Origin of the sequence: Rahnella woolbedingensis (assembly GCF_003602095.1) — a bacterium.
In the GTDB taxonomy this organism is placed as follows: domain Bacteria; phylum Pseudomonadota; class Gammaproteobacteria; order Enterobacterales; family Enterobacteriaceae; genus Rahnella; species Rahnella woolbedingensis.
On record NZ_RAHH01000024.1, the window covers coordinates 1 to 57,671 of the forward strand.

Here is a 57,671-nt window from a genome sequence, read left to right on the forward strand (position 1 = left end):
CGTTAAAATCACCGGCATCAGCGCTTAAGATTAGGAGAGCGGAACAATGGCACACAAAAAGGCTGGCGGCTCCACACTCTCAAACGCGCTATCAAGACCGTGGCCAAAGGGAGAATTACTGATTGCCAGTGCGCTGGGTATTCATCCGTCGCTCATCTGGCCCAGTCGTTACTTCGATGCGAAGACACTAAAAATAATCGAGCGTCGTTGCCGACCTGCGACTGACACGCGCACGTAGAATCAGAGTTTCAGAAAGCAAAAAAACCGCCGGATCGCTCTGGCGGTTTTTGACTCAATGGCTTAGTTATTGATGAACTGCTCGCCTAACTCAATATCTTTACGCAGGATATCTAACATTGAGTCCAGAGATTGCTGCTCAAAAGCACTGAGCTTTCCGATGCTGATAAGCTCGGATATGCCTTCTTTACCCAGGAGAACAGGCTGCGCAAAGAAACGGGCATGTTCGCCATTACCTTCTACATAAGCACATTCAACCACATTGCTTTCACCTTGTAAGGCACGTACCAGAGAAAGCCCGAAGCGTGCTGCGGCCTGTCCCATAGAAAGCGTGGCAGAACCGCCACCCGCTTTAGCCTCTACAACTTCTGTACCCGCGTTCTGAATACGCTTCGTCAGTGCTTCAGTTTCACTGTCACTGAAAGTGATGCCGGAAAGCTGAGATAATAATGGAAGGATAGTCACACCTGAGTGCCCGCCGATAACCGGTACCTCAATATCTTCAGGCTGCTTGCCCTTGAGCTCAGCAACAAAAGTATTGGAACGGATGGTATCCAGCGTTGTAACACCAAACAGTTTGTTTTTGTCGTACACACCTGCATTTTTCAGCACTTCTGCCGCAATCGCTACTGTTGTATTGACTGGGTTAGTGATGATACCGATGCAGGCTTTCGGGCAGGTGCTGGCGACTTGCTGAATAAGATTACGAACAATCCCCGCATTCACGTTGAACAGATCAGAACGGTCCATGCCAGGCTTACGGGCGACCCCAGCAGAAATCAGAACGATGTCCGCACCCACTAAAGCGGGTTTCGCATCTTCACCGCAAAAACCTTTAATTTTGACTGCTGTGGGGATATGACTGAGATCGACAGCGACACCCGGAGTGACCGGAGCGATATCATATAATGAGAGTTCGGAACCGGAAGGTAGCTGGGTCTTGAGCAGAAGCGCGAGGGCTTGACCGATACCGCCCGCAGCACCGAGAACTGCAACTTTCATCCTATACTCCTTTTTTATCATTAACTTATAAGTGTCGTGGAATTATTTTAGTGTGACATTAATCACTTACGCTGTTAAAAACAATTGCTCACCTGCAGAGAAACTGAGGTTGGTCGTTTAGAAAGTAAAAAAATACGTTCACGACGACATTTTCCGGTCTTTTATGACTTTTTATCGGAAAGCTACTCATTAAAAGTAGCACCACAAAACGCACCAGGTTAATAAATGGTTAAATTCGCTCCAAGGTTGAGAGCTGAATCGAGATCATCAGATAAAGAGCGGAATAAAGGTTTCATTTCCCGGTAATGCACAATTTCGGCATATTCATTACCTCTCTGTTTCCCCCATAACGCCAGCAATCCTTACCGGATGCATAATTCGGGATCTGCGTCTCTTTGCGCTGTTGCATAAAAATTCAAATATCTGCATAATAATCACAACTATGATACAGAGACCAGGGTGCAAAATGCGTAATCCTGCTAAACAGGAAGATTTGATCAAAGCCTTCAAGGCGTTGTTGAAGGAAGAGAAATTCAGTTCTCAGGGCGAAATTGTGGTCGCACTGCAGGAGGACGGTTTCGAAAATATCAATCAGTCAAAAGTCTCACGGATGCTGACCAAGTTTGGTGCCGTCAGAACCCGCAACGCGAAGATGGAAATGGTGTACTGCCTGCCCGCAGAGATTGGCGTACCCACCACCACCAGCCCGCTGAAGAATTTGGTACTCGATATTGATCATAACGACGCGGTTGTGGTTATCCGCACCAGTCCGGGCGCTGCACAGCTGATTGCCCGCCTGCTCGACTCCCTGGGTAAATCCGAAGGGATCCTCGGCACGATTGCCGGTGATGACACCATCTTCACGACACCGGCACGCGGCTTTAGCGTTAAGCAACTCCATGACGCGATACTCAGCCTGTTCGAGCAGGAACTGTAATCTGCCTCATTTTGAACCCACCACAGCACCTTTTCTATGCCTGAGGTCTGAAGAACACTCTTTCTGACCTCATCCTTATTTTATCTTTCCAAATCATCCTGGCATTTTCGTAAAAACCCGGCCTTCTCCTGCTCACGTTTGCCTCGCTTATCGCAGTATTCACTGTTAACACCCTTAACAAGCTTCACAAACACGTCACAGAAACATTTCAACGATGTGATTCACTGCAAAATTAAGCACAAATAGTCAAATTCACTCAATACATTGATTTTACGAAAAATTAACATAAAAAGTTTACTTTTTATTCGTTTTTTATTCTTTTTAGTTATTAAAAATACACATAGGACGCACATAGAAACCTAAATAACTATTAGCTGGCTATTAATATTTATGGTTATTAGATGTATACTCATTTCCGTGGTGTGAAGCACCGGATAATGAAAACATAAAAAATCGACGAGGTTAAAATCATGAAAGTTAAAACTACAATCGCAACGTTAAGCATTCTGTCTGCTCTGTCATTTGGCGTTTTTGCAGCACAACCTGTAACGCAGGAGCAAGCTTCAAATCTGCATTCAACCGGTATGATCAGCGTGAGCGGCGTCGCCGGCGCACCTTCTGATATCCGTCAGGCACTGTCTGATAAAGCTGATGCCAAAGGCGCTAAAGCATTCCGCGTTATCGAAGTTCGCGAAGAAGGTAACTACCACGCTACCGCTGAAATTTACCAATAAGTTCAGGTAGACGAAGCGAAGGGGCCTGAATGACTCGGGCCCGCGCAATGCGCATTAAGACGGATTTGTCACTGCATCATCAGCGTTCCCGTAGGCTTTATGCACTCCCGAACCCGATATCACAGTTCTGATGAATCCAGACCTCAATCGACGTTGCTCTCGAAATAATCTAACAACGTCAGTGAATTCAGGAAATTATCATGAAAATTATTACTACTATTGCCGCCCTTAGCCTGATATCAGCTGTTTCTTTCGGTGCATCAGCCGCTCAGCTGGTCACTCATCAGCAGGCAGAAAATCTACAGCCTATGGGCACAATCAGCGTTAGCGGCGTCGTGGGTGTTCCGACTGATATCCACCAGCAACTGTCTGATAAAGCCGACAGTAAAGGTGCTAAATCTTTCCGCGTGATAGAAGCCCATAACAACGGCGCTTATCATGCCACAGCAGAAATCTACCAGTAAGATTTCTGAGTAAGTCCCTGATACAAAGCCACTGTTTGAGTATTTTTTGAATTAGCGTTACCGGGTTTCAACAGCCACCATTTGAAGAAATACAGCGAAAAAATACTGCGCTGTTGAGGCTGGAAGGAGAGCTGACACTGCCACTGCCGGGCTCTCCGGCTAACGATACCCTCGTCGTCCTGTCCGACGACACCCTTTGGCCCTCAATTTTTTGAGGGCTTTTTTTTGGTTCAAATAGTCCTCCGGGCGCGTAACAGGCAAAAAAAAGCACAGCCGGAGCTGCGCCTGTTTCTATCAACTGACGGTTTTACAGCTGTTGCACCGCCTGGGCTTTGGTTGCCAGTGCCGTCAGCAGTTTGCCGTGAATGCCACCAAAACCCCCGTTGCTCATCACCAGAATATGATCGCCAGGCTGAGAAGCCTTCATCACCATATCCACCAGCGAATCCACATCTGCGCTCCAGTGTGCTGGCTGAATGCAATGTTCAGCCACTTCAGCCACCTGCCACGGAATATGCTGCGGCTGTAACAGGAAGACTTCATCAGCACGACCCAGTGACGGCGCCAGTTCATTCTTACTCATCCCCATTTTCATGGTGTTTGAGCGAGGTTCGAGCACCGCAAGAATGCGCGCAGTCCCGCCAACTTTGCTACGTAAGGCAGAAAGCGTGGCCAGAATAGCGGTCGGATGGTGAGCGAAATCGTCATATACACTGACACCATTTTCAACACCGCGAAGCTCCAGGCGGCGACGGGCATTGATAAATTCACCCAACGCTTTGCAGGCATCTTCCGGTTTAACGCCAACATGGCGGGCAGCGGCAATGGCCATCAAACCGTTATGCATGTTGTGTTCGCCAACCAGGTTCCAGTTAACCTGACCGACCACTTCACCGTGCAGATACACCTCGAAAGCACTGGCGTCTGGCGTCAGTTTTTTCGCATCCCATGCACAATTTTCAGTTTCACCGGCAAACTCCTGCTCACTCCAGCAGCCCATCGCCATCACTTGTTTCAATGGTGTGTCGTTTTCAGGCAGAATAATTTTGCCTTTGCCCGGCACCAGACGCACAAGATGGTGGAACTGTTTCTGAATGGCCTTGAGGTCGTCGAAGATATCAGCGTGGTCGAACTCGAGATTATTGAGTACCAAAGTACGCGGGCTGTAATGAACGAATTTAGATCGTTTATCAAAGAACGCGCAGTCGTATTCGTCTGCTTCCAGCACCATAAAAGGGCTGTTACCCAGACGCGCAGACACGTCGAAGTTCCCCGGCACGCCGCCAATAACATAGCCCGGCTCATAGCCACAGGCTTCGAGGATCCACGTCACCATTCCCGCCGTCGTCGTTTTGCCGTGTGTACCCGCTACAGCAATAACCCAGCGTCCGGGAAGAACGTGATCATGCAGCCATTGTGGCCCTGAAACATAAGGGATCCCCTGTTCCAGCACGGCCTCGACGCACGGGTTACCACGCGTCATAGCGTTACCGATAATGACCAGATCAGGATGCGAGTCGAGCTGTGCAGGATCGTAGCCCTGGATCAGGTCGATCCCCTGATTTTCCAGAAGCGTACTCATCGGTGGATAAACGTTGTTGTCCGAACCGGTGACCTGATGCCCCTGAGCACGTGCCAGCATCGCCAGCCCGCCCATGAACGTGCCGCAAATCCCAAGAATATGAATGCGCATATATTTTCCATTGATGCCTTTAAGTCAGCCGCTATTCTACCGCTCAGATTCCTCCAGAGAAATGGATTTGCCTATGATTCGTCCATATATTTGGGCTAAACTGCTCTCGCTCTTGTGAAATTTTTATTAACGTACCGTTATCTATCCTCGATTCAGGGAAAGTGTCATGAAAACGTTAGGCGAATTTATTGTTGAAAAGCAGCACGATTTTCCACATGCAACAGGTGAACTGACAGCGTTGCTTTCAGCGATAAAACTCGGCGCCAAAATCATTCACCGCGACATCAATAAAGCGGGTCTGGTTGATATTCTGGGCACCAGCGGTGCAGAGAATGTGCAGGGTGAAGTGCAGATGAAACTCGATCTGTACGCAAATGAAAAACTAAAAGCTGCCATGAAGGCGCGCGGTGAAATTGCCGGTATCGCGTCAGAAGAAGAAGACGAGATTGTTATTTTCGAGGGCGAACGCGCTGAAAATGCAAAATACGTGATTTTGATGGATCCGCTGGATGGTTCCTCCAATATCGACGTTAACGTCTCCGTCGGTACCATCTTCTCCATTTACCGTCGTACTACCCCGTTGGGTCAGCCTGTTACTGAAGCTGATTTCCTGCAACCGGGGAATCGTCAGGTTGCCGCAGGTTACGTCGTGTATGGTTCTTCTACCATGCTGGTGTACACCACCGGTGCTGGCGTCCATGCCTTTACTTATGATCCTTCTCTCGGTGTATTCTGCCTCTCTCACGAAAAAGTCTGTTTCCCTAAAAAAGGCAACATGTACTCGATCAACGAAGGTAACTACATCAAGTTCCCTCTTGGCGTTAAACAATACATCAAGTATTGCCAGGAGCAGGATGAAGCTACGCAACGCCCTTATACTTCACGTTATATCGGCTCGCTGGTTGCAGACTTCCACCGTAACCTGCTGAAAGGCGGCATTTATATTTACCCAAGCACCGCCAACTATCCGAATGGAAAACTGCGTTTGCTGTATGAATGCAACCCGATAGCTTTCCTTGCGGAGCAGGCGGGTGGCAAAGCCAGTGACGGGAAAAATCGTATTCTGGATATCGTTCCGCATAAACTGCATGAACGTGCGCCGTTTTTTGTTGGTAACACCTCAATGGTGGAAGATGCAGAACGCTTTATCGCTCAATTCCCGGATGAATAATCATACTCGCCTCAAAAAAATCATCGAAGAATGAACGTGATACCTGTGTAACCTTGCATTGCGCCAGATACAAAAATTAAATGTACAAAGGTGGCTTCTCAGCCACCTTTTCTTTATTCAGCCCGATTCAGCCCGACAGTCAGAAATCAGAACTGACCGGCACGGTTGAGTTTAAAGACCGCCATACTTTCAGCCAGCAACTGCGCCTGCTCTTCCAGAGAACGCGTGGCCGCTGTCGCCTGTTCCACCAGCGCCGCATTCTGCTGTGCCACCTGATCCATCTGGGTAATCGCCACGTTCACCTGCTCGATGCCGTGAGTCTGTTCGGTGGTTGCAATCGAAATCTCTCGCATCAGGCTGGTCACACGCGTCACTTCGCTGGAGATTTCCAGCATCGTATCAGCGGCCGATTTCACCATCTCCGACCCTTCAGAAACCCGGCTCTCAGAATCAACAATCAACTCTTTGATTTCTTTGGCAGATTGCGCACTGCGTTGCGCCAGACTGCGCACTTCGCCGGCTACCACCGCAAAACCGCGCCCCTGCTCGCCCGCTCTCGCTGCTTCGACGGCGGCATTCAGCGCCAGAATATTGGTCTGGAATGCGATACCGTCGATAACGGTAATAATGTCGCCGATGCGTTTTGAGCTGTCAGTGATGCCCTGCATTTTATCCATAACCTTATGCACGACTTCGCTGCCCTTACCGGCAATCACTGACACGCTTTGCGCCAGCTGATTCGCCTGTTCGGAATTCGCGGCATTCATACGCACGGTCGATGTCAGCTGTTCCATGCTCGCGGCGGTTTCCTCGAGCGACGCGGCGGATTCTTCCGTGCGCTGCGCCAGATGTACGTTGCCAGCAGCCAGCTCACGGGAACCGACATCAATCTGGTTTCCGGCATCGCGCACGCGTCCGACAGACTCAACCAGTGAATCCTGCATCTGTTTCATCGCTTTCAGCAAACGCCCCATCTCATTATTGCGGGAATCATCAATATCATGAGTCAGGTCGCCTTTAGCGATGTATTCCAGCTGAGCGATAGAGAAATTCAGCGGATGCATGATAATTTTCTGCAGGGCAAACCAGGCCAGTACCGCGATAATCAGCGCAATGATGAAAGCCACAACAATCACTGTCAGCTGGATACGCGCGTTGGCGCGGGCCTGTTCGATGCGCTTGCTGGTGTTATCGACCGCATAAGCACGAAAATCTGCCAGCGCTTTGTCATAAGCATTGCTGTAAGGGGTGATTTTGTTTTCCAGCACATCATAATAACCGTCTGCACTTTGCGCCTGAATCGCCGCCAGCAGCGGTACTAAACCGTTAGCTTTGTACGCGTCGTAGGTTTTCTTCACAGCGTCAGATAATTCTCTGCCCTGCTGAGTTTCATCCTGAATACTGACAAATTTCGCCAGATCGGTATCAGCCTGTTTGATATAACCGGCAATGCGGTCGGCAGTCGTTTTAGCATCATCCATCATGCCAATTTCCAGCTGGCGCACGGCCACACCGCTGGCGACACGTGTACGCAGCGAGAAGCTGTAGCTGTCGGCCAGCGAACCAAGTTCATCGCCCTGAAGCTGATTAATCTTTTGCAGGGAAGTGGCACCTTGCCTGATAGCGTTGGTACCCAGCACGCTAACCAGCAGTAAAATCAACGTCATAAATACCAGCAAACCGATCAGACCGGCTTTTACGCTCAACTTATTCAACATACGATGTTATCCAGCTATTCAGGTGAAAAGAGATACTTCCGGTGAGGTAGGGATCAGGTGATTCCTGATTTTTTGTTTGAATATTGTTATCGGCAACGGACTCGATATCTTGATAAGAAAAGTAAAAACAGGCAGTTACACGGTAAAGCACCGGATGAGTAAATTTTACTGCCACCGGAGAAGATTTTGCGGCACCTTCGCAGCAGGTCGTGCCGGAAAATGCGCTGAGAGGTTCTGACGAAAAGGGCGGGAATTCGCGGGAGAGTTGGCTATAATGTGCGGCACTCTATTCCTGGTTCAACGAAGGAAACCAACCATGAGCTTACTGAATGTCCCGGCGGGCAAAGAACTGCCAGAAGATATCTATGTCGTTATCGAAATCCCTGCAAATGCAGACCCAATCAAGTACGAAGTGGATAAAGATACCGGCGCGCTGTTTGTAGATCGTTTCATGTCTACAGCGATGTTCTATCCGTGCAACTACGGTTACATCAACCACACTCTGTCTCTGGATGGCGACCCGGTTGACGTTCTGGTTCCAACTCCATACCCGCTGCAACCAGGTTCTGTGATCCGCTGCCGCCCTGTCGGCATGCTGAAAATGACCGACGAAGCCGGTGAAGATGCGAAACTGGTTGCTGTTCCGCACACCAAACTGAGCAAAGAATACGATCACATCAAAGATGTGAACGACCTGCCAGAACTGCTGCGCGGCCAGATCACCCACTTCTTCGAGCAATACAAAGCGCTGGAAAAAGGCAAATGGGTAAAAGTTGACGGTTGGGCTGACGCTGCTGCAGCAAAAGCTGAAATCGTGACGTCTTTCGAACGTGCTAAAAACAAATAAGCCTTCAGCTGTTTGAATAACTGCCTTTTGAATAAAAAAACACCGCCAGATGGCGGTGTTTTTTTATGTATTAAGCGTTGTCAGACAACGATTATTTTTAGACGACCTTGCTCAGATTACTCACTGACCGCTTCGTTACGCTTCACCCAGTCTCCACCTTCTATTCTCGGCACACCGTCCAGTGAGCGAATATAGAGGTAAATCCAGGCGCTGCCATAAGGTGTCGAAATCAGCTCACGACGGTAATCCTTGGTGTTACTTTTCAGCTCATCCAACTCAGCCATGATTGACGAGTTAATGCGGTAAACTTCGCAATAGACTTTGCCTTCCCCTGGAATAACAGCAGGATAGTGGCCCAGATTATACAGGGCATACCCTTCCAGCTCATGGTCACCCAACCATTGAGCATTCGTCATCCAATGACTGTTGCCTTGCTTGCGTCGCAGACTACCGTAAACAATTATTCGCATGTTTATATTCGTATAGTAAAAGTCACATGAATTAAAACTCAAACTGATAGAGCAAATCCAATGCCTGATCGATGCCCGATACGGCTTGCAGGTAAAGCTTCGGCATCAACCGGTAGCGCAGAGTCAGAGTCGCCAGCGAGTCGAATATCCCGACACCATATTTGACCTGTAATCCCGGTAAAACATAACCACTGACCACGACCTGAGAACTGTCTCCCACGCCCTGAGTATCCAGCGCCAGATTGCTGACACCGAATGCCTCGCCGATTTTACCCACAAGTTTACCACTTTGCGCAACCCCTAACCCGATAAGAGCGGAGGTCATAGCGCCACTGTCGCCACCAGAATTGTCTAATCCCTGCCCGCGAAGCAGGTAGGACAAGGCTTCCTGCTGCGACATTGCCGGATCCGAGAATATTTCAAGTTTCGGCGCATCGGCCTCACCGGTCACTCTCAAACCTGCTATCACGTCATTTTCTGTCGCTTCCGGGTTACGGATGGCTTCCAGATTCAGCAACGGCTGGTCGGCTGGTCCTGAGAACAGTAACTGGCCTTTGCGCACTATCAGATCCTGACCGTAAGCATGGAAACGCCCGGACGGAATATTAATCTGCCCGTTTAGTCCCAACCCGCGGCTGTCCTGCGCCACTTTCAGCGCACCTTCGAGACGCGCTTTCAGACCGAATGCATCAAGGCGGACATCTTTACCGATATTCACCATCAGATTGCTGTTGATAGGAATTGACGTTGAAGCCGGTGCAATCGGCTGACGCTGATCGTTGAGCATCACTTCATCCGAAGAAACCCCGACTGCGCTTTCCGGCAATTCCTGCACCGTGATGCGCGCCCACGGTATATCAACGGTTCCGTTAAGCGAGAACAGCTGCGGTGTGGCATCAAACACTAAATCCGGTGAAACGTCCAGACGCACCATCGGCGGCACAGATACCCGCACTTTGTTACCCCGGGCCGCAATACGCGCCCGCCAGGCGTTAAGTTCACTCCAGTCGGCGTTACCGTTCAGTTCCAGCTGACCTTGCGCGGTTTTAATCACCCCTTCCATGATGGATGACATGCCATTGAAATTAATGGCGAGATTGGCATCAGTGATATCAAACGGCATAAATTGCGCGTCGAAATCCACACCGGTCAGCGCCAGCTTACCGAACACCAGCGGTTTCTGCGCATTACCGCCGAGACGCAGATTGGCATTGAGAATACCCGACGCTTTTTCGCCGTCCATCAGCGCCGGTTGCAGCAACGCCATCGAGATACGGGCGATATTTACGTTACCGCTGAGATTACGTTTACCCTCTGGATCGGCAATCTGGATGCTGCCATCAAGCTGACCGTTATTGGTTATCCTGATTAACCAGTCGAGATTTGCACGACCATTGTTCAGCCCGGCATTCAAATTCAGCGTATCGAAAGCGACCGGCAGCGGACTGCCCTGCACCAGTTGCTGAACTTTAACGCCTTTGCCGACCAGTGAAACGCTGGCCTGCGGCAGACCACCTTCGGCTTTCCAGCTCACATCTGCTTTCCCGCTGAACACACCGCTCAGTTGCGTATCATCAGTCAGGAAAGGTTTGATCATCGCCAGGTCAAAGCGGTTGAGCACCACACTCGCCTGCCCGCTGGCACCGGCATCAATGGTTTTCGGCACACACAAATCCGCATTCGGGTTTTGCCAGCAATGCGGACCGACGGTGATACGTTGCTCTTTATTGAAGTATTCCAGCGCAATGGAACGGTTAAGACGCCACTGCCCGACCGGCGTATCAAACAAGGTATTGGTGACACTGCCCTTCCACTCTTCGGTCGCGCGGTCAAAACTGCCGCTCAGCGCCAGACGGCCGGACACCGGTTTGCCATCCACCTTCAGCGTCAGCTCATGGTGCTTCTCGTTACCTTTCGCATCGAGATTAATATCGGTGATATCCAGCGCATCCTGCTTAAGCTGCTGGACGCGCACGGCAAGATTGCCCTGGATCTGATCCGTCGAACTGACATCGCCTTTGATATCCACACGACGCACCGTCAGTGCCTGCCATTTCAGGCCGGTGGCGGTAAGATCCGCCAGCAGCTTCGGAGCCTTGAGCTCGCCGCGCAGTTGCAGCATCCCTTTCACTACGCCGCCCAGCCCCGGCAATGCGCCGTCCAGATGTGGCGCATCTACTTTGGCGTCGAGGTTCCAGGTATCGGCAAGCGTGCCTTTCACATCCAGATTATTACGGCCAAGTTCTAGGTGCAGTTGCGGAATATCCCACTGACCGTAGCTGTTTCCGCGTACGTTACCCTGCGCCCTGACGGCGTTTTGCTTCACGTTGCCGGTCAGATCCAGGACTGGCACCTGCATCTGCCATGTGCCACCGTACAGGCTGCCGCGCGTGGTGATCTTGCCCTGCAATTTTGCCGGCCAGTCGGGATACTGTTTTGCGGTATTAATACCGGTCAGTTTCAGTTCGCTGTTCCAGCTGATGGCTTTACTCCAGTCCACCACGCCGGTCAGATCAGTATTCCCTTCGAGCGCCGCCAGACGCAGCAGCGTCAGTTTAAACTGCTCCACGTTGCCTTTACCGTCGAGCGTCAATGTAGCCGGTGGGATCTGATCGCCTTTGAAATCTGAGCGCATCGACAGCGCGTAATCGGTCGCTTGACCGCTGAAATTAAGTTTGAAGCCTTTCACCTGATATTGCGGCGTACCCGTCAGCGGCCATTGCAGCGCGTCGCTGGTGAGTTTCAGATCAAGCGGCAAACCCGCTTCTGCCAGTTGCGTTTCCAGCGCCAGTTGCGCACGCACCGGACCGGAAAGATTCAGACCAACATCCAGTTTGTCGCGCAATCCGCCACCGACTTTCAGTTTGATCTTCTCGCCCTTCAGCGGATCGATATTCACTGCGGTGTTAATCGTCAGATCCACCGGCCAGTTTTGATTGAGCGTCGCCTGTCCCGTGCCGTCAACTGAACCCTGAGCAGAGCGAACCATCAGTTTATCCAGCTTCACTACCTGATTTTGCGTGCTGGCTTTCAGCTCAAAACGGGTGATCAGCACATCGGTGTCACCGGTCAGACGCAGGTTCTCGCCGAGAATTTGCTGAATATCCAGATCGACCGGCAAACGGAAATCGGGTAAATCAGGCAACAGCGGTTTGGCAAACATCTCCTGCAATGTTTCGCCGAGCGGTTTTTCCGGCACTGCCACAGGCTCTTCTGCCGGTGCCTGTGCCGGCTTACCCGTCGCTTTCTCTACCGCTTTATCCTGCGCAGCGTGCACCACCTCCGGCAGCGGATTAACCGGCGTTTTCGGTAACGCGATCAGTAATCCGCCGATGCGCGTTGGCATCAGCTGAATAGCGCGGCCTTCCCAGTGTGCGCCCGTGCGGAATGACGCCAGCGAAATCGCGCGATCATCAAGCGTGATATTGATGTTATCCAGCGTCAGCAAACGCAGTGTGATCGGATACGGCGTGCTGAGATTAGTCAGCGGCTCGCTGGTTTCAGGTTCCGGTTGAACCGCAGCAGGCGTCATCTCTTTGGTGTTCACCACCACGTTGACGTCTTTTACCCGCAGCGCATTAACGCACAGCGCACTGTTTTTCAGGCACGAGAAATCGAGGGAAAGATGAAACTCTCCGGCTTTGACGTCCACGCCCGGCATTTCGTAATGCACGCCTTTGAGCGTCAGGTCGCGCCACCCACCTTCGGTACTGGCGATGTTCAGCCCCGGTACGAAGCGGTTTGCGCCGCTTATCATCAGATGCAGACCGGTTTGCGTCCCTACCAGGAAAGCCACCAGACTGATTAACAGCACCAGGAAGATCAGGAAACCCAGACAGATTTTCTTAAATAAACTCATAATTCCGGACCCAAGCCGATGTAAAACTGCATTCCATGCTCATCTTTGTCGCCGACAGGTGCGGCAACATCTAATTTCACCGGGCCGATAGGTGAAGCCCAGCGCACACCCACACCGGCGCCGGTTTTAAAATCACTCTTTGTAATGTCATTCACCGCTTCACCGGAATCGACAAACACCGCACCCCACCATTTTCCGGTCACGTTGTACTGATATTCCACAGAACCGGTGCCCAGATAGGACGCACCGGTCAGCTTGCCTTCGTCATCACGTGGAGAAATAGATTTGTATTTGTAGCCGCGAATACTGCGGTCACCCCCGGCAAAGAAACGCAGGGATGGCGGTACACGTTCAAAATCATTGGTTTCAATCCAGCCGAGATTGCCGCGGAACACAAAGCGGTGTTTATCTGCCAGCGTGCGGATCCAAACGTTTTGCGCCTGCACCACGGCGAAATCGACATCAGAACCCCAGGTGGTATTGGACACATCAAGAGAATAGCGCTGAGAATCGCCCCAGGTCGGCATCAGGCCGCCGCGCTGACGCGTACGGTTGAGGCTCACGCCCGGATAAATCAGCATGGTGGTGTTGGTCACGCTACCCTGCGTAAAGTGGTCGAGGCTCCAGCGCAGATTCACGGCATGCTGCCAGCCGCTTGAGAGATCCCAGTACCGTGAGGCAGTCAGCAGCGTCGAGTCAGATTTAGTGTCATTGAGATCTTCACGCTTGAAGCCCCCCTGCAGCAAATAATATTGCTCAAGCGGCGATTTCAGCAGCGGGATTTTATAGGTGAAATCCAGCGACTGCTCAGGCGCGGAAAGCGTGGTAGAGGTTTCAAAACTTTGCCCACGGTCATTTATCCACGGCTTTTTCCAATTGGCAGTAACACGCGGCCCAACGTCGGTCGAATACCCAACCCCGGTTTCAATCGTATTTTCAGTACGCGGCGACACCACGGCATTCAGAGGCAGCGTTTTTGTGGCTTTGGCATCAGTAAAATCTGGAGACACGACAACAGAGTTGAACCAGCCGGTCGCAGAAAGGCGGCGGTTAAGTTCGGCCAGTTGCGACGTGGTGTAGTAATCACCCTTATGGAATGGCACCAGATTTTGCAGATACTCGTCGCGGATCTGTGATCCCTGATAATGGACATCGCCGAAGCGGTAGCGCTCGCCGCTGTCGAACTGAATGTCCCAGAACGCTTTATGTTCATCTTCAATGACGCCCAGCTGGCTCTTGCGCATGTTGGCATCGAAATACCCTTTACGCAGCGCAATCCCGGTCAGTGAGCTTTTGAAATTGTCGTAAGTCCCATGGTTTAAAATCGTCCCCACAGCGGGCACATCACGCTTTTTCAGCTGTTCGAATTCATTATCTTTATCTGCCTGCCCTTCAATCACCACGCTGGTACCGGCGATTTTTACCGGGGTACCCGGTGTGACTTTGGCAATCAGAACCGGACGTCCCGGCGGGGGAGTCTCGCGATAATCAAAATCGATTGTCGGGGAATAATATCCCAGCGGCCTTAATCCCTGCTGGATAGCCGCACTGACACGCGCACGAAACCGGCCATTTGTGCCGACTTCATCGCTTTGAATAGAAGATAAACGAACGCGGACGTTCTTTTCCAAATCGCCATCCAGGCCTTCCAGCTGCAAACGCACCTTCGCTGCCATGGAAAGTGAGGGGGCCAGCATAACTAATAACAAACCCAGTTCACGATATCGTGGCACACGCACTCCTGCTAATTTTACTGTCCTGTTAAAATATCAGATGCCCGCCGGAGAATATCTGCTCGTCCTGGCAGATTCATCCTTACACATTTAGAAGAAAGCAGTTTAGTGCTAATCCCATGAAAATGTTCAACGACTAAGCAACGTTCCCCGTATTGTGTGCAAAGACGCAATCAGATACAACTAACACTAACCTGTGGTCGTGGTTATTCTTAAGACCCCTTTGTTACAAACCTTGTTTATTTAAGCAACAACTGGAGTTTTCCGTGGTGCAACTTACCGATAAAACGCAGTCTGTCAATCAGGCAGATGCGTTACCTGGCCGTACAACCCCTATGCCGGTGGCGACCATTCATGCAGTGAATGAACATTCAATGACGAATGTTCCTGACAACATGGAAGTCGCGATTTTTGCGATGGGCTGCTTCTGGGGCGTAGAGCGTTTGTTCTGGCAGCAGGAAGGGGTTTACAGCACAGCAGCCGGTTACAGCGGCGGTTTCACCCCTAATCCAACCTACCGTGAAGTCTGTACCGGCCAGACCGCGCATGCAGAAGTGGTGCGTGTGGTGTTTGACCCGGCGGTAATCAGCTATGCGAAGTTGTTGCAGATTTTTTGGGAAAACCACGACCCGGCCCAGGGCATGCGTCAGGGCGGGGATATCGGCACACAATACCGTTCAGGTTTATATGTGCTGAGCGCAGAGCAGCAAGATCAGGCGCTGGCCAGTCTGGCGAGTTTCCAGCAAGCGATGGACGAAGCGAACGATAAGCGCACCATCACCACTGAAATCACTGAAGCCCTGCCGTTCTATTATGCCGAAGACGAACATCAGCAATACCTGTTTAAAAACCCGGAAGGTTACTGCGGATTAGGTGGAATTGGCGTTTGTCTGCCACCTCAATAATGCGGGATTTTTAAGCGCTGGCGGCAGTCTCAGTGCTGCTGCTATACTATGCGGGTCACAAATGTGGCCCTTTAAAACTATTTCTGGCGATTATCTTTGTTTTTCATCCTTACGCTTTTTTCTTCTGAACAGCTTTTTACTCGTTCTAATAAAATGATGTTCATTTAAGCAACAAAAATAATGAGTGCCTTTTCCTGCCGGTTCAGCCCGGTGTTAAACGGATAGATTATGTTAAACAGTATTTTACTGATTCTTGTACTTATCGCGATCAGTGCCTTTTTCTCGCTGTCTGAGATATCGCTGGCCGCTTCCCGCAAAATAAAGCTTAAACAGTTGGCAGACGAAGGAAACGTCAATGCCTCCCGCGTAATGAAATTACAGGAAACGCCTGGCCTGTTCTTTACCGTGGTGCAGATTGGCCTGAATGCCGTCGCCATCCTCGGGGGTATCGTGGGTGATGCCGCATTCTCTCCTGCGTTCCAGACCTTCTTTATTCGCTTCATGTCGCCTGAACTGGCGGATCAAGTCAGCTTTATCTGTTCCTTCGTTCTGGTCACCAGCCTGTTCATCCTGTTTGCTGACCTCACACCGAAGCGCATCGGTATGATTTCACCTGAGTCGGTTGCCGTGCGTATAGTCAACCCGATGCGTTTCTGCCTGATGATTTGCCGCCCGATGGTGTGGTTCTTCAACGGCATGGCGAACATGATTTTCCGCCTGTTCAAACTGCCGATGGTACGTAATGACGACATTACCTCCGACGATATTTATGCCGTGTTTGAAGCCGGCGCGCTGGCGGGTGTACTGCGTAAGCAGGAACATGAACTGATTGAAAATGTCTTCGAACTCGAATCGCGTACCGTTCCCTCTTCCATGACCTCACGTGAAAGCGTGATTTATTTTGATCTGCGGGAAAGCGAAGAAAGCATTAAAGAGAAAATTGCCACCCATCCGCATTCCAAATTCCTGGTCTGCGACGGTCATATTGATCAAGTCGTCGGCTATGTCGATTCGAAAGATTTGCTGAACCGCGTGCTGGGCAATCAGAGTTTAATGCTGAGCAGCGGTGTGCAAATCCGCAATGCGCTGATCGTACCCGATACGCTGACGCTTTCTGAAGCGCTGGAAAGCTTCAAAGCCGCGGGCGAAGACTTTGCCGTTATCCTCAACGAATATGCGCTGGTAGTCGGTATTATCACGCTCAATGACGTGATGACGACGCTGATGGGCGATCTGGTCGGTCAGGGTATGGAAGAGCAGATTGTCGCCCGTGATGAGAATTCATGGCTGATTGAAGGCGGTACGCCAATCGAAGACGTGATGCGCGTGCTGCATATTGAAGCATTCCCGCAGGCCGGTAACTATGAAACCATCGGCGGCTTCATGATGTTTATGCTGCGTAAAATCCCGAAACGTACCGACTTCGTGAAATTCTCCGGCTACAAATTTGAAGTGGTGGATATCGACAGCTACAAGATTGATCAACTGCTGGTCACGCGTATTGTCGATCAGCCTGTTACTCCCCTGCTGCCTAAAACGCCGCAGGAAATAAAAGATGAGCAAAAAGCCAAGGCGTAATACCGTAATATCCAAACGCCAGAAACACTAACGGCCCCATCGGGGGCCGTTTTTTTGCGCAAGCTGCAAAAGTGGCAGCGACAACGCGCGGGTCTTTAACCCATTTCTGTCTGTAAATGCGTAACCTGACGATTAACTTCAGACATCACACTAAAGTGGCGCTTATCACGTACCTTTGGCAACAAGATCTTGCCTTGGTCGAATTCAAATGCGCCGACGTCCTTGATATACAAACGTCCACGAAACAGTGTCTTAACGTACTTTGCGACTTTCATCGGATTGTAACGCTGGAAGATTCTCATTTTTCTATTGTTCTCCGTTAAATCACTGCAGGTAACGGCCACGTCGCAAAGCGACAGATACCGGTACAGAAAAGTGTATTGCAGTGAAGAGACCTATAACATAGCAGGGCAGTCAGGTATTGCCAGTGGATTTAACTGCTTTTACATTGCTTTTCAGTATTGTCTTAAGTCATGACGTACTGTTGCAGTATAACCCTGCTTTATGTGTCAATTTTGTAACCAGCAACACAAATTTAACATTTCAACAGGACAGACCACTTCAGCGATCCTATGATTGGCTGAACTGTTCTTTTGCGCCCCGGAGAATCTATGCTTTTAAGAAGTCTTTTTGTGATCACTTTTGTGACATTTTCGCTATATGCTTCTGCCCACAATTTTACTGTGGGTCAGAGGCTGGCGCCGGTGGGCGTAGATGATAAGGGCGAGCTCAACGACGTAAACGACACGTTCAGTTACAGCAAATGGAATACTGCAAAACTGCCAGGAAAAGTCCGCATCGTGCAGCATATGGCGGGCAGAAGCAGCGCTAAAGCCCTGAATGAGCCGCTCATCAGCGCCATCAGAGCCGCGAATTTGCCGCATGACCGCTATCAGACCACCACTATCGTCAATACTGACGACGCCATTATCGGCACCGGCATGTTTGTGCGCAGAAGTATTGAAAGCGGCAAACGTGAATTCCCCTGGTCGCAGGTGATTGTCGACAGCAGCGGCACGGTAAAAAAGGCATGGGAACTGCAACCGGAAAGCGGTGCAGTGGTGGTGCTGGATAAAAACGGGATGATTAAATTCGCCAAAGACGGCCAGCTGACGCCACAGGAAGTTCAGCAGGTGATTACGCTGGTGGATCAGCTGGTTAAAGAATAAAAAGTGAAACCCCGGTCGCAAAACCGGGGGATGACATCAGAACAGAGAGACCCGGAAGCCCGGATTCAGGAAGGATTCACGTGGCGTGTAGGTCAGTGTCTGGCCCTTCCAGTCATGCACTTGTGCACCGGCCGCCAGCGCAACCGCATGGCCTGCGCCGGTATCCCAGATGTTAGTGGGTCCGAAGCGCGGATAAAGCTGCGCTGCGCCTTCCGCCACCAGACATAATTTCAGCGACGAACCGATTGCCACCGTCTGATGTTCGCCCAGTTGTGCCAGATAATCCTGCAATTCAGGGTCGTTGCTAAAATGCGAACGGCTGACAACCACCAGCGGCGGATGCGCTTCTTTCACTTCAATCTGCTGACGCGCGCCCTGCTCTTCCTTCCAGGCTTTACCTTCTGCTGCGCTGTACATCACTTTAGTCACTGGCACATACACCACGCCCAGCACCGGAATACCGTCTTCAATCAGCGCGATATTCACCGTGAATTCGCCGTTACGCTTGAGGAATTCTTTCGTGCCATCCAGCGGGTCAACCAGCCAGTAGCGCGTCCAGTTCTGACGCTCACTCCAGCTTTGCGGATCTTCTTCGGACAGCATTGGCGTTTGCGGATCCAGCTTTAAAAGGCCCGCCTTAATCACGTTATGTGCCGCAATATCAGCGGCGGTCACCGGCGAATCATCCTGTTTATGACGCGCATCCAGCGGCTGTTCACCGTCGTATACCGCCATGATCGCATCACCCGCTTCACGCGCTAACTGACAAATCTGCTCTAACATCTTTTACCTCAATGCTTTGATTCTCATTTCTCAAGCCTAGTTTTTTTTACCGCGAATAGCCATCCCGTAATGTGGCTACATCATAAAGTTGTTACATCTCACATTTATTTATGACAACTGATTACATTCTCAGCAAATTTTGAGATACATATCCGGTTTTTCTTTTCCGGGTATCATCCCTTTCTCTGGAGGCAAGGTAATGAATAAGCGTCATATGACGTTATCCCTGCTGGCGACACTGACGGCCGCATCCGTTCAGGCGTCACAGGTGGATCTGCGCATCATGGAAACCACGGATCTTCACAGCAACATGATGGACTTCGATTACTACAAAGATAAACCGACCGATAAATTCGGTCTGGTGCGCACCGCCAGCCTGATCCACGCGGCGCGTAACGAAGTCACCAACTCCGTATTAGTCGATAATGGCGACATCATTCAGGGCAGCCCGCTGGGCGATTACATGGCGGCCAAAGGTCTGAAACAGGGCGATGTTCATCCGGTGTATCTGGCGATGAACACGCTCAATTATGCGGTCGGTAACCTGGGCAACCACGAATTTAATTACGGTCTGGATTATCTGAAAAAAGCGCTGGCCGGGGCGAAATTCCCTTATGTGAATGCCAACGTCATTGATGATAAAACCGGAAAACCGCTGTTCACTCCGTTCCTGATCACCGATAACGCCGTGAAAGATCGCGAGGGTAAAACCCATAATCTGCGCATCGGTTATATCGGTTTCGTCCCACCACAAATCATGGTCTGGGATAAAGCCAATTTGCAGGGCAAAGTAACCGTCGCGGATATCACGCAAACGGCTAAAAAGTGGATCCCGGAAATGCGCAAACAAGGCGCCGACATTATTGTCGCCATTCCGCACTCCGGCCTGTCAGGCGACCCGTATAAGACCATGGCTGAAAACTCGGTCTATTACCTGAGCCAGGTTAAAGGTATCGACGCGATTATGTTCGGCCATGCGCATGCTGTTTTCCCGAGTGAGGAATTTGCCAGCATCAAAGGGGCGGACATCAGGCAAGGCACGCTCAATGGCGTTCCTGCCGTGATGCCGGGCATGTGGGGCGACCATCTGGGCGTCGTCGATATGGTGCTCAGCAACGACAGCGGTAGCTGGAAAGTAGAAAAGGCCAAAGCCGAAGCGCGCCCGATTTACGACAAAGAGCAGAAGAAATCACTGGCGGCGGAAGATCAGGATTTAGTCAAAGTTCTGGCACCGTCACATGACGCCACGCGGGAGTTTGTCAGCAAACCGATCGGCAAATCTAACGACAACATGTACAGCTATCTGGCACTGGTTCAGGATGACCCGACGGTGCAGATCGTCAATAACGCGCAAAAAGCCTATACCGAGCATTTCATTCAGGGCGATCCGGATTTAGCCGATCTGCCGGTACTTTCTGCGGCTGCGCCGTTTAAAGTCGGCGGGCGTAAAAACGATCCGGCCAGCTTTGTGGAAGTGGAAAAAGGCGAGCTGACCTTCCGTAATGCAGCAGATTTGTATCTTTATCCGAACACGCTGGTGGTGATGAAAGTCACCGGACAGGAAGTGAAAGACTGGCTGGAGTGCTCCGCCGGTCAGTTTAATCAGATTGACGTGAACAGCACCAAACCGCAGTCGCTGATTAACTGGGACGGTTTCCGTACCTATAATTTCGACGTCATCGACGGCGTGAATTATCAGATTGATGTCAGTCAGCCAGCGAAATTCGACGGTGAATGTACGCTGATCCATAAAGATGCCGAACGTATCAAAAACCTGACCTACAACGGTAAGCCGATTGATCTGAAAGCCACCTTCCTGGTCGCCACGAATAACTACCGCGCATACGGTGGCAAATTCGCGGGCACCGGCGATAAGCATATTGCTTTCGCTTCACCGGATGAAAACCGTTCAGTAGTGGCGGCGTATATCAGCGCCGAAACCAAAAAAGCAGGCGCGGTTACCCCGACTGCGGATAACAACTGGAAGCTGGCCCCGATCAAAGCCTCGCAGCCTCTGGATATCCGTTTCGAAACGTCGCCTGGTGATAAAGCCGCAAACTTTATCAAAACCCATGCGCAGTATCCGATGACAGCCAAAGGTCCGGATGCCATCGGTTTTGAGATATATCAGGTCGACTTGCAGAAATAACCTGAGATTCAGACGTAACAAAGGGCGCATATGCGCCCTTTTCATTTCTGTATTCTAAAGAGAATTACAGAATTTCCAGCAGTTCAACTTCAAAGACCAGTGCGCTGTATGGAGGGATAGAAGCACCCGCCCCACGTTCGCCGTAAGCCAGGTTATGAGGGATATAAAGCTCCCACTTAGAACCCACTGGCATCAGAGTCAGTGCTTCGATCCAACCTGCAATCACACCGTTAACCGGGAATTCAGCAGGCTCGCCACGCTGTACGGAGCTGTCGAACACGGTACCGTCGATCAGTTTACCGGTGTAGTGAACGCGTACACGGTCCTGACGACCCGGGATGGTGCCTTCGCCCTGAGTGATAACAGAGAATTGCAGACCAGACTCGGTGCTGCTCACGCCTTCACGCTGTGCATTTGCAGCCAGGAATTCCTGACCCTGAACAGCCAGGGCTTCCTGACGTTCACGACGAACAGCATCAGCACGTTCGTGGACTTCACGCAGTGCGCGGTGAACCACATCTACAGGAACGGCTGGCGTATTCCCTTCCAGCGCGTCGCGTAAGCCTGCCAGCAGCGCGTCAGGCTCTAAGCCCTGCAAACCTGATTCCTGCAACTGTTGACCGACCTGCAGGCCGATACCGTAACTTGCCTGCGCTTCTACGCTGTCAAATGAAGGGGTAGTCATGAATTTTCCTTAGCTCTTAAAAATGTCGAAGGCGCAGCATAGCAGCGCAACGCTTTTGGGTAAAATCCTCTGTGAGGCAACATGACGGCAGACGTAGTTCCTTCCTCTTTTCGGGAAATTTTTCGCATTTGACGCCATTTAACCCGTCGTTTGGGTAATATTTGTGCTTTGTCCCTTTTCGCATCAAGCAGTTAAACAGCTATACTAGGCAGCAATAGCCAGTAGAAATTGCGACAGTTAACAAGAGAGGTCGTCATGGGCAGAATCCCGCCCAGGAGAAGGAAAGCCATCCGTATTTACCAACCTATGTTGAGATCCTGGATTGCCATTATGAAAAGGCCATTGCGAGACACGACAGCACAGAGCGAAAGTGAAAGCGAAATTCAGGACAGCATAACCGCTGAAACTGAAAAGCCAGCGGCCAGCCGGGGCAAAACGCTGCTCACCAGAATCTGGCATCTGAGCGACGATTTCCACTGGATGTCGCCACTGCCTTATGCACATCGTCGCGGGATTATTCTTGCGGTGCTGGTGATCCTTCTGGCACTGCTGTGGCCTTATTCGCCTGAAAATACCTATGCCCCTTCGCAGCCGCAACAGCCTGCCAGCATTCCGATGCAGGCAGACTTGCGTAATGATCAGGGTCGTACCACGCAGATGGCGCAGCCGGATCCGGTTCAGCCGCAAAGTAATGACAACAGCGGCGCATGGCGCAGCTACCAGGTGCAATCCGGTCAGACACTGGCGCAGTTATTCCGCGATAACAATTTGGCGGTCAATGATGTGTTTTCGATGGCAAGGGTTGAAGGCACGGACAAGCCACTGAGTACGCTAAAAACCGGTCAGGAAGTAAAGATTCAACGTGACGCACAGGGTGTGGTCACTGCTTTGCAGGTGACGACAGAGCAAAACGTCACGGTGACATTTACCCGTCAGCCGGACGGCAGTTTCCAGCGCAGTAACTGATCACTGTTTCAAACAAGGCCTTATCTCTGCGTTTCCCAAACGCAGAAAAGCAAAACGCCGGCACATGGCCGGCGTTTCACAGGTTAACTTCAGCGCTATTACGCTTCAGCAACCACAACTACGTTCAGTTTAGCGAATACGTCGCTGTGTACCTGGAACTCAACTTCGTGTTCACCAGTGGTACGCAGAACGCCATTCGGCAAACGAACTTCGCTTTTAGCAACTTCAACGCCAGCAGCAGTTACTGCATCAGCGATATCGCGAGTACCGATAGAGCCGAACAGTTTGCCTTCGTCGCCTGATTTAGACGCGATGGTTACTGAACCGAGTTCGTTGATTTTAGTTGCGCGAGCTTCAGCAGCGTTCAGAACGTCAGCCAGTTTGGCTTCCAGTTCTGCACGACGTGCTTCGAAGAACTCAACGTTTTTCTTGGTAGCAGGAACAGCTTTGCCCTGTGGTACCAGGAAGTTACGAGCGTAGCCCGCTTTAACGTTAACTTGATCACCCAGGCTGCCCAGGTTTGCTACTTTATCAAGCAGAATAACTTGCATTACTTTATCCTCTCAAAGTCGTTAATAGACAGTGCCGATTACTGATGACGATCAGTGTATGGCAACAATGAAAGGTAGCGAGCGCGCTTGATGCAACGAGCGAGCTGACGCTGGTATTTTGCACGAGTACCGGTAATACGGCTCGGGACAATTTTACCGCTTTCGGTAATGTAGTTTTTCAGTGTAGCGATGTCTTTGTAATCAATCTCTACAACGCCTTCCGCGGTGAAACGGCAGAACTTGCGACGACGGAAATAACGTGCCATTAGGCTAGTCTCCAGTATCTATCAAATCAATCTGCTCGGCATGTAACACCACTTTATTCAGTCCATTGCGCCCTTGATGGCAGCTAATGAATCCGGTAACAGTGAGTTGCGTGCCGACCGTTAAACTGTGAGTTAATGCTTGTGACGCTTGTCCACTGACAACCACGGGCATTCTGCACCATGCTTGTCGGTTAAATCCGGCTTCCTGCTGCGATGATTTATGCTCTAGCACAAACTGGCAGTGTGGAATGCCCGAAGGACTGACTTTACGAATGGGGGTCTTGCACACAGTGCCGGACAACACCAGACGATTCGCCGTCACGGCAATTACTCTTCAGAATCCCCAGCTTCAGCATCATCGTTAGCTTCAGCAAAGTCTTCGCGGCGATCACGACGCTCGTCTTTTGCTTTAACCATTGGAGATGCTTCAGTTACCGCGTTTTTAGTACGCATAACCATGCTACGGATAACGGCGTCGTTGAAGCGGAAGTTAGTTTCCAGCTCATCGATCGCTTCCTGCGGAGCTTCAACGTTCAGAAGAACGTAGTGAGCTTTGTGCAGTTTGTTGATCGGGTAAGCCAGTTGACGGCGGCCCCAGTCTTCCAGACGGTGAATCTGACCAGCAGCGTTAGTGATTACTGCACTGTAACGCTCGATCATGCCCGGAACCTGTTCGCTTTGGTCAGGGTGAACCATAAAAACGATTTCGTAATGACGCATCGAATTGCTCCTTACGGATTATTCAGCCTCCTGTCAGGGTCAACCGCGGCCCATGGAAGCAAGGAACGTGTTTGTGTGCGGTCGAAAAAATGACGCGCAATTATATGTACAGCCTGTGGGAAACTCAAGGAGAAAGGCAGATTAATTTCTCTACAGCTTTGCCGCGAAGAATGCGGTGGCTTCTTTGAGCGCATGAACCGAGACTTTATGCTTGGCACCGGGCTCTGCTATGAACGTCAGATGGGCATCTGCGCCGCTGTCTGCCAGTTCCTCACGCAGCCGCTGGCTTTCAGCAAATGGCACCACATCATCTTCTTCGCCATGCCAGATAAACAAGGGAATATCGGCGATTAGCGCCGATTTTCCGCCGATATCCAGACTCAGTAAAGGCGCGGCTTCGCGTTCAAATACGTCACGCTGCACGATACCGCCCGCATTGAAAGCCGGAAAAAGATGGTGCGATAAACGGGCGAAATAGCCCGAACCCATCAGGTTCGCCGCCACTTTTACCCAAGGGAATTTCACCAGCGCCGCCATGGTGGTCATTCCCCCCATCGACACTCCACCGACACCTAAACGCAACGGATCCGCCAGACCGCGCCCGACAAACACGTCTTTCAGTATGGCCAGCTCAATAATGTTGTTTTGCAAAATGGCCCAGAAATGCGCCACAGTTCTGGCAGCGTCTTTTTCTGCGCGGGCGCCGTGCATTAATGCATCAGGCAAAATTACACGAAAACCCGCCTGAGCCAGCGTGTAACCAAAATAGGAATAAATTTCTTTGGAAGACAGAAAACCGTGATAGAAAAAAATCGTCGGCAGCTGTTGCTGGTACTGTCCGGCAGGCACGGCATGGATCACCTGGATGCCTTCAACGGTTTCTTCATACATCTCTACCATCATGAATTCCCCTGCGCGTTTAGAAAAATTATGGCCTTACTGTGTTGTGACATTCTACGGGTCTGGAAACCGGCGACCACTCCCTTTTAAGCATGATTTATAACCTGTTTTGTCAGCCTCTGATTTCCTGCCCTTTACCCCTAATTCAAATTCACACTTTAATATTAATTTCATTGATTCATATCAATTATTACTGAAATAAACAGTTACATTTGATCATTAATCCTTTTCCGGTTTCCCGCCGTTAGTGCGCTATCAGAAGCTAACGGAAGAATTCCATGAATACGTCATCAAAACGCTCATTTCGCAGCTGGAGCATTGGCGCAAAACTGGCCAGTATCGCCTCTCTGCTGGTCGGTTCATTATTTATTATTTTCACTTTGTCGCTGACTCACTCCGCCGGAAAGCAGGTGAATAAGCTTGCGGTCAACGCCATTTCTGAACAGGTCACCGGCGTGGTGGATATGATCGAAATGTACAACGCCAGCCTGAATGCGGAGGTAGACAGTTATACGCGGCTGTTCAGCCATTTCCTGCCAGAGAATTTCGAACTTGATACCGCCAGTCCCGTGATGGTCGGTGACCAATCTGCGCCGGTGATTAAAGCAGGCGGAACGCCGCTCAATCTCGACAGCAAAATCCCCGATGATTTTCTTGCCCGCACGGGCGCCATTTCAACCGTCTTTGCCCGCCGCGGCGATGACTTCATCCGCGTGACCACCTCACTGAAAATGCAGGATGGCAACCGTGCCATCGGCACCCTGCTCGACAATGCCAGCCCGGCATATGCGCAAATTATGGCGGGACAATCCTTCAGCGGGCTGGCGACGCTGTTCGGCAAAAAATACATCACCAAATATCAGCCGGTGCGCGACGCACAGGGTAGCGTGATTGGCATTTTGTTCGTGGGGGTGGATATCACCAAAGAATACGCCGACATGCGATCCAAAATCCTTTCCAAGCGCATTGGTGAACAAGGGTATTTTTTTGTGCTCAACAGCGCGCCCGGGAAAGATCTGGGTAAGTATCTGGTGCATTCCACCGATGAAGGTAAAACGCCAGCCTGGCCCGACGGCGAACTGCATCAGGTGATGACGCAGCCGGACGGTCAGCGTGAGTACACCGATACTGCCAGCCATCACCAGCAATTTATGGTGTACGCCAGCGTTCCGGCATGGCATTGGGTCGTGGTCGGCAATACCGACAAAGACAGTCTGATGGAGCAGGTCAACAGCACCCGCAATCACTTCCTGCTGATAAGCCTGCTAGCGCTGGCCTGTTTCGCAGCACTGTTCATCTGGCTGACGCGCAAACTGGTCAGCCGCCCGCTCAGCGACGTGGTGAGTATTGCGCAGCAATATGCCAGCGGAGACCTGCGCGCGCGCGCTGAAACCCGGCGTATCGACGAGATTGGCTCGCTGATGCACGCCATCGACGGCATAGGCCATGGGTTGGAGAAAATTGTCGGTGAGGTTCGTCAGGTTTCGTCGGAAATCATGCTCAATACCCAGGGGCTGGCGCACGACAGCGAACGAATCAATCAGCAGATCGGCACGCAGGCCAGCAGTCTGGAAGAAACCTCTGCCAGTATGGAGCAGATCACCGCTACCGTGCAGAACACGGCGGACAACGCCACGCAGGCGACTCAACTGGTGCAACAGACCGATAAAGCGGCCACGGTCGGCGCTGATGCGGTGAATCAGTCGGTTGAAAGCATGGAGGCCATTAAGCACGCCTCAACGCGCATTGCGGATATCACCACGGTGATCGAAGGCATCGCCTTCCAGACCAATATTCTGGCGCTGAACGCCGCGGTAGAAGCCGCCAGAGCGGGTGAACATGGCCGAGGTTTTGCGGTGGTCGCTTCGGAAGTCCGGGCGCTGGCGCAGCGCAGCTCTAATGCTGTGAAAGAAATTGAAAATCTGGTGGCGGATTCCCTGAGCAAAGTGGAAGACGGCCATCAGAGTGCGGCAAAAACACAGGTGAACATGAGCGACATATTGCAGGGGATCCGTCAGGTGAAAGTCCTGATGAGCGATATTGATGTGGCATCGCATGAGCAATCTTCAGGTATTTCACAGGTGAATATCGCCATTATGCAGATTGGTAAAGCGACGCAGGAAAACGCCACGCTGGTGGAATATTCACAGCAGACCGCGGCGGCGCTAAGCGAACAGGGGCGCCATCTCTCGCAGCTGGTAAGCATCTTTAAAATCTCCGAACGTTAAACGTGGATCGCGCGGCAAAAAACACCGTGCGGACTCGCCAGCAGACCGGTGAAAGGGCTACACTCAGGCTATCGCCCTTTTACCGGATATCACGATGAAATCCCTCCGAATCCCCGCTGCGCTGCTGTTACTGGCTGCGCTAAGCGGTTGCAGTAATCTGATGCAAACCACGCCGGTTGCCCCCCCCGCCGTGACAGCCAAAGCACAGGAAATTACCCGTGCGCAGACGTCCACACTGACCAAAATTGGCAGCATTACGGCAGACGTCATCGGCAGCCCGATGGATGCCGAAGCGGAAATCCAGCGACGCGCTGATGCCGCCGGTGCGCATTACTACGTGATTATGTTTAACAGCGAAACCATTGTTCCCGGTCGCTGGTATTCGCAGGCAACGCTATACCGCTGATCATTCAGCACCGATCGCGCGGTTGAGCAACAGCTGGCATAAACGCTCAGGCAACAAGGTTTCGCCGCGCGAATCGAGCACCATTCTGCACCAGGCATCCGCCACCGGCGGCGAAGCAAATTCCAGCATCTGTGTTGCCGTCATCAGGTTGAACAGCTGACCGGTCAGCCAGCGGCCATGCGCTTCTTCTGCTGTACGCAGGCGTTGTAAAAACTGGCGGGATGCACGGTCAAATATGCGGTTTTGGCCGCGCGCCTGATACAACACCTGTTGCAGCATTTCACCGCTGGCGGGCAGCTTTTTAAGCGTGCGCAGCACATCCAGACACATCACATTCCCCGAACCTTCCCAGATGCTGTTGACCGGCATTTCCCGGTACAGACGCGGCAGTTCGCTGTCTTCGCAATAACCTATCCCGCCCAGCGCTTCCATCGCCTCGGCCACAAAAGGCATTCCCTGACGGCACACTTCAAACTTGGCGGCAGGTGTCAGCAACCGGCAGAGCAGTTGTTCTGCGGGATTGTCCTGAGCGCCGGTCGCTGCCGCCAGACGCATCAGCAACATTGTCTGCCCTTCCAGCAACATCGCCATGCGGCTCAGCGTCTGGCGCATCAGCGGCTGTTCGATGAGGGATTTACCAAAAACCTGCCGCTGAAAGGCGTGGTACAACGCAACCGACAGCGCCCGGCGCATCATGGCGTGGCTGCCCAGCGCGCAGTCAAAGCGTGTATGGCCGCCCATTTTTAGGATATGACGGATGCCCTCGCCTTCTTCGCCCAGCAGCCAGCCGGTGGCATTCTGAAACTCCACTTCGCTGCTGGCGTTCGAGCGGTTGCCCAGCTTGTCTTTCAGACGCTCGATGCGAATTGAATTACGCGTACCATCGGGCAGAACCCGTGGCATAAAGAAACACGAAAGTCCGCCATCAGCCTGCGCCAGCACCAGATGGGCATCGCTTTGCGGTACGGAGAAAAACCATTTATGGCCGACCAGATGATATGGCTTTCCGCTGCCACGCCCTTCCAGCGCCGTCGCCCGCGTGGTGTTACTGAGCACATCGGATCCGCCCTGTTTCTCAGTCATACCCATACCTATCAGCACGCCTTTTTTCTGGTCGCCGGATTGCAGATGGGGGTCATAACGATCGGATAACAGCGGTTTCAGCCAGCCGCCAAATTCCGACGGCAGAGTTTTTTGCAGCAACGGGATCGCGCCAAACGTCATGGTCACCGGACATAACGTTCCCGCCTCGACCTGACCGTGAAGAATAAAACGCGCCGCACGGGCTACCGCCGAACCAATGCGCGCATCTTCCTGCCACGGCAAATTATGCACACGGTTAGCGATCAGCCCCTGCATCAGCAAATGCCAGGCAGGATGAAAACGCACGTCATCGAGACGCTCACCGCAGGAGTCATAACGTAAAAGCTCGGGCGGATTAATATTCGCCAGCCTTCCCAACTCCAGCGATTCCGCAGAACCCAGCTGTTGCCCCAGCGACGCCAGCACATCGGCATCCCAGCCAGCCTGCTGACGGGAAACCGCTTCGCGCAGCGGTGTATCGGAAAGGAATAAATTACTGTTACTCAGCGGTTTGGGCTGATTAAAAACCCGGTGTGTTTCCCAGTTCATCGCCTGCTCCCTTTCAAAAGGACATGGCCTAAGTATGGTAAAAATTGGGGAATTAACAGGCGGGCAGATCACAAAGGCAGAAATGCAAACGGGAGCCCGAAGGCTCCCGTTTAATCAGCGACTGAATAAGCAGAAATCAGCTTTTCTTCAGGCCGCGCTGACGTACCGCTTCGAACAGGCAAACGCCGGTCGCAACAGAAACGTTCAGAGAAGACACGCTCCCCGCCATCGGGATGCTGATCAGTTCGTCGCAATGTTCGCGGGTCAGCCGGCGCATACCTTCGCCTTCTGCTCCCATCACCAGCGCCATCGGGCCAGTCATTTTGCTCTGGAACAGGTCGTGATCGGCCTCACCGGCAGTACCGACGATCCAGACATTGTGTTCCTGCAATACGCGCAGGGTACGGGCCAGATTGGTCACGTTAATCAGTGGCACGTTTTCAGCAGCACCACTGGCGACTTTCTTAGCCGTCGCATTCAGTTTGGCAGAACGGTCACGCGGGACGATCACCGCATGAACACCGGCGGCATCCGCAGTACGCAGACAAGCGCCCAGGTTGTGCGGATCGGTGACGCCATCCAGCACCAGCAGGAACGGGCAATCGAGGCTTTCCAGCAGCGCAGGCAGATCGTTTTCCTGATACTGACGGCCTTCGCGCACACGCGCGATAATGCCCTGATGCACGGCACCTTCAGATTTCTCATCCAGCCACTGGCGGCTCGCCACCTGGATCACGATACCGCCGGCTTCCAGCTCGTCGATCAGCGGTTTCAGGCGTTTATCGTCACGGCCTTTTAGGATGAAAACTTCCAGAAAGCGTTGCGGATCGTTATCGAGTAAGGCTTTAACGGAATGGATACCGTAAATAATTTCGCTCATGATGCTCTTTAAAATAGACTTGCGGACAGCAAGCTGTCCGCAATTTAATAGGGATTGCGGGCGATTCTATCATACCCTTCATCATTCATGCTGCAGATGCGTTGGCTGCTCTTAGTCACCCGAATCACTTACCTGAGAAAGCTCATCGGGACTCCTTATTTTGCCGCCTTCCTGCAACCTGAATGCTTTTGGGTAAAATACGACCGCCCGTCTGCCTTAGCTTTCTGCTGACTTTTTCTTCGCACGTTTGGCTTTGGTGGCCGCAGCAATTTTTGCTGTTTTATCAGAAGGCTTCTTAGCTTTCTTCGGCTTGCCGTCTTTACCGACCGCGCCTACCGCTTTCTCTTTCTTCGGCTTGGCGGGTTTCGCGTCATCTTTACGGAACGCGCTGTCCGGCTCAAAGTTCACGTTTTTCTTACCGGTGCGACGTCGGCCAGCATTAGCCGGTGCCGCGGAACGCATGGAACGTTCGCCGCCATTTTTAGCGCGATCACGTGCGGTTTTACCTTCACCACGTGCTTTACGGGTGCTGGAAACCAGTGCGAAATCGATTTTCCGTTCGTCCATATGTACGGCTTCAACGCGGATCTCAACGGTATCGCCAAGACGGTAAACCGCACCGGAAGACTCGCCGACCAGACGCTGGCCGATATTGTCGTAACGGTAATAATCGTTGTCGAGCGAGGACACATGTACCAGACCGTCGATGAACAGATCGTTAAGGCGTACGAAGAAACCGAAGCCGGTGACACTGGCGATCGTGCCGGTAAATACTTCTCCGACGTGATCCTGCATGAAGTCACACTTCAGCCAGTCCGCCACATTACGGGTCGCTTCGTCCGCACGGCGTTCTGCCATCGAACAATGCTCGCCGAGCTGCAACATATCTTCGTAATCACTGTGCCAGCCGCCGGTTGGCGTCCAGCGATCTTTCAGCGTGCCGTGCTCTTTCGCCAGCAAGTATTTGATAGCACGGTGAAGAGCCAGATCCGGATAACGGCGGATTGGTGAGGTGAAGTGACCATACGAACCCAACGCCAGACCGAAGTGGCCACGGTTTTCCGGATCGTAAATCGCCTGTTTCATTGAACGCAGCAGCATGGTTTGCAGCATTTCACGGTCAGGGCGATCGGCCAGTTCATCCATGATCTGAGCATAATCTTTCGGCTCAGGCTTCATGCCACCGCCCATCACCAGACCCAGCTCACCCAGCACGCTTTTCAGCGCGGAGATATGGTCATCGCTTGGACGGTCATGCACACGGAACAGCGCCGGTTCGTTATGTTTTTCAACAAAACGCGCGGCGGCGATGTTCGCCAGGATCATGCACTCTTCAATCAGTTTGTGGGCATCGTTACGCACGGTTGGTTCGACACGTTCGATACGGCGCTCGGCATTGAAGATAAATTTCGCTTCTTCAGTTTCGAATGCGATACCGCCACGTTCTGCACGCGCCTGATCCAGCATTTTGTACATGGTGTGCAGTTCAAGCAGATGCTTCACCAGCGGCGAATATTGTTCGCGCAGTTCCGGATCGCCTTCGATGATGCGCCAGACTTTGTTGTAGGTCAGACGCGCGTGAGAGCTCATCACTGCTTCGTAGAATTTAGAGCTGGTCAGCTTGCCCTGCGCAGAGATAGTCATCTCGCAGACCATACACAGGCGGTCTACCTGCGGATTCAGGGAACACAGGCCATTGGACAGCACTTCTGGCAGCATCGGGACAACCTGCGACGGGAAGTAAACGGACGTCGCACGGCTGCGCGCTTCATCGTCCAGCGCGGTGCCGTGACGCACGTAATAACTGACGTCGGCGATAGCTACCCAAAGACGCCAGCCACCACCACGTTTTTTCTCGCAGTACACGGCGTCATCGAAGTCGCGCGCATCTTCACCATCAATGGTGACCAGCGGCAAACTGCGTAAATCGACGCGGCCTTTTTTAGCTTCTTCCGGCACCTGTTCGCTCAGGTCTTCGACCTGTTTCAGAACCTGTGGCGGCCAGATATGCGGGATTTCATGGGTGCGCAGCGCGATATCTACCGCCATGCTGGTCCCCATTTTGTCGCCGAGGACTTCAACGATTTTACCGACCGCTTTGGTACGGCGCGTCGGACGTTGTGTCAGTTCGACCACCACCATATAGCCCATGCGCGCGCCGTTTATGGCGTCGGCCGGGATCAGGATGTCAAAACTCAGACGACTGTCGTCAGGCACCACAAAACCGGCACCAGCGTCAGTAAAGTAACGACCCACAATCTGGCTGGTTTTCGGCACCAGGACACGCACAATGCGCGCTTCGCGGCGGCCTTTACGGTCGGTGCCGACCGGTTGTGCCAGTACCACGTCGCCGTGGATGCACATTTTCATTTGCTCAGCAGAAAGATACACATCATCTTTCTTCACGCCTTCGAGGCGCAGGAAACCGTAACCATCGCGGTGACCAATAACCGTGCCTTTCAGCAGGTCCAGACGCTCCGGCAGCGCGTAGCACTGGCGGCGGGTAAAGACTAACTGGCCATCACGTTCCATCGCGCGCAGACGACGGCGCAGGGCTTCCAGCGCTTCTTCTCCGGACAGATTCAGTTCGTTACCGATCTCTTCCCGGCTGGCTGGGGTTTCGCGTTTCGCGAGGTGTTCCAGAATAAATTCACGGCTGGGAATAGGTGATTCGTATTTTTCTGCTTCTCGTTCCAGGAATGGATCTTGTGACATAGCGGTTCCTCCGTTGTCATCAGCAGTTTGTTGAAAGTCTTTCATTCAACAAGCAATAATTTGTAGAGCGTTGAATTATCTTTGACCATATCGGCCAGAGTGTACTGATTCAGCTCATCAAGAAAATGTTCTACAGCAGTGTGCAGGACTTGTTTTAGCCGGCATGCGGGCGTGATATGACAAAAGTCGCTGGCGCAATTGACCAGCGTAAGAGGTTCCAGTTCGCGCACCACGTCGCCAATGCGAATGGTCTCTGCGGGCTTACCCAGTTTGATACCCCCGTTCTTTCCCCGAACGGCAGTCACCAGGCCAGCACGGCTCAACTGATTAATGATTTTCACCATGTGGTTGCGCGATACACCGTAAACCTCGGTGACCTGCGAAATGTTGGTCATCTGATCATCTGGCAACGAAGCCATATAAATCAATGCTCTCAAACCATAATCAGTAAAACTCGTTAACTGCACACATACCTCTGGGTAGCTATTTACCCGGTCTTTCCACGTCAGCAATGACAACAGGGTGAAGATGATTGTTTATTATGACACTTTGATGATAAACCAGCCGCGAACTTTGCAGCTAATCATTTAGATATTGGATGGTTTATGGAAAGTACACAAGAGAAGGGATTCAGAAAAAAATAAACCGGGCAGTTTTGCCCGGTTATGACGTTTTTACGCAATCAGCTCAGGCTGTTATGCGTCAAACGGGTCGCGCAGGATCATGGTTTCGCTACGATCCGGGCCAGTAGAGATAATATCAACCGGCACTTCTGTCAGCTCTTCAATGCGCTTAATGTAGTCCAGCGCTGCCTGCGGCAGGTTTTCGACTTCTTTCACGCCGAAGGTGGTTTCGGTCCAGCCTGGCATGATTTCGTAGATTGGCTCGATACCTTCCCAGCCTTCAGCAGCCAGCGGAGTCGTGGTCATTTCGCGACCATCAGGCATACGATAACCGATACACAGCTTCACTTCTTTCAGACCGTCCAGCACGTCCAGTTTGGTCAGACAGAAACCAGACAGGGAGTTGATCTGCACAGAACGACGGACGGCTACGATGTCCAGCCAGCCACAACGACGGCTACGGCCAGTGGTCGCGCCAAACTCGTTACCTTGCTTGCGCAGGAACTCGCCGGTTTCGTCGAACAGTTCAGTCGGGAACGGGCCTGCACCCACGCGGGTGGAGTAAGCTTTAACGATACCCAGAACATAATCAACGTAACGTGGACCAATACCTGAACCGGTAGCGACGCCGCCAGCGGTGGTGTTGGAAGAAGTCACATACGGATAAGTCCCGTGGTCGATATCCAGAAGCGTGCCTTGCGCGCCTTCGAACATGATCAGATCGCCACGCTTACGCGCGCCATCCAGCAGCTCAGAGACGTCAACAACCATAGCCGTCAGGATGTCGGCGATAGCCATCACATCATCTAACGTTTTCTGGAAATCAACGGCTTCTACTTTGTAATAGTTAACCAGCTGGAAGTTATGGTAATCGATGATTTCTTTCAGCTTGATAGCGAAAGTTTCTTTGTTGAAGAGATCACCCACGCGCAGACCGCGACGGGCAACTTTATCTTCATAAGCCGGGCCAATACCACGACCGGTAGTGCCGATCGCTTTATCGCCACGCGCTTTTTCGCGCGCCATGTCGAGCGCGACATGGTAAGGCAGGATCAGCGGGCAAGCTTCAGACAGTAACAGACGTTCGCGTACAGGGATGCCACGAGCTTCAAGTTCGCCCATTTCTTTCATCAACGCGTCAGGCGCCAGAACAACACCGTTACCGATGATGCTGGTCACGTTTTCACGCAGTATGCCAGAAGGAATTAAATGAAGAACGGTTTTTTCACCGTTGATAACCAGAGTGTGACCGGCGTTGTGACCGCCCTGATAGCGCACAACATATTTAGCCCGTTCAGTAAGCAGGTCTACGACCTTGCCTTTCCCTTCATCACCCCATTGAGTGCCGAGTACGACGACGTTCTTACCCATCTCAAGAATCACCAGGTTGCTTAAAAAAGGATTCTAACATCTCACTCTGTGCTTTCCAGCACTTTTAGCACACGTTTGCGGGAAAATTTTTAATTGCGTGCTACGCATCTCAGCAAGACGTGACACCAGGGTTGTAACAAACTCTCAGCCACCCAGACGACTACGCAACATGTAGTAAATAACGAAGCCTGCCACCACAAGTCCCCCGCCAAAACGCCGTAAAACGTGGTCCGGAAGATTTGCCAGTGAGAGGATCATTTTTCTCCATGTTTTTGGATAAAGCATCGGCCCCAGACCTTCAAGAACCAAAACTAACGCCAGCGCCAGCCAAATTGTCGAATTCATGTTGAGTGTCTCAGTGCTTCCCTTGCGGAAAATTATACCGGTTTCAGAAAAGACAAAAGGCCCATGAAGGGCCTTTTGGAAATTGCATCAGCAATTATTTGATCTTTTGATCAGGTGACTTCATGAAGCGGAAGAAATCGCTGTCAGGGCTCAACACCATGACGTCGTTACCGCTCTTGAAGCTGGCCTCGTAAGCACGCAGGCTTCGGATGAATGCGTAGAAGTCAGGATCCTGATTGAATGCATCAGCAAACAGTTTCGCCGCTTCGGCATCACCTTCACCGCGGGTGATACGGGCTGTACGTTCAGCTTCAGCCACAGTACGGGTTCTTTCGTAATCCGCAGCTGCCTGAATCTTGGTCGCCTCTTCTTTACCCTGAGAAATGTGACGCAATGCCACCGCATTACGCTCAGCGCGCATACGGTCGTAAATCGCGCTGGACACTTCTTCCGGCAAGTTGATTTGTTTCAGACGGACATCGACAACCTGAATACCCAGCGCTGCCATGCTGTTCGGGTTCACCGCAGGCTGTTTGCCTTTGGTTTCCTGCTCAACACGTTTGGCCGCAGAGGCAATCGCATCATCAGCTTCCGTTGTCGCTTCTGGCTCATCACCTACGCTACCGGTGTTCAGCGCATCACGAACATCCATCGTCAGGCGACCACGGGAATCGGTCACGATGTCTTTCACATCCAGACGACCAATTTCAGAACGCAGACGGTCACTGAATTTACGTTTCAGCAGAATTTCTGCCTGAGACACATCACCACCGCCTGTTGCCAGGTAGTAGCGGCTGAAATCACTGATACGCCATTTCAGGTAAGAATCGACGATTAAGTCTTTCTTCTCGCTGGTTACAAAGCGGTCAGCCTGGTTGTCCATGGTCTGAATACGCGCGTCGAGCATTTTAATGGATTCCACAAATGGAACTTTAAAATGCAGGCCCGGTGCGTACACCAGCGGTTTGTTATCGCTGTCACGCAGGACTTTACCGAAACGCAGCACGATCCCGCGCTGACCTTCCTGAACAACAAACAGTGAGGCATAAAGCGCCACCAGCACCACAACGACGATAAGTAAAAATGACTTACGCATTGTTATTCTCTCCCTACGCGAAGTGTATCGTCACGCTGTGCGTTTGCACGGCGCTGGTCCATGACACTGCCAGACGAACGGGAACTGCTGGTACCGGCACTGCTTTTGCCATTACTGCTGGTTAAACCCGGAACGGAAGGCAACAAACCTGATTCATCATTTTTGCTGGTGTCATTGGCTGCTGCATTGCCGCCACGCAGCATCTGATCCAGCGGTAATACCATCAGGTTATTCCCTTTGTCACTCACCAGAACTTTACGGGTGTGACTGAGGACTTTTTCCATGGTTTCAATATAGAGGCGCTCACGGGTGATTTCCGGCGCGGCTTTATATTCAGGTAACAGTTTGGAGAAACGGGCAACTTCACCCTGTGCTTCCAGAACAGTACGATCTTTATAAGCTTTTGCGTCTTCCAGTAAGCGTTGTGCTTCACCGTTTGCCAGAGGCTGGATCTGGTTCGCGTAAGCTTCTGCTTCACGAATAGACTGTTGCTCTCTTTCACGGGCTGCAATCGCGTTATCGAAGGAAGCTTTCACTTCTTCCGGCGGACGCGCAGTCTGGAAGTTGACGTCCTGAATGGTGATCCCCATTTTGTACGGACGAATAGTTTCTTCCAGTACTCGTTGGGTATCGCTACGCACGGTGGTACGGCCTTCAGTCAGGATTTTATCCATCGTGTATTTACCGATAACGCCACGTAATGCGCTGTCCGTTGCCTGGCTCAGGCTGTCGTCAGGGTTGGCGACGCTGAACAGATAGGCTTCAGGATCCGTCACGCGGTACTGTACGTTCATTTCAACGCGCACCACGTTTTCGTCAGAGGTCAGCATCACGCCAGATGCAGCAAGCTCACGTACCGATTCTACGTTGACTGCGCGGACCTGGTCGACGAAGGTTGGTTTCCAGTTCAGGCCCGGCTCAACCAGATGGCTGAACTTACCAAAACGGGTCACAACGCCACGTTCGGCTTCTTTAATGGTATAGAAACCTGTTGCAGCCCAGATAACCACCACCGCTGCGACCGCGATGCCGGCAATCCGTGTGCCACTCATTCCATGACCGGAACCCGTTGGCGTACCGTTATTATTGCTGCCGTTGTTATTATTGTTGCCTGAACCTTTTCCACCGAAACCACCCAGCTTTTTGCTGAGTTTACGGAAGATATCATCCAGATCAGGTGGCCCCTGATTGCGGCCGCCCTTGTTGTCATTATTTCCACCAGAATTTCCACCAGAGTTGCCGCTATTATTATTGCTGCTGCCCCAGGGGTCGCGGTCCTGTCCGTTATTACCGGGCTGATTCCACGCCATGTTATAGCTCCATTATTCTATGATTGGTGTTCTTCAGGCCAAATCAGACAGGCTCTGGTTGCGGACATAGCTTTCCAGTTCCTGCTCTTGTTTGCAGAGGCGGCGCCAGTCAACGATGGGCATTCGCACCATCAGACCAATACTGCCATCCTCTTCAATCCATTCTTTTTCAATTGCCTGAAGCTGGTAAAAACGGCTACGAAGGCGGCCTGCTTCCGGCGGCAAGCACAATTCATGCTGCGCGATTTCGCCAGAGAGTCGCTCCGTTAATGCCAGAAAAAGCAACGGAATGCCTTCACCTGTCACGGCTGATAGCCAAACTCTGACAGGTAAATTCTCCTCGTTGCGGTCGATACGCGGGACAAAATCATCCAGCATATCTATTTTATTCATCACTAACAGCGCAGGAATTTCATCTGCTTCGATCTCTGCCAGCACCGTATTCACCGCGTCAATATTCTCCTGAACACGGATGTCCGCTGCATCAATAACATGTAATAACAGAGATGCCTGTCGGGTTTCCTGCAACGTTGCTTTAAAGGCCGCAACCAAATCATGGGGCAGGTGACGAATAAACCCTACGGTGTCCGCCAAAACTGTCTCCCCGACATCTGCCACCATAATGCGGCGCAGCGTAGGATCGAGCGTAGCAAACAACTGATTGGCCACATAAACATCGGCCTGAGTAACACGGTTAAAGAGTGTGGACTTCCCGGCGTTGGTATATCCAACCAAAGACACCGTCGGAATATCCGCACGAACGCGTGAACGGCGACCCTGTTCACGCTGCTTAGCCACTTTTTCAAGACGGCTGAGGATTAAAGTGATTCTGTCGCGCAATAAACGGCGGTCAGTTTCGAGCTGGGTTTCACCCGGACCACGTGCGCCAATACCGCCGCCCTGTCGTTCAAGGTGCGTCCAGCCGCGAACCAGTCGGGTAGCAATGTGGCGTAATTGCGCCAGTTCTACTTGTAACTTACCTTCGTGTGTTCGGGCCCGCTGGGCAAAAATATCTAATATCAATCCGGTGCGGTCGACAACGCGACATTCGCATAAGGCTTCCAGGTTTCTTTCCTGGCCGGGGGACAAGGCGTGATCAAACAGGATGACAGAGGCGCCCGTTGCTTTGACGGCATCTGCGATTTCTTGGGCCTTTCCTTCACCGACAAAGTATTTTGGGTGCGGTGCCTTACGGCTCCCGGTGACGACTTGCAACGCCTCTACACCTGCAGAAGAAACCAGCGATTCAAATTCGCTCAGGTCTTCCGTGTCTTTGTCTTGCGAGAAATAGATATGAACCAGTACGGCCTGCTCACCGGCTTCATAACGGTCAAACAAGCTTGCGACCTCTCATTTGGGAAAAATTCGCCAGCCGGGGGTACATAAGCATAATCGGAATACTTATGAACCCCTTCGTGGTTGACCAACGTTGCGCTTTATTCAGCGTCATCGTTTTCCTGCTGCGGCTGTTGCGCAGACGGAGTACTACCTTGGTGATAATTGCTAGTGCTGCCCGAACCTGGATTATTGCTATGGTGTGACACCGGGCGGGAAGGCACTACGGTGGAGATAGCGTGTTTATACACCATCTGGCTTACCGTATTTTTTAACAGAATGACAAACTGGTCAAAAGACTCAATCTGGCCTTGCAGCTTAATACCATTCACCAAGTAAATAGAAACCGGAACACGTTCACGACGCAATGCGTTCAGGAACGGATCTTGCAAAGATTGCCCCTTAGCCATTCTATCTTTTCCTTATTAGTTTGTTGTTTGTAACTTTGAGCCTATCGGCTCGAAAATAAATCACATAAAAAATTTGCGCGCTGAGTACTCATCAATTGTACACAATCACCCAACCTATGCACTAACAACCTGAATTACACGGTTTAAGGCCTCTTCTGGCTTCTCAGAATCGAGCCATTCGACACCCTCCCAACCCCGCAACCAGGTCATCTGACGTTTGGCCAGCTGTCGTGTCGCGCAAACACCACGATAAACCATTTCATCGTAATCGAATTCACCAGAAAGATATGACCACATCTGGCGATAGCCTACACAGCGAATAGAAGGCAAATCGGTATGCAAATCGCCCCGAGCTATCAGCGTCTTGACTTCATCTTCAAAACCATTGGACAACATCTGACTAAAACGTTCCTCGATCCGCGTATGTAATAATTCACGGCGGGTCGGTGCAATCGCAAACTGATGAACGCGATAGGGCAATGTTTCACCCGAAATTTTAGTCAGTTCCGTTAAAGTTTTACCCGAAATAAAAAAAACTTCCAGTGCTCTGGACAGTCTCTGCGGATCATTCGGATGAATTCGCATTGCCGCCACGGGATCTATCTCGCGCAATTGGTCATGAAGTGCTTCCCAACCCTGCTCCGCCGCCTGCTTTTCGATACGTTCACGAACCTCAGGGTCAGCCGGTGGCAGCGGGGAAAGTCCTTCAAGCAATGCCTTGAAATAAAGCATAGTCCCACCTACCAATAACGGGATCTTATTGCGTGAGGTTATTTCCGCCATTTCGCGTAATGCGTCGCGACGAAAGTCAGCGGCGGAATAAGCCTCGGCCGGATCCAGAATGTCGATCAGGCGGTGCGGCGCCTGCGCCAGTTCTTCCGCCGTCGGCTTGGCTGTGCCGATATCCATCCCACGATAGATTAAAGCAGAGTCCACGCTGACTAACTCAACAGGAAGATGGTTCATCAGCGACATCGCAAGTGCCGTTTTACCGGATGCGGTCGGCCCCATAATAAAAATCGCCGGGGGTGCGGAGTTTTTTTCAGAATCAGTCATGCTTAAAAGCCGCCAGCGCGGGCTGTAAATCAAGAGGTTGCAGAAGTCCGGACGGAGGCGATTTCACCAACTGCGGGCAAAGACGCTCAACATCCGTGAGTAATTGTATAGCTTGTGAAATCGTCCAGACCTCGTGCCCGCAGCCACAGTGGCGGGCAAACCACATGGCTACCGCATCAGAAGTCACCTCCTGCTGAACAGCAAGGTAACCTAACAGATCAGGTATCAACTTTTGTAAATTTTGTTGGCGTAATGGTAAAGGTACCGCGCGAACCGTCACACGATGCGACTCATTGAGCATTTCTAAACCAAAATGCTGCAATAACGACTGATGGCGTACCAGGACAACGGCCTCTTCTTTACTCACATTCAGTTTCAGCGGGATCAAAAGCGGCTGCGGGCGTAACCCTTCTTCCGGAGGCGTCAGCTGCGCCCATTTAAGCCAGCGATCGGCCACCGGCAATGACAGCAGCACCAGCTGTTTGCCATGCTCAAGCAAGGCATATTCCGTCGAACAGACCGTCAGTACCCGTCCGAAACTCTGGCTGTGTGATTCCAGCGCTGGTTCAGCCAGTGTACGGGCCGCAGTTGCAGCAGGCTTAGTGGGCTGTGTCGCGACCGGCGAAGGTTCCTGTAAAGAAAATAACTCAGGGGCGGACTGCAACAAACGCCCGTAAGCCTTGCTTTCAGAAGGATTATAAGCCGGTTCATTGCTGCGAAAAACGGCTTCGCGTGGCTGGCTGGCACGTGCCGTTTCAGGAAACACATTTTCACGCGGCGCGCTGTTTTCACGTTCACGCACGGGTGATGATTTACGTTCTGCCGGTTGCGAGAAATGGTTTCCGCCCGCGGCCTGACGGTTTTCCTGCTGCCAGCGCGGCGTATCCTCCTGCAACTGCGGTTCATCCAGCACAGGCGCACCCGCCTGCTGCAATACGGACATCACCGCCTGATAAATAAAATCATGCACCAGCCGTGACTGATGGAAACGCACTTCGTGTTTTGCCGGATGCACATTCACATCCACCTGATGCGGATCGACATCCAGATAAAGTACATACGCGGGCTGCTGATCGTCTTTCAGCTGATCCTGATATGCCTGGCGGATCGCGTGATTTATCAGACGATCTTTCATCATGCGGTTATTCACGTAGCAATACTGCATGTCCGTCAGGTTGCGCGAACCAGCCGGATCCGCCACCCAACCGCGTATCGCCAAATCGCCGTGACTCCATTCCACTTCCAGCGCGTGCTCGACAAACGTCGGGCTGCAAATGCTCGCCAGACGGCGGGAAAACTGCGAGGGATCTTTGACCGCGCGATACTGACGAATGAGTTTGCCGTTGTGGCTGAGATTGACGGACACGTCAAAGCGCGCCAGCGCAATCCGGCGGACGACTTCATCAATATGAGTAAATTCGGTTTTTTCGGTGCGCATGAACTTGCGGCGGGCGGGTGTGTTGTAGAACAAATCCAGCACTTCCACGGTCGAGCCCTGCGGATGCGCCGCCGGTTTGACCGTGACCGCCATATCGCGCCCTTCGGCGTAGGCCTGCCAGGCCTCGTTTTGTTCAGCCGTGCGTGATGTCAGGATAAGGCGCGAAACTGAGCTGATACTCGCCAGCGCTTCGCCGCGAAAGCCAAGACTGAGAATAGCTTCGAGATCGTCAAGACAGGTGATTTTACTGGTGGCATGACGCGCCAGCGCCAGAGCCAGATCGTCTTTGCTAATCCCGCAGCCATTATCGCGAATGCGGATAAGCTTGGCACCACCGCGATCGATATCAATGTCGATGCGCGTAGCGCCCGCATCAAGGCTGTTTTCCACCAGCTCTTTCACCACGGAAGCCGGCCTTTCGACAACTTCGCCCGCTGCTATCTGGTTAGCAAGTTGCGGCGGCAGTACCTTGATCGGCATAGCGGCTCCTGTGGCTGGCGGTCATAAACCGCCCTTAAGTCTGTGGAATAGTTAAGGTTTGGCCGAGCTGTACCTCGCCAGACTTCATGTGATTTGCGGTTTTGATGTCATTCATACTGACACCATATTTACTCGCGATTGCCGACAACGTATCACCACGTTTAACCGTATGTTTTGACGGTTTCTTCGTGGCTTTTGCCGTTGTTCCTGAAGATGTGCGGGTGCCCGCTGGCACTTTCAATCTCTGGCCGACCCAGACGCCGTCTTTTTTCAGTTTATTGAGGTCACGCAGCGCCGCATTGGTCGTGCCATAGCTGTTCGCGATGCCGGTCAGCGTTTCGCCACGGGTCACTTTATGGATCTGCGTGGCACCAGCTGCACCAGCGGTCACTTCAATCGGCCCCGGCTGACGGGTCGTCGTACTGGCTACCGCGCTACTGTCTGCCGCCGCTGCTGATGACGCCAGCAGCGGGCGGTTTTCGACCTTTGGGCCGTTTTGTATCGGATGCGACTGGAAATAATTACGCAGACCGATGTGAATGGCCCTCGCAATTTTATCCTGGTACGCGCTGCTGCCCAGCAGCCGCTCCTCAGTTGAGTTACTGATAAAGCCGGTTTCCACCAGCAGGGAAGGAATATCCGGCGAGCGCAATACACCTAAACTGGCATGTTCGGGTTTCGCTTTATGCAGAGAACCGACGGAGCGCAGTTCTCGCAGAACGCGGGTCGCGACGTCATAACCTACGCGTTGCGAATGCCCGAACTGCAAATCCAGTACCGCCTGACTCAGATAAGGGTCAGATGCGGTATTCGCCAGCACATCGCCCGCGCCGCCGAGCAGTTCGGATTGCTTCTCGTGCTGCTCGAGCCAGTTACCCATTTCGCTGTTGGCACGGCGGTTCGACAGCACCCAGACCGAGGCCCCGCGCGCGCTGCGGCTTGGTGCGGCATCGGCGTGAATGGAAACCAGCACGTTGGCGTTTTTCTTACGCGCAACGTCGGAACGTCCCATCACAGAAATGAAGTAATCCCCGTCGCGGGTTAATACCGGCTGGAACATCGGATCCGCATTCAGAATTGCCTGTAATTTGCGGGCGATAGCGATGGTGACATTCTTTTCTTTCAGACCGCCCCCGCCGATAGCACCGGGATCCTGCCCGCCGTGACCGGCATCAATCGCGACAATGATTTTGCTGTCGCTGGTGCTGACGGTTGAGGAACGCGAGTTATCGGGTGCGACGGTCGTGGAAACCACTTTGGTCTGATCGTTGGTAAACGGATTAGATTTAGAGGATGGTGTGACCGTTTTGCCTGCATTAGGCGAAGGCGTATTGGTCGCCGTTACCACCGGTGCAGTAAGACGCGGCGCAGGTGCGGCGGCATTCATGGTCAGCACAACCGTGTACTGGCTGCCGTCTTTTTGTTTCGTCGCGTTGGTTCTGACTTTCTGATTCAGCTCAAACACCAGACGCTGACTCTGTGCATTAGGCGGAGTACTGGCACGCACACGCGTGACCAGATTCTGACCGTTAAAATTCAGCGGCAACCCCTTCATCACGCCGTCCTGGCGGATATCCATCACCACACGTTCAGGATTATGCAGCGGGAAAAAGGAGTAATCCGGCGAGCCGTCAAATGTAATGGTGACTGTCGACTGCGTCTGCCCGTTGGAAACATTGATGTTTTTCATGCCCGCCGCAAAAACCGGCGAGGCCAGTACAGCAAATAACATCAGCGCCGACGTTAATAGAGAGGTAAAACGTGAATTCATCGCGTGATCATCCTTGCTGTTGAACACGATGCAGCAAATTTATGCCAGATTCAGAAACAGCAACCAGCTTCGCAGTGCGCCCGGTCTGGGAATAATCCAGCGTCAGTTCAATATCCGGTTCGGGTAACACGCCTGCGCCCTGCTGCGGCCATTCCACCAGACAAATGGCGTCCTGTGCGAAATAATCGCGGATCCCCATAAACTCCAGTTCTTCCGGGTCAGCAAGACGGTATAAATCAAAATGATAGACGGCAAACGTTTCCAGCTGATAAGGCTCAACCAGCGTATAAGTCGGGCTTTTCACATTGCCCTGATGCCCCAATGCCTGAAGAAATCCCCGGCTAAAGGTTGTTTTACCGGCTCCCAAATCGCCATAAAGATGGATAACCGTTGAGCCTTCGCAGGCTTTCGCCAGAGAAGCACCTAGTTGCAGCGTTGCCGCTTCGTCGGGTAAAGAGATATTAAGTTGATTCATTCAGTGATATCTATTTCTTCAGGTCTGGATTAACTAACGGGGCAATCACCGCTAAAAGATCAGTTGCCAGCATACCGCGCGTTCCCTGCCGGTGGGCAATTTCGTCTGCGGCAGCGCCATGTACTACTGAACCCGCGCAGGCCGCATCAAATACATTAAGTTTCTGAGCCAGCAATCCGCCAATGATACCAGAAAGCACGTCGCCCATACCGCCGGATGCCATTCCGGCATTGCCGACATCCGCCACTGCCATTTCGCCCTGTTCACTGGCAATCAGACTGCCTGCCCCTTTGAGCACCACCACGCCGCCATAACGCGCCGTGAGTTTCTGCGCCGAAAGTAAGCGGTCACTCTCAATTTCCTTCACGCTGCAACCGAGTAAACGGGCCGCCTCGCCAGGATGAGGCGTCAGTACACGATTTTGCCGTTTCCGCGGATTGATTGCCAGCAGGTTAAGCGCATCCGCATCCCATAAGGCCGGTTTATCCCACTTTGCTGCGCGATCCACCGCCTGTTTACCCCATTCTTTCTGGCCTAAACCGGGACCGATCACTAACACATCCGCCCATTCAAGCCCTTCTTCGAGCGATTCTGCGGTCAGCTCCTGCACCATCAGCTCAGGTCTGGCCGTCAGTAACGGACCGGCATGTTCTTTGTGAGTGAGTACTCGCACCAGTCCGGCACCAGTACGCAAAGCAGCTTCCGACGCCATACGGATCGCACCGGCAAAACCGGTATCGCCGCCCACCACCAGCAAACGTCCGTGCTCACCTTTATGAGAGCACGGGCGGCGCGGATGCAACCATTGACCAAGCTGTGAAGCGTCAAGCCGCTGTAATGCCGCAACATGCCCGCCCAGCCAGCTTTCCAGCCCTAGCGCATCACAATGTAATTTGCCGGTGTAATCGCGTGCCTGACCGGTCAGTAAACCAGGTTTAAGGGCAATGAAACTGACGGTATGCGTGGCGTGTACCGCCTTCCCCGCTGTCTGACCGGTCTGCGCGTCAAGACCCGAAGGAATATCTAAAGAGATAACAGGCAAAGACGCCGAGTTAATGGCAGTAATCAGGGAATCATAAGGTGCGCGCGGCGCAGAGGACAAGCCGGTGCCAAGCAGACCATCGATAATCAGATCGGTGTCGTGCGGCCACACTGATCCGGCAGAACTGATAGCTCCGCCACCTTTCAGCCAGCCCTTCCGCGCCGTCTCTGCCTCTTCTGGCAAGGGTTTATTGCCTTCCACGGCCAGCAGGGTCACGCGTATTCCGGCGGTTTTCGCCAGACGGGCGATTTCAAAACCGTCGCCGCCGTTATTGCCATGACCACATAAAATCAGCCAGTGACGCGTCTGCGGAAACTCACGCTGCGCCAGCAAAAACGCGGCTTTTGCCGCACGTTGCATCAGTGTAAACAGAGAAATCCCCGTTTCCTGCGCGGCCAGACGTTCAGCTTGTCGCAGCCAGTCAGCAGAAAACACGGAATGTGGTAAACTCGCCTCGTTTCGTTTTTCACGTTGGTTCGTCATGACACTCCCTCTCGATCTCGTTCAACTGGCTCAACATATCAAGCAATGGGGCCAATCGCTAGGCTTCCAGCAGGTTGGCATCTGCGATACAGACTTATCTGTCGAAGAGCCCAAACTTCAAGACTGGCTTGATAAACAATATCATGGCGAGATGGACTGGATGGCACGCCACGGCATGCTACGCGCCCGTCCGCATGAGTTATTGCCCGGCACATTGCGGGTGATCAGCGTGCGCATGAACTATCTGCCCGCCAAAGCCGCCTTTGCCAAAACCCTGAATAATCCGCAACTCGGTTACGTCAGCCGATACGCCCTGGGGCGCGACTATCACAAAGTGTTGCGCCAGCGGTTAAAAAAACTGGGCGACATGATCCAGGCGCATTGTACAGAGCACGCGGACCCGACCGTCACCTTCCGCCCTTTTGTGGATTCCGCACCGGTGATGGAACGCCCGCTGGCCGCAAAAGCCGGTCTTGGTTGGGTTGGTAAACACTCACTTATTCTTAACCGTGAATCCGGTTCGTGGTTCTTTCTCGGCGAACTGCTGATTGATTTACCGCTGCCTGTCGATCAGCCGCAGGAAGAAAAGTGCGGAAAGTGCGTGGCCTGCATCACCACCTGCCCGACCGGCGCCATCGTCGCGCCTTATACCGTTGATGCCCGCCGCTGTATTTCCTATCTGACGATTGAACTGGAAGGAGCAATACCGGAAGAATTCCGGCCTCTGATGGGTAACCGCATCTACGGCTGCGATGACTGTCAGCTGATCTGCCCGTGGAATCGTTATTCACAACTAACTGATGAAGAAGACTTTAGTCCCCGCGCCGCACTGCATGCGCCGGAGCTGATTACTTTGTTTGGCTGGACGGAAGAGAAGTTTTTACGCATTACGGAAGGATCACCGATACGGCGTATCGGACATTTGCGCTGGCTGCGCAATATTGCGGTGGCGTTGGGCAATGCGCCCTACTCGCAGGAAGTGATGGATTCTCTGCATTTACGCGAAGGGGAAAATGCGCTGCTGGATGAACATATCAGCTGGGCTATCGCGCAACAGGTAGAAAGAAGAAAGGAACATCGTGTCGAAGTGCAAACATTACAGCAGAAACGGCTGATCCGTGCGGTGGAAAAAGGTTTGCCAAGGGATGCATAACATTTCCCTGAAGACTATGATCCGTATTGCATAATTTTCTGTGCATAAAAATAAAAATGCTTTGCCAATCAAGTGCAAAAAAAAGAGCAAGAGATCGTCATAACGTTTCGCTATAAATTTATTTATATTTAAATCAATAGGTTAAATTTTGGCAATATGGCAGGCGCAAAAAACAGACAGTCTAAAAAAACAACTAAACCTGTGGATAAGTCTGTTTAAAAAAATAATACAAACCGTGTAATGATTGTTTCATTCGCGCACGAAATATGCACCAGAAAGGCATAAAGAAATGATTTTGTATTGAAGAAGAAAATTGGAGCGGGAAACGAGACTCGAACTCGCGACCCCGACCTTGGCAAGGTCGTGCTCTACCAACTGAGCTATTCCCGCGTCGCATGGCACTGCATTTTTTACATCTTAAATCTTTAAATCTGCACAACTTAAAAATTTGGAGCGGGAAACGAGACTCGAACTCGCGACCCCGACCTTGGCAAGGTCGTGCTCTACCAACTGAGCTATTCCCGCGTCGCATGGCACTGCATTTTTTACATCTTAAATCTTTAAATCTGCACAACTTAAAAATTTGGAGCGGGAAACGAGACTCGAACTCGCGACCCCGACCTTGGCAAGGTCGTGCTCTACCAACTGAGCTATTCCCGCGTCGCATGGCACTGCATTTTTTACATCTTAAATCTTTAAATCTGCACAACTTAAAAATTTGGAGCGGGAAACGAGACTCGAACTCGCGACCCCGACCTTGGCAAGGTCGTGCTCTACCAACTGAGCTATTCCCGCTCTGCGCACTCAATGAAATTCTTCATCGGTACGGGGTGCGCATTATACGAGAAATCCTTTCTGCCGCAAGCCCCTGAAAGCAAAAAAATGAATTTTTCGTTCAAGTGCCGATTAAACCATCAAACCGGTGATTTAATCAGCGAAACACGGTGATTTCGTGTCCCGTATGCCTTTTTAAAGCTTTTTAAAATAAATCGCCTAAATCATTCGAATTGCAGGAAGGCGGCAAACTCATTGATCCCGATGAGCTGACATCGGTCAGTGATGCGGGTGAGAGAGTGCAGCCAACGCATCTGCAGCTTGAAGGATGACGGAGATTAAAGATTAATAAAGTGTTCGCGGTAATAGGCTAACTCGGCCACGGATTCACGGATATCGTCCAGCGCCTGATGAGTATTCTGCTTCTTAAACCCGCCCAGCACTTCCGGCTTCCAGCGACGCGCCAGTTCTTTGAGCGTGCTGACGTCCAGATAGCGGTAATGGAAATACTGTTCCAGCTCCGGCATATACTTAAACAGGAAACGTCTGTCCTGCCCCACGCTGTTGCCACAAATCGGCGATTTACCCGCCGGAACCCACTCACGCAGGAACTCGATGGTTTTAAGCTGTGCCTCATTGTCATCAAACGGGCTGGCTTTTACGCGTTCAACCAGACCGCTGCCGGTATGCGTGCGCACATTCCAGTCATCCATCAGCGCCAGCTGAGCATCAGACTGATGTACCGCCATCACCGGCCCTTCGGCCAGAATGTTCAGATGCGCGTCGGTTACCAGCGTCGCAATCTCGATAATACGGTCACGTTCAGGATCCAGACCGGTCATTTCCAGGTCGATCCAAATTAAGTTCGAGTCATTTGCAGCCATGATGTGTCCTGTTACAAAGTAGAGAGTTGACGGAGATCTCCGTCATTCGGGCATTTAATATAAAATAGCTGGTATCATAGTCGTTTTGGTCGCACCGAGCGATTAAAGCCAGTCAAGTGAGGCGCAGTGACTAAGTCAAAACTGTCTAAAGGGCAACAACGTCGCGTTCAGACTAACCATCAGCGTCGTCTGACACAGACCGACAAACGGAAAGAGCTGGACGATTCTCTGCATGGCGAACCGCAGGACGGCGTTGTCATCAGCCGTTTCGGGATGCATGCGGACGTTGAAGCGGCCGACGGCAGCCAGCACCGTTGCAATATCCGCCGTACCATCCGTTCTCTGGTTACCGGTGACCGCGTTGTATGGCGCGCCGGGGAAAACACCAGTGTGAAAGGTATCGTCGAGGCGGTACACGAACGTACGTCCGTTCTGACCCGCCCAGATTTCTATGATGGCGTAAAACCCATTGCCGCGAACATTGACCAGATTGTCATTGTTTCCGCCATTCTGCCGGAACTGTCGCTTAATATTATCGACCGTTATCTGGTGGCGTGCGAAACCGTTGAAGTTGAGCCGCTGATTGTGCTCAACAAAATCGATCTGCTGGACGACGAAGGCCGCAAATTCGTTCAGGGCATGATGGATATCTACCGCAATATCAATTACCGCGTGCTTGAAGTTTCGAGCCAGACCGGCGAAGGCATGCCCGCGTTTGAAAAGGCGCTGACTGACCGCATCAGTATTTTCGCGGGTCAGTCCGGTGTGGGAAAATCGAGCTTGCTGAACGCCCTTCTGCCACCGGATGAAAAACAAATTGTGGTGAATGAAGTTTCTGATAACTCAGGTCTGGGCCAGCACACCACCACCGCCGCGCGTCTGTATCACTTCCAGCATGGCGGCGATGTTATCGACTCCCCGGGTGTGCGTGAATTTGGTCTGTGGCACCTCGCGCCAGAGCAAATCACACAGGGCTTTGTCGAATTCCGTCCTTTCCTCGGCTACTGTAAATTCCGCGACTGCAAACACGGCAGTGATCCGGGCTGCGCAATCCGTGACGCCGTAGACCGTGGCGAAATTGCCGAAGAACGTTTCGACAACTACCATCGTATTCTGGAAAGCATGGAAGACGTAAAAACGCGTAAAAACTTTGACGCGCTTTAATGCTAATTAATTGAATTAACATGTTAATGGCAAACGGCTGAAGTTAACGGAAGTTGAACCGTTGATTTCACCCCGTTACAATCCCCCGCCATACAACACTGCGTGACCCTGAACAGGATTCAGGGTTTCCTGCAAAATGGCCGGTAACGCCGGTCATTCATACCATCCAAGAGGTTTTCCCCGTGCTGGACAGTATCAAAATCAAACTTCAATACTTACTTCCTAAACAAGGACTGACCCGTCTTGCAGGCTGGGGCGCAGATAAACGTGCCGCCACGCTGACCCATTGGGTGATCAAAGCGTTTGCACGTTTTTATAACGTCGACATGAAAGAAGCACAAAATCCGGATCTGAAATCTTACGCGACATTCAATGAATTCTTCGTCCGTCCGCTGCGCGATGGCGCACGTCCGGTGGTCAGTGGTCTGGACATGCTTTGCCTGCCTGCCGACGGCGCAGTCAGCCAGTTAGGCGCCATTACCGAGGGTAAACTGTTCCAGGCAAAAGGCCATTTCTACAGTTTAGAAGCGCTGCTGGCGGGTAACTATCTGCTGGCTGAGCAGTTCAAAGACGGCCAGTTCGCCACCATTTATCTGGCACCGCGCGATTATCACCGTGTGCATATGCCGTGCGACGGCGTGCTGCGTGAAATGATTTATGTGCCGGGCGATTTGTTCTCTGTGAACCCGCTGACCGCCGCTAACGTGCCGAATCTCTTTGCCCGTAACGAACGCGTCATCTGCGTCTTTGATACTGAATTTGGCCCGATGGTGCAGATTCTGGTCGGTGCCACGATTGTCGGCAGTATCGAAACCGTCTGGGCTGGTTGCGTCACGCCGCCGCGCGAAGGCATCATCAAGCGCTGGACCTATCCGGCTGTGGGTGAGGAAGGTGCCATCGCGCTGGAAAAAGGTCAGGAAATGGGCCGCTTTAAACTGGGCTCCACCGTGATCAACCTGTTTGCCGCCCATCAGACTCGCTTTATGCCCAATCTGAAAAACGGCACCGTCACCCGCATGGGGGAACCGTTCGCCGAAGCCCTGCGTACACCCGCCGCAGCTACAGCGGAACCGGTAGTCGCTGAGCCCGTCGTTACAGCAGCAGAACCCGTAGTCGCGAAACCGGTGGTCACAGAAGCGCCTGTCACACCAGAAACACCGGCAGGTATGGCCACAGCAGAACCACAAGCGCCTAAAGATTACTGAGTTCAGACTGAACAGACATAAAGAACTTAAGAAAAGGATGTGACCGAGTGCGCCTGATCCCCGCCTTGCTGATGAGTTTATTGCTGTCCCTGCCATTGATGGCGGGTGCAGCGCCGACTGAAGATCAGCTCAAACAGGAACTGAAACAGGCGGAAGCCAACAAAGAAATGGCCAATCAGACACAGGTGGTTGAGGCGCTGCAAAGCGCGCTCAACTGGCTGAATGAGGCCAGTGTTTCAGCCGGTCGCACCGAGCAGTACCAAAAGGTCATTGATGACTTTCCGAAACTGACGCAGGCCCTGCGTCAGGAATTACAAAATCAGCCGGAAAAACCGCCGGCGGTTGATGACAACATTCCCACCGCACAGCTCGAGCAGCAAATTCTGCAAGTCAGCAGCCAGCAGTTGGAAGAAACTCGTCAGTTACGCCAGGAACAGGACCGCTCACGCGATATCAGTGATTCTCTCAGCCTGATCCCGCAACAGCAGTCTGAGGCACGCAATGCGCTCGGAGACATTGAGCAGCGGATGCAGGCGGCGACGGCGGCAGCCACGTCGTCCCCTCTCGCACAGGCGCAACTCAGTGCGCTGCAGGCTGAATCCGCCGCACGCAAAGCCAAAGTTGATGAACTCGAGCTGGCTCAGCTTTCTGCCAATAACCGGCAGGAACTGTCGCGGATGCGCACCGATCTCTACAAAAAGCGCGCCGATTATCTGGATCAGCAATTACAGGCCTTACGCAATACGCTGAATAATCAGCGCCAGCGTGAAGCCGAACAGGCACTGGAAAAAACCGAACTGCTGGCCGAGCAGAGTGGCGAACTGCCGCACTCCATCAGCCAGCAGTTGCAGTCCAACCGCGAGTTGTCGCTGGCACTGAATCAGCAGGCGCAGCGGATGGATCTGATTTCCTCCCAGCAGCGCCAGGCTGCCGCACAAACCCAGCAGGTGCGTCAGGCGATCAATACCATCCGCGAACAGGCGCAGTGGCTCGGTGCATCCAATCTTCTGGGAGAAACCCTGCGGGCGCAGGTTTCCCGTCTGCCGGAAATGCCAAAGCCACAACAACTCGACCGCGACATGGGTCAACTGCGCGTTCAGCGTCTGCACTATGAAGATTTACTCGATAAGCAGCCGGTTTACCGTCAGGCGCGGCAGGATGATGGCAAACCGCTGACCGCGGCACAGCAGAAAATTCTTGATGCTCAGCTGCGCACGCAGCGTGATCTGCTCAATTCCCTGCTTTCGGGCTGCGATACCCAAATTCTTGAACTGACCAAACTGAAAGTGGCCAACAGCCAGCTGGTCGAAGCGCTGAATGACGTACACGAGGCGGCGCACCGCTATCTGTTCTGGGTGGCGGACGTCAGCGCTATCGGCATTTCTTATCCGGTACAGGTGGCGCATGACCTGAAACGCCTGGTGTCGCTGGATTCTCTGACCCAGCTTGGCGGCGCTTTCATGATGATGGTCACCAGCAAAGAAACGCTGCTGCCGCTGTTTGGCGCGCTGATCCTGGTGATTATCAGTATCAGTTCCCGCAGGCACTATTACGCATTTCTGGAACGTGCCAGCAGCCGGGTCGGTAAAGTCACGCAGGATCATTTCTCGCTGACCATGCGCACCGTGTTCTGGTCGATTCTGGTGGCGATGCCGCTGCCGGTCTTGTGGGCCGCGCTGGGCTTCGGGCTGCAAAGTGCCTGGCCGTATCCGATAGCGGTAGCGATTGGCGATGGTGTGACCGCCACGCTGCCCATTCTGTGGGCGTTTATGGTCAGCGCCGCGCTGGCACATCCTCAGGGACTGTTTGTCGCGCACTTCGGCTGGCCGCAGCGCGCTGTTTCACGCGCACTGCGCTATTACGCGCTGTCCATCTGGGTGATGGTGCCGCTGATTATGGCGCTGATTACTTTCGATAATCTGAATGACCGCGAATTCTCCAATACCCTCGGGCGGTTGTGCTTCGTCATTCTGTGTCTGGTGGTGGCACTGGTCACGCACAGCCTGAAACGTGCCGGTATCCCGCTGTATCACGATAAAAAGGGCAACAGCGAAAACGTCATCAACAACACTCTGTGGTGGATGCTGCTGGGTGCGCCGATTGTGGCTGCGCTGGCCTCGCTGCTGGGTTATCTGGCAACATCGCAGGCGCTGCTGGCGCGTCTGGAAACGTCGGTCGCTATCTGGTTCGTCCTGCTGGTGATTTATCACATTATCCGCCGCTGGATGCTGATTCAGCGCCGCCGTATCGCTTTTGAGCGCGCCAAACAGCGCCGTGCGGAAATGCTGAATCAGCGCGCCCGTGGCGAAGAAGATGCAAACCACGTCAGCACCAGTAACGAAGGTACGGTAGAAGTGGAAGAGCCGGTGGTCGATCTGGATGCGATCTCCGCGCAATCACTGCGCCTCGTTCGTTCGCTGCTGACGTTAATCGCGTTGATCTCGGTGATCTTCCTGTGGTCGGAGATCCATTCAGCCTTCTCATTCCTGGAGAATATCCACCTGTGGCAGGTTTCTTCCAGCGTGCAGGGCGTCGAGAGCATGCAGCCGATCACGCTGGGATCGGTGTTGATCGCCATACTGGTGCTGATTATCACCACGCAGCTGGTGCGTAATCTGCCCGCATTGCTGGAACTGGCTTTGCTGCAACATCTGGATCTGACGCCGGGCACCGGTTATGCCGTGCTGACCGTGACCAAATACGTGTTGCTGCTGATTGGCGGCCTGACCGGCTTCTCGCTGATCGGCATCGAATGGGCAAAATTACAATGGCTGGTCGCCGCACTCGGTGTCGGGCTGGGCTTTGGTTTGCAGGAGATCTTCGCTAACTTTATTTCCGGCCTGATCATCTTGTTTGAAAAACCGATCCGTATCGGCGATACCGTGACGATCCGTAATCTCACCGGCAGCATCACCAAGATCAACACCCGCGCCACCACGATCGCAGACTGGGACCGCAAAGAGATCATCGTGCCGAACAAGGCCTTTATCACAGAGCAGTTCATCAACTGGTCGCTGTCGGATTCCGTGACCCGTGTGGTGCTGACCGTTCCGGCACCGTCAGAAGCCAACAGCGAAGAAGTGACGGAAATTCTGCTTAATGCGGCGCACCGCTGCTCGCTGGTGCTGGATGTGCCTGCACCGGAAGCTTATCTGGTCGATTTGCAGCAGGGGATCCAGATTTTCGAATTACGTATGCATGCCGCTGAGATGGCGCACCGTATGCCGCTGCGCCATGAAATCCATCAGCTGATCTTGTCCGGATTCCGCGAACACGGCATTACCCTGCCGTTCCCGCCATTCCAGGTGCGTATGGAAACACTGCATCGTGCGCAAAACGGTAATAACGCGACGTTTACCAACAGCAGCGGCAGTGGACGCAGCGGAAACAGCTCGCGCTCACCGGGTGATTTGTAACGGTCGATTTATAGCCGTAACAGGCACAGCAAAAAGGGCAGATTCCTCTGCCCTTTTTTACGCCCCGATTTTACATGCAGGATTTACAGATTGGCTATCAGCGCCGCCGCCGCTTTACGATGCCGGGATATCAGTGATTTGATATCCATGCCGACAATTTCACCGTCAATAACCCGCCATTTTCCGCCGACCATCACCCGGTCGGCTTTTTCTGCGCCACACAATAACAGCGCGGCGATGGGATCATGACTGCCGCTAAAGCGTAATTCATCGAGTTTAAACAGCGCCAGATCGGCCTGTTTGCCGACAGCAATCTGACCGATATCATCACGTCCGATAAGTTTTGCCGAGCCGCGCGTCGCCCAGCGCAGCACTCTTTCCGGCGTGACATATTCCGCGCCATATTTCAGACGTTGCAGATACAGCGCCTGCCGCGCTTCATACATCAGATTCGAGGCATCGTTCGAAGCAGAACCATCAACCCCCAGACCGATCGGCACACCTGCGGTCTCCAGATCGCGTGTCGGACACATGCCGGAAGCCAGCCGCATATTCGATACCGGACAATGGCAGATACCGGTTCCCGCAGCGCCCAGACGCCGGATTTCGTCGTCATTAAAATGAATGCCGTGCGCCAGCCAAGTCCGGTCACTCAGCCAGCCGACGCTTTCCAGATAATCGACTGTCCGCAGACCAAACATTTTCAGGCAAAATTGCTCTTCATCCAGCGTTTCCGCCAGATGCGTATGCAGCCGGACATCTTCGCGCTGCGCCATCTGCGCACTTTCGCGCATAATGTCGGTGGTGACGGAAAACGGTGAGCACGGAGCAAGCGCAATCTGCATCCACGCCCCTTCGCCACGCTGATGATATCGGTCGATCAGGCGCTGGCTGTCGCGCAGAATCACCTCGCCAGACTGCACCGTTTGCTCCGGTGGCAAACCGCCCTGCTCCTCACCGAGACTCATCGAGCCGCGGGTCAGTAAGGCACGCATGCCGAGTTCCCGAACGACATCCACCTGCACGTCGATGGCCTCTTCCATCCCCTGCGGGAAAAGATAGTGGTGGTCGGTGGTGGTGGTACAACCGGAAAGCAGCAGTTCAGACATCGCCACACGACTTGCCAGTCCCAGCGCTTCGGGCTGCAAACGCGCCCAGACCGGATACAGTTTTTTCAGCCACGGGAATAACGGCACGTTGACCACCGGCGCCCAGGCGCGGGTCAGTGTCTGATAGAAATGGTGATGAGTATTGATGAGGCCCGGCAGCAGAACAGATTCGCAAGCATCAAAAATATGATCCACCGGTTGTGAAGGCTGCTGACCGGCGGTCAGCAATTCCACGATTTTCTGCCCCTGGATAACAATTCCGCCGCTGGCATCGAGTGCATTAGCGGTAAAAACGGCCAGCGGATTTTTGATCCACGTGCGTTGATCTGACATGTCTGACTTCCTTTTTAAGGTCAGTAAATTCAAAAAGTGAGTCAGCTCAGTTATGCCCTGTCTGCTGATCCAGGGGCGCAAGGCGCGGGATATCAGTGAACCTTAGCTTCCTTTGCCACAACACTTGTGCTGCGTTCTTCCGGCATCAGTAAGTTGAGCATGATAGCAATCACGCCACCGCTGGTCACGGCATGACCGAAGATATTGCCGACGATTGGCGGGAACTGGCTGAGCACATCCGGCACGGCTTCAATGCCCAGACCGATGCCAAAGGCGATAGCGATAATCAGCATTTCGCGACGTCCGACCGGTGACTGAGTCATGATACGGATGCCCGCCGCGACGACGCTGCCAAACATCACCAGGGTTGCGCCGCCCAGAACGGGTGCCGGGATTTGTTGCAGAATTTCGCCGATAAACGGGAACAAGCCCAGCACCAATAACACGCCGCCGATATACATACCGACATAGCGGCTGGCGACGCCGGTCATCTGGATCACCCCGTTGTTTTGCGCAAAGGTGGTGTTCGGGAACGACGAAAATGCAGCGGCGATCAGACAGCTGATACCGTCGGCCAGAATGCCGCCCTTCAGACGTTTACGGAAGCTTTCCCCTTCAATCGGCTGCTGCGATAACATGCAGTTGGCAGTCAGATCGCCCACGGCTTCCAGAATGCTGATAAAGGACACCAGCGCGATCGGCACGAAAATAATCCAGTCGAATTTGAAACCGAAGCGGAACAACTGCGGCAAAGCGAACCAGTCGCCCTGCAACGGTTTCGCGCTGAGATGCCCGGTCAGCGCCGCGGCGATACAGCCCACAACAATCCCCAGAACGATAGATGAAAGACGCAGCCAGCGCACGTTGATACGGTTGCAGGCGACAATCACCAGCAACGTCAGCGCGCCCAGCCCGAGATTGGCAGGTGCGCCAAAGTTCGCCGCGCCATGACCGCCCGCCCAGTCGGTGATGCTGACTTTAATCAGACTGATGCCAATCA

Annotated in this window: 48 protein-coding genes, 4 tRNA genes and 1 pseudogene (1 of these 53 running past the window's edge); 17 read left to right on the plus strand and 36 right to left on the minus strand. The window is 52.5% G+C overall.

From position 1 onward, the window contains the following. Positions 1 to 70: 70 nt before the first annotated feature. Positions 71 to 238, plus strand: a pseudogene (locus D6C13_RS18485) (helix-turn-helix domain-containing protein); the annotation flags it as partial. Positions 239 to 300: 62 nt separating this feature from the next. On the opposite strand, the gene mdh reads toward D6C13_RS18485, so the two are convergent. Next, positions 301 to 1,239: a malate dehydrogenase gene (gene mdh / locus D6C13_RS18490; RefSeq protein WP_120134162.1), complete on the minus strand. Its 939-nt coding sequence runs from the start codon at positions 1,237 to 1,239 to the stop codon at positions 301 to 303. Positions 1,240 to 1,705: 466 nt separating this feature from the next. Here mdh and argR point away from each other — a divergent pair, with 466 nt between their 5' ends. The 3 genes from argR (at position 1,706) to yhcN (D6C13_RS18505) (ending at position 3,374) form a co-directional block, all read left to right on the plus strand. Continuing rightward, positions 1,706 to 2,176: a transcriptional regulator ArgR gene (argR, locus tag D6C13_RS18495; protein WP_120134163.1), complete on the plus strand. Its 471-nt coding sequence runs from the start codon at positions 1,706 to 1,708 to the stop codon at positions 2,174 to 2,176. Positions 2,177 to 2,646: 470 nt separating this feature from the next. Continuing rightward, positions 2,647 to 2,910, plus strand: a complete 264-nt coding sequence (gene yhcN, locus D6C13_RS18500; protein WP_120134164.1) for a peroxide/acid stress response protein YhcN — start codon at positions 2,647 to 2,649, stop codon at positions 2,908 to 2,910. Positions 2,911 to 3,110: 200 nt separating this feature from the next. Next, positions 3,111 to 3,374: a peroxide/acid stress response protein YhcN gene (yhcN, locus tag D6C13_RS18505; RefSeq protein WP_120134165.1), complete on the plus strand. Its 264-nt coding sequence runs from the start codon at positions 3,111 to 3,113 to the stop codon at positions 3,372 to 3,374. Between the two features lie 307 nt (positions 3,375 to 3,681). On the opposite strand, the gene mpl is transcribed toward yhcN (D6C13_RS18505), so the two are convergent. Further along, positions 3,682 to 5,067, minus strand: a complete 1,386-nt coding sequence (gene mpl / locus D6C13_RS18510) for a UDP-N-acetylmuramate:L-alanyl-gamma-D-glutamyl-meso-diaminopimelate ligase (protein WP_120134166.1) — start codon at positions 5,065 to 5,067, stop codon at positions 3,682 to 3,684. Between the two features lie 166 nt (positions 5,068 to 5,233). Between mpl and fbp the strand changes: the two genes are divergently transcribed. Then, positions 5,234 to 6,238 carry a class 1 fructose-bisphosphatase gene (gene fbp / locus D6C13_RS18515; RefSeq protein WP_120134167.1) on the plus strand — a complete coding sequence of 335 codons (1,005 nt, stop codon included), beginning with the start codon at positions 5,234 to 5,236 and terminating at the stop codon, positions 6,236 to 6,238. A 146-nt stretch (positions 6,239 to 6,384) separates the two neighbouring features. Here fbp and D6C13_RS18520 read toward each other — a convergent pair whose 3' ends face one another. Continuing rightward, positions 6,385 to 7,956, minus strand: a complete 1,572-nt coding sequence (locus tag D6C13_RS18520) for a methyl-accepting chemotaxis protein (protein WP_120134168.1) — start codon at positions 7,954 to 7,956, stop codon at positions 6,385 to 6,387. A 316-nt stretch (positions 7,957 to 8,272) separates the two neighbouring features. On the opposite strand from D6C13_RS18520, the gene ppa reads away from it, so the two are divergent. Continuing rightward, a complete protein-coding gene (gene ppa, locus D6C13_RS18525; protein WP_013573791.1) occupies positions 8,273 to 8,803 on the plus strand; it encodes an inorganic diphosphatase in 531 nt (176 codons plus the stop codon). A 116-nt stretch (positions 8,804 to 8,919) separates the two neighbouring features. Here ppa and D6C13_RS18530 read toward each other — a convergent pair whose 3' ends face one another. The 3 genes from D6C13_RS18530 to tamA are packed head-to-tail and all read right to left on the minus strand — an operon-like array spanning position 8,920 to position 14,829. Next, on the minus strand, positions 8,920 to 9,273 hold the full coding sequence (locus D6C13_RS18530; protein WP_013573790.1) for a gamma-glutamylcyclotransferase family protein: 354 nt from the start codon (positions 9,271 to 9,273) through the stop codon (positions 8,920 to 8,922). A gap of 31 nt (positions 9,274 to 9,304) precedes the next feature. After that, entirely contained in the window at positions 9,305 to 13,132 is a 3,828-nt protein-coding gene (tamB, locus tag D6C13_RS18535) for an autotransporter assembly complex protein TamB (RefSeq protein WP_120134169.1), read from the minus strand. Then, entirely contained in the window at positions 13,129 to 14,829 is a 1,701-nt protein-coding gene (tamA, locus tag D6C13_RS18540; protein WP_425272725.1) for an autotransporter assembly complex protein TamA, read from the minus strand. The genes tamB and tamA overlap by 4 nt, the downstream gene beginning before the upstream one ends. Positions 14,830 to 15,134: 305 nt before the next feature. Between tamA and msrA the strand changes: the two genes are divergently transcribed. Together msrA and paeA are read left to right on the plus strand one after the other, a co-directional pair. Further along, the gene (gene msrA, locus D6C13_RS18545) at positions 15,135 to 15,770 is read left to right on the plus strand and encodes a peptide-methionine (S)-S-oxide reductase MsrA (RefSeq protein ID WP_120134225.1); all 636 of its coding nucleotides are present in this window, start codon (positions 15,135 to 15,137) and stop codon (positions 15,768 to 15,770) included. A 228-nt stretch (positions 15,771 to 15,998) separates the two neighbouring features. Next, positions 15,999 to 17,348, plus strand: a complete 1,350-nt coding sequence (gene paeA / locus D6C13_RS18550) for a polyamine export protein PaeA (protein WP_120134171.1) — start codon at positions 15,999 to 16,001, stop codon at positions 17,346 to 17,348. Between the two features lie 95 nt (positions 17,349 to 17,443). Here paeA and D6C13_RS18555 read toward each other — a convergent pair whose 3' ends face one another. Further along, entirely contained in the window at positions 17,444 to 17,650 is a 207-nt protein-coding gene (locus tag D6C13_RS18555) for a DUF1107 domain-containing protein (protein WP_056782464.1), read from the minus strand. 309 nt (positions 17,651 to 17,959) lie between these two features. On the opposite strand from D6C13_RS18555, the gene D6C13_RS18560 reads away from it, so the two are divergent. Continuing rightward, entirely contained in the window at positions 17,960 to 18,517 is a 558-nt protein-coding gene (locus tag D6C13_RS18560; protein ID WP_120134172.1) for a YtfJ family protein, read from the plus strand. Positions 18,518 to 18,553: 36 nt separating this feature from the next. On the opposite strand, the gene cysQ is transcribed toward D6C13_RS18560, so the two are convergent. Then, a complete protein-coding gene (gene cysQ / locus D6C13_RS18565; RefSeq protein ID WP_120134173.1) occupies positions 18,554 to 19,300 on the minus strand; it encodes a 3'(2'),5'-bisphosphate nucleotidase CysQ in 747 nt (248 codons plus the stop codon). Positions 19,301 to 19,499: 199 nt separating this feature from the next. On the opposite strand from cysQ, the gene D6C13_RS18570 reads away from it, so the two are divergent. After that, a complete protein-coding gene (locus tag D6C13_RS18570) occupies positions 19,500 to 21,449 on the plus strand; it encodes a bifunctional 2',3'-cyclic-nucleotide 2'-phosphodiesterase/3'-nucleotidase (RefSeq protein ID WP_120134174.1) in 1,950 nt (649 codons plus the stop codon). A gap of 64 nt (positions 21,450 to 21,513) precedes the next feature. On the opposite strand, the gene bamJ is transcribed toward D6C13_RS18570, so the two are convergent. Next, positions 21,514 to 22,134 (minus strand): BamJ family beta-barrel-assembly machinery protein, encoded by a 621-nt coding sequence (bamJ, locus tag D6C13_RS18575; RefSeq protein ID WP_095923686.1) that lies wholly within the window; start codon positions 22,132 to 22,134, stop codon positions 21,514 to 21,516. Positions 22,135 to 22,389: 255 nt separating this feature from the next. Between bamJ and D6C13_RS18580 the strand changes: the two genes are divergently transcribed. After that, complete coding sequence (locus tag D6C13_RS18580) at positions 22,390 to 23,100, plus strand: LysM-like peptidoglycan-binding domain-containing protein (protein ID WP_120134175.1); 711 nt, start codon at positions 22,390 to 22,392, stop codon at positions 23,098 to 23,100. Between the two features lie 98 nt (positions 23,101 to 23,198). On the opposite strand, the gene rplI is transcribed toward D6C13_RS18580, so the two are convergent. From rplI to yjfP, 5 genes are all read right to left on the minus strand, one after another. Continuing rightward, the gene (gene rplI / locus D6C13_RS18585; protein WP_013573778.1) at positions 23,199 to 23,651 is read right to left on the minus strand and encodes a 50S ribosomal protein L9; all 453 of its coding nucleotides are present in this window, start codon (positions 23,649 to 23,651) and stop codon (positions 23,199 to 23,201) included. 38 nt (positions 23,652 to 23,689) lie between these two features. After that, on the minus strand, positions 23,690 to 23,917 hold the full coding sequence (rpsR, locus tag D6C13_RS18590; protein ID WP_002210155.1) for a 30S ribosomal protein S18: 228 nt from the start codon (positions 23,915 to 23,917) through the stop codon (positions 23,690 to 23,692). Between the two features lie 4 nt (positions 23,918 to 23,921). After that, positions 23,922 to 24,239 (minus strand): primosomal replication protein N, encoded by a 318-nt coding sequence (priB, locus tag D6C13_RS18595; protein ID WP_095923688.1) that lies wholly within the window; start codon positions 24,237 to 24,239, stop codon positions 23,922 to 23,924. A 5-nt stretch (positions 24,240 to 24,244) separates the two neighbouring features. Further along, on the minus strand, positions 24,245 to 24,637 hold the full coding sequence (gene rpsF / locus D6C13_RS18600) for a 30S ribosomal protein S6 (protein WP_120134176.1): 393 nt from the start codon (positions 24,635 to 24,637) through the stop codon (positions 24,245 to 24,247). 150 nt (positions 24,638 to 24,787) lie between these two features. Continuing rightward, complete coding sequence (gene yjfP / locus D6C13_RS18605) at positions 24,788 to 25,537, minus strand: esterase (RefSeq protein ID WP_120134226.1); 750 nt, start codon at positions 25,535 to 25,537, stop codon at positions 24,788 to 24,790. A gap of 278 nt (positions 25,538 to 25,815) precedes the next feature. On the opposite strand from yjfP, the gene D6C13_RS18610 reads away from it, so the two are divergent. Continuing rightward, positions 25,816 to 27,765: a methyl-accepting chemotaxis protein gene (locus tag D6C13_RS18610; protein WP_120134177.1), complete on the plus strand. Its 1,950-nt coding sequence runs from the start codon at positions 25,816 to 25,818 to the stop codon at positions 27,763 to 27,765. 94 nt (positions 27,766 to 27,859) lie between these two features. Continuing rightward, entirely contained in the window at positions 27,860 to 28,171 is a 312-nt protein-coding gene (gene bsmA, locus D6C13_RS18615) for a biofilm peroxide resistance protein BsmA (protein ID WP_120134178.1), read from the plus strand. Here bsmA and D6C13_RS18620 read toward each other — a convergent pair whose 3' ends face one another. The 15 genes from D6C13_RS18620 to nnr all read right to left on the minus strand — a co-directional run bounded on the left by D6C13_RS18620 (position 28,172) and on the right by nnr (position 46,633). Then, on the minus strand, positions 28,172 to 29,803 hold the full coding sequence (locus tag D6C13_RS18620) for an isovaleryl-CoA dehydrogenase (protein WP_120134179.1): 1,632 nt from the start codon (positions 29,801 to 29,803) through the stop codon (positions 28,172 to 28,174). It lies immediately after the preceding gene. Between the two features lie 136 nt (positions 29,804 to 29,939). Then, the gene (gene rlmB / locus D6C13_RS18625; protein WP_104923526.1) at positions 29,940 to 30,683 is read right to left on the minus strand and encodes a 23S rRNA (guanosine(2251)-2'-O)-methyltransferase RlmB; all 744 of its coding nucleotides are present in this window, start codon (positions 30,681 to 30,683) and stop codon (positions 29,940 to 29,942) included. A 216-nt stretch (positions 30,684 to 30,899) separates the two neighbouring features. Beyond that, positions 30,900 to 33,398, minus strand: a complete 2,499-nt coding sequence (gene rnr / locus D6C13_RS18630) for a ribonuclease R (RefSeq protein ID WP_120134180.1) — start codon at positions 33,396 to 33,398, stop codon at positions 30,900 to 30,902. Between the two features lie 41 nt (positions 33,399 to 33,439). After that, positions 33,440 to 33,865: a nitric oxide-sensing transcriptional repressor NsrR gene (gene nsrR, locus D6C13_RS18635; protein ID WP_120134181.1), complete on the minus strand. Its 426-nt coding sequence runs from the start codon at positions 33,863 to 33,865 to the stop codon at positions 33,440 to 33,442. 228 nt (positions 33,866 to 34,093) lie between these two features. Then, positions 34,094 to 35,392, minus strand: coding sequence for an adenylosuccinate synthase (locus D6C13_RS18640; RefSeq protein WP_120134182.1), 1,299 nt, complete (start codon positions 35,390 to 35,392; stop codon positions 34,094 to 34,096). A 144-nt stretch (positions 35,393 to 35,536) separates the two neighbouring features. Continuing rightward, positions 35,537 to 35,737 (minus strand): DUF2065 domain-containing protein, encoded by a 201-nt coding sequence (locus D6C13_RS18645; RefSeq protein WP_112286827.1) that lies wholly within the window; start codon positions 35,735 to 35,737, stop codon positions 35,537 to 35,539. Between the two features lie 94 nt (positions 35,738 to 35,831). Then, a complete protein-coding gene (gene hflC / locus D6C13_RS18650; protein ID WP_120134183.1) occupies positions 35,832 to 36,833 on the minus strand; it encodes a protease modulator HflC in 1,002 nt (333 codons plus the stop codon). 2 nt (positions 36,834 to 36,835) lie between these two features. Beyond that, positions 36,836 to 38,143: an FtsH protease activity modulator HflK gene (gene hflK, locus D6C13_RS18655; protein ID WP_120134184.1), complete on the minus strand. Its 1,308-nt coding sequence runs from the start codon at positions 38,141 to 38,143 to the stop codon at positions 36,836 to 36,838. A 33-nt stretch (positions 38,144 to 38,176) separates the two neighbouring features. After that, a complete protein-coding gene (gene hflX, locus D6C13_RS18660) occupies positions 38,177 to 39,481 on the minus strand; it encodes a ribosome rescue GTPase HflX (protein WP_120134185.1) in 1,305 nt (434 codons plus the stop codon). A 98-nt stretch (positions 39,482 to 39,579) separates the two neighbouring features. Continuing rightward, entirely contained in the window at positions 39,580 to 39,888 is a 309-nt protein-coding gene (gene hfq, locus D6C13_RS18665; RefSeq protein ID WP_120134186.1) for an RNA chaperone Hfq, read from the minus strand. Positions 39,889 to 40,002: 114 nt separating this feature from the next. Continuing rightward, entirely contained in the window at positions 40,003 to 40,944 is a 942-nt protein-coding gene (gene miaA, locus D6C13_RS18670; RefSeq protein WP_120134187.1) for a tRNA (adenosine(37)-N6)-dimethylallyltransferase MiaA, read from the minus strand. Further along, positions 40,937 to 42,862 (minus strand): DNA mismatch repair endonuclease MutL, encoded by a 1,926-nt coding sequence (gene mutL, locus D6C13_RS18675; RefSeq protein ID WP_120134188.1) that lies wholly within the window; start codon positions 42,860 to 42,862, stop codon positions 40,937 to 40,939. The genes miaA and mutL overlap by 8 nt, the downstream gene beginning before the upstream one ends. A 34-nt stretch (positions 42,863 to 42,896) precedes the next feature. Further along, positions 42,897 to 44,633, minus strand: coding sequence for an N-acetylmuramoyl-L-alanine amidase AmiB (amiB, locus tag D6C13_RS18680; protein ID WP_120134189.1), 1,737 nt, complete (start codon positions 44,631 to 44,633; stop codon positions 42,897 to 42,899). 7 nt (positions 44,634 to 44,640) lie between these two features. Then, on the minus strand, positions 44,641 to 45,108 hold the full coding sequence (gene tsaE, locus D6C13_RS18685) for a tRNA (adenosine(37)-N6)-threonylcarbamoyltransferase complex ATPase subunit type 1 TsaE (protein WP_120134190.1): 468 nt from the start codon (positions 45,106 to 45,108) through the stop codon (positions 44,641 to 44,643). 10 nt (positions 45,109 to 45,118) lie between these two features. Beyond that, complete coding sequence (gene nnr, locus D6C13_RS18690) at positions 45,119 to 46,633, minus strand: bifunctional ADP-dependent NAD(P)H-hydrate dehydratase/NAD(P)H-hydrate epimerase (RefSeq protein ID WP_120134191.1); 1,515 nt, start codon at positions 46,631 to 46,633, stop codon at positions 45,119 to 45,121. Between nnr and queG the strand changes: the two genes are divergently transcribed. After that, complete coding sequence (gene queG / locus D6C13_RS18695) at positions 46,632 to 47,786, plus strand: tRNA epoxyqueuosine(34) reductase QueG (protein ID WP_120134192.1); 1,155 nt, start codon at positions 46,632 to 46,634, stop codon at positions 47,784 to 47,786. The two genes, nnr and queG, sit on opposite strands and share 2 nt — an antisense overlap. A 314-nt stretch (positions 47,787 to 48,100) precedes the next feature. Here queG and D6C13_RS18700 read toward each other — a convergent pair. The 5 genes from D6C13_RS18700 to orn form a co-directional block, all read right to left on the minus strand. Further along, a tRNA-Gly gene (locus D6C13_RS18700) sits at positions 48,101 to 48,176 on the minus strand. 59 nt (positions 48,177 to 48,235) lie between these two features. After that, a tRNA-Gly gene (locus D6C13_RS18705) sits at positions 48,236 to 48,311 on the minus strand. A gap of 59 nt (positions 48,312 to 48,370) precedes the next feature. Then, positions 48,371 to 48,446: transfer RNA gene (locus tag D6C13_RS18710), tRNA-Gly, on the minus strand. Between the two features lie 59 nt (positions 48,447 to 48,505). After that, positions 48,506 to 48,581, minus strand: a tRNA-Gly gene (locus D6C13_RS18715). A 317-nt stretch (positions 48,582 to 48,898) separates the two neighbouring features. Beyond that, positions 48,899 to 49,444 carry an oligoribonuclease gene (gene orn / locus D6C13_RS18720; protein WP_120134193.1) on the minus strand — a complete coding sequence of 182 codons (546 nt, stop codon included), beginning with the start codon at positions 49,442 to 49,444 and terminating at the stop codon, positions 48,899 to 48,901. 126 nt (positions 49,445 to 49,570) lie between these two features. Between orn and rsgA the strand changes: the two genes are divergently transcribed. From rsgA to mscM, 3 genes are all read left to right on the plus strand, one after another. Next, positions 49,571 to 50,608 (plus strand): small ribosomal subunit biogenesis GTPase RsgA, encoded by a 1,038-nt coding sequence (gene rsgA, locus D6C13_RS18725; protein WP_120134194.1) that lies wholly within the window; start codon positions 49,571 to 49,573, stop codon positions 50,606 to 50,608. 182 nt (positions 50,609 to 50,790) lie between these two features. Next, the gene (asd, locus tag D6C13_RS18730) at positions 50,791 to 51,813 is read left to right on the plus strand and encodes an archaetidylserine decarboxylase (RefSeq protein WP_120134195.1); all 1,023 of its coding nucleotides are present in this window, start codon (positions 50,791 to 50,793) and stop codon (positions 51,811 to 51,813) included. A gap of 47 nt (positions 51,814 to 51,860) precedes the next feature. After that, positions 51,861 to 55,229, plus strand: a complete 3,369-nt coding sequence (mscM, locus tag D6C13_RS18735; RefSeq protein WP_120134196.1) for a miniconductance mechanosensitive channel MscM — start codon at positions 51,861 to 51,863, stop codon at positions 55,227 to 55,229. A gap of 83 nt (positions 55,230 to 55,312) precedes the next feature. On the opposite strand, the gene D6C13_RS18740 is transcribed toward mscM, so the two are convergent. Further along, positions 55,313 to 56,671, minus strand: a complete 1,359-nt coding sequence (locus D6C13_RS18740) for an 8-oxoguanine deaminase (protein ID WP_120134197.1) — start codon at positions 56,669 to 56,671, stop codon at positions 55,313 to 55,315. Positions 56,672 to 56,763: 92 nt separating this feature from the next. Beyond that, positions 56,764 to 57,671, minus strand: partial view of a nucleobase:cation symporter-2 family protein gene (locus D6C13_RS18745; protein ID WP_120134198.1) — the 3' portion only. The gene runs 460 nt beyond the window's last position; the window shows 908 of its 1,368 coding nt (coding positions 461-1,368); the start codon falls outside the window, past its right edge — the gene reads right to left on this strand; its stop codon occupies positions 56,764 to 56,766.

Bases quoted from the DNA above. Each gene is read 5' to 3' on its own strand.
- rpsR (WP_002210155.1), bottom strand. From the start codon at position 23,917: ATGGCACGTTATTTCCGTCGTCGCAAGTTCTGCCGTTTCACCGCGGAA.
- fbp (WP_120134167.1), top strand. From the start codon at position 5,234: ATGAAAACGTTAGGCGAATTTATTGTTGAAAAGCAGCACGATTTTCCA.
- D6C13_RS18570 (WP_120134174.1), top strand. From the start codon at position 19,500: ATGAATAAGCGTCATATGACGTTATCCCTGCTGGCGACACTGACGGCC.
- cysQ (WP_120134173.1), bottom strand. From the start codon at position 19,300: ATGTTAGAGCAGATTTGTCAGTTAGCGCGTGAAGCGGGTGATGCGATC.
- yhcN (WP_120134165.1), top strand. From the start codon at position 3,111: ATGAAAATTATTACTACTATTGCCGCCCTTAGCCTGATATCAGCTGTT.
- yhcN (WP_120134164.1), top strand. From the start codon at position 2,647: ATGAAAGTTAAAACTACAATCGCAACGTTAAGCATTCTGTCTGCTCTG.
- nnr (WP_120134191.1), bottom strand. From the start codon at position 46,633: ATGACGAACCAACGTGAAAAACGAAACGAGGCGAGTTTACCACATTCC.
- queG (WP_120134192.1), top strand. From the start codon at position 46,632: ATGACACTCCCTCTCGATCTCGTTCAACTGGCTCAACATATCAAGCAA.
- rpsF (WP_120134176.1), bottom strand. From the start codon at position 24,637: ATGCGTCATTACGAAATCGTTTTTATGGTTCACCCTGACCAAAGCGAA.
- D6C13_RS18555 (WP_056782464.1), bottom strand. From the start codon at position 17,650: ATGAGAATCTTCCAGCGTTACAATCCGATGAAAGTCGCAAAGTACGTT.
- argR (WP_120134163.1), top strand. From the start codon at position 1,706: ATGCGTAATCCTGCTAAACAGGAAGATTTGATCAAAGCCTTCAAGGCG.
- hflC (WP_120134183.1), bottom strand. From the start codon at position 36,833: ATGCGTAAGTCATTTTTACTTATCGTCGTTGTGGTGCTGGTGGCGCTT.
- tamA (WP_425272725.1), bottom strand. From the start codon at position 14,829: ATGCTGGCCCCCTCACTTTCCATGGCAGCGAAGGTGCGTTTGCAGCTG.
- mdh (WP_120134162.1), bottom strand. From the start codon at position 1,239: ATGAAAGTTGCAGTTCTCGGTGCTGCGGGCGGTATCGGTCAAGCCCTC.
- paeA (WP_120134171.1), top strand. From the start codon at position 15,999: ATGTTAAACAGTATTTTACTGATTCTTGTACTTATCGCGATCAGTGCC.
- D6C13_RS18580 (WP_120134175.1), top strand. From the start codon at position 22,390: ATGGGCAGAATCCCGCCCAGGAGAAGGAAAGCCATCCGTATTTACCAA.
- rnr (WP_120134180.1), bottom strand. From the start codon at position 33,398: ATGTCACAAGATCCATTCCTGGAACGAGAAGCAGAAAAATACGAATCA.
- ppa (WP_013573791.1), top strand. From the start codon at position 8,273: ATGAGCTTACTGAATGTCCCGGCGGGCAAAGAACTGCCAGAAGATATC.
- rplI (WP_013573778.1), bottom strand. From the start codon at position 23,651: ATGCAAGTTATTCTGCTTGATAAAGTAGCAAACCTGGGCAGCCTGGGT.
- orn (WP_120134193.1), bottom strand. From the start codon at position 49,444: ATGGCTGCAAATGACTCGAACTTAATTTGGATCGACCTGGAAATGACC.
- mutL (WP_120134188.1), bottom strand. From the start codon at position 42,862: ATGCCGATCAAGGTACTGCCGCCGCAACTTGCTAACCAGATAGCAGCG.
- hflK (WP_120134184.1), bottom strand. From the start codon at position 38,143: ATGGCGTGGAATCAGCCCGGTAATAACGGACAGGACCGCGACCCCTGG.
- yjfP (WP_120134226.1), bottom strand. From the start codon at position 25,537: ATGGTAGAGATGTATGAAGAAACCGTTGAAGGCATCCAGGTGATCCAT.
- miaA (WP_120134187.1), bottom strand. From the start codon at position 40,944: ATGACTGATTCTGAAAAAAACTCCGCACCCCCGGCGATTTTTATTATG.
- bamJ (WP_095923686.1), bottom strand. From the start codon at position 22,134: ATGACTACCCCTTCATTTGACAGCGTAGAAGCGCAGGCAAGTTACGGT.
- D6C13_RS18620 (WP_120134179.1), bottom strand. From the start codon at position 29,803: ATGAACTGGGAAACACACCGGGTTTTTAATCAGCCCAAACCGCTGAGT.
- tsaE (WP_120134190.1), bottom strand. From the start codon at position 45,108: ATGAATCAACTTAATATCTCTTTACCCGACGAAGCGGCAACGCTGCAA.
- D6C13_RS18640 (WP_120134182.1), bottom strand. From the start codon at position 35,392: ATGGGTAAGAACGTCGTCGTACTCGGCACTCAATGGGGTGATGAAGGG.
- amiB (WP_120134189.1), bottom strand. From the start codon at position 44,633: ATGAATTCACGTTTTACCTCTCTATTAACGTCGGCGCTGATGTTATTT.
- D6C13_RS18645 (WP_112286827.1), bottom strand. From the start codon at position 35,737: ATGAATTCGACAATTTGGCTGGCGCTGGCGTTAGTTTTGGTTCTTGAA.
- bsmA (WP_120134178.1), top strand. From the start codon at position 27,860: ATGAAATCCCTCCGAATCCCCGCTGCGCTGCTGTTACTGGCTGCGCTA.
- D6C13_RS18530 (WP_013573790.1), bottom strand. From the start codon at position 9,273: ATGCGAATAATTGTTTACGGTAGTCTGCGACGCAAGCAAGGCAACAGT.
- D6C13_RS18560 (WP_120134172.1), top strand. From the start codon at position 17,960: ATGCTTTTAAGAAGTCTTTTTGTGATCACTTTTGTGACATTTTCGCTA.
- mpl (WP_120134166.1), bottom strand. From the start codon at position 5,067: ATGCGCATTCATATTCTTGGGATTTGCGGCACGTTCATGGGCGGGCTG.
- hfq (WP_120134186.1), bottom strand. From the start codon at position 39,888: ATGGCTAAGGGGCAATCTTTGCAAGATCCGTTCCTGAACGCATTGCGT.
- D6C13_RS18520 (WP_120134168.1), bottom strand. From the start codon at position 7,956: ATGTTGAATAAGTTGAGCGTAAAAGCCGGTCTGATCGGTTTGCTGGTA.
- D6C13_RS18610 (WP_120134177.1), top strand. From the start codon at position 25,816: ATGAATACGTCATCAAAACGCTCATTTCGCAGCTGGAGCATTGGCGCA.
- D6C13_RS18740 (WP_120134197.1), bottom strand. From the start codon at position 56,671: ATGTCAGATCAACGCACGTGGATCAAAAATCCGCTGGCCGTTTTTACC.
- tamB (WP_120134169.1), bottom strand. From the start codon at position 13,132: ATGAGTTTATTTAAGAAAATCTGTCTGGGTTTCCTGATCTTCCTGGTG.
- rlmB (WP_104923526.1), bottom strand. From the start codon at position 30,683: ATGAGCGAAATTATTTACGGTATCCATTCCGTTAAAGCCTTACTCGAT.